General features: G+C 66.2%; 48 protein-coding genes, 1 tRNA gene and 1 pseudogene. 13 read left to right on the top strand and 37 right to left on the bottom strand.

All coding sequences use genetic code 11. The annotated features are described in order from the left end of the window. Positions 1–85: 85 nt before the first annotated feature. Positions 86–1,132: an NAD(P)-dependent alcohol dehydrogenase gene (locus IP83_RS03455; RefSeq protein ID WP_054120811.1), complete on the bottom strand. Its 1,047-nt coding sequence runs from the start codon at positions 1,130–1,132 to the stop codon at positions 86–88. A gap of 105 nt (positions 1,133–1,237) precedes the next feature. Continuing rightward, positions 1,238–1,313, bottom strand: a tRNA-Trp gene (locus tag IP83_RS03450). Positions 1,314–1,377: 64 nt separating this feature from the next. Here IP83_RS03450 and aat point away from each other — a divergent pair. After that, entirely contained in the window at positions 1,378–2,160 is a 783-nt protein-coding gene (gene aat / locus IP83_RS19470) for a leucyl/phenylalanyl-tRNA--protein transferase (RefSeq protein WP_197274265.1), read from the top strand. A gap of 35 nt (positions 2,161–2,195) precedes the next feature. Here the strand turns inward: aat and IP83_RS03440 are convergent. After that, positions 2,196–2,618, bottom strand: a pseudogene (locus IP83_RS03440) (DUF2155 domain-containing protein); the annotation flags it as partial. Further along, positions 2,618–3,031: an NADH:ubiquinone oxidoreductase subunit NDUFA12 gene (locus tag IP83_RS03435; RefSeq protein ID WP_054120808.1), complete on the bottom strand. Its 414-nt coding sequence runs from the start codon at positions 3,029–3,031 to the stop codon at positions 2,618–2,620. The pseudogene IP83_RS03440 and the gene IP83_RS03435, both read right to left, overlap by 1 nt. A gap of 124 nt (positions 3,032–3,155) precedes the next feature. On the opposite strand from IP83_RS03435, the gene IP83_RS03430 reads away from it, so the two are divergent. Then, positions 3,156–4,211: a medium chain dehydrogenase/reductase family protein gene (locus IP83_RS03430; RefSeq protein ID WP_082364447.1), complete on the top strand. Its 1,056-nt coding sequence runs from the start codon at positions 3,156–3,158 to the stop codon at positions 4,209–4,211. Position 4,212: 1 nt separating this feature from the next. Here IP83_RS03430 and IP83_RS03425 read toward each other — a convergent pair whose 3' ends face one another. Together IP83_RS03425 and IP83_RS03420 are read right to left on the bottom strand one after the other, a co-directional pair. Then, positions 4,213–4,755 (bottom strand): DUF192 domain-containing protein, encoded by a 543-nt coding sequence (locus IP83_RS03425; protein WP_231624885.1) that lies wholly within the window; start codon positions 4,753–4,755, stop codon positions 4,213–4,215. Then, complete coding sequence (locus tag IP83_RS03420) at positions 4,706–5,302, bottom strand: RecX family transcriptional regulator (RefSeq protein ID WP_072384538.1); 597 nt, start codon at positions 5,300–5,302, stop codon at positions 4,706–4,708. Before IP83_RS03420 ends, IP83_RS03425 begins: the two co-directional genes overlap by 50 nt. Positions 5,303–5,419: 117 nt before the next feature. Between IP83_RS03420 and IP83_RS03415 the strand changes: the two genes are divergently transcribed. After that, positions 5,420–7,177 carry a fatty acyl-AMP ligase gene (locus tag IP83_RS03415; RefSeq protein ID WP_054120805.1) on the top strand — a complete coding sequence of 586 codons (1,758 nt, stop codon included), beginning with the start codon at positions 5,420–5,422 and terminating at the stop codon, positions 7,175–7,177. 146 nt (positions 7,178–7,323) lie between these two features. Here IP83_RS03415 and IP83_RS03410 read toward each other — a convergent pair whose 3' ends face one another. The 3 genes from IP83_RS03410 to IP83_RS03400 are packed head-to-tail and all read right to left on the bottom strand — an operon-like array spanning position 7,324 to position 9,612. Beyond that, the gene (locus IP83_RS03410; protein WP_054120804.1) at positions 7,324–7,629 is read right to left on the bottom strand and encodes a polyhydroxyalkanoic acid system family protein; all 306 of its coding nucleotides are present in this window, start codon (positions 7,627–7,629) and stop codon (positions 7,324–7,326) included. Beyond that, positions 7,629–8,399, bottom strand: coding sequence for a hypothetical protein (locus tag IP83_RS03405; protein WP_054120803.1), 771 nt, complete (start codon positions 8,397–8,399; stop codon positions 7,629–7,631). The genes IP83_RS03410 and IP83_RS03405 overlap by 1 nt, the downstream gene beginning before the upstream one ends. Positions 8,400–8,406: 7 nt before the next feature. Next, a complete protein-coding gene (locus IP83_RS03400; RefSeq protein WP_054120802.1) occupies positions 8,407–9,612 on the bottom strand; it encodes a toxic anion resistance protein in 1,206 nt (401 codons plus the stop codon). Between the two features lie 146 nt (positions 9,613–9,758). On the opposite strand from IP83_RS03400, the gene IP83_RS03395 reads away from it, so the two are divergent. Beyond that, positions 9,759–10,490 (top strand): SDR family NAD(P)-dependent oxidoreductase, encoded by a 732-nt coding sequence (locus IP83_RS03395; RefSeq protein ID WP_197274264.1) that lies wholly within the window; start codon positions 9,759–9,761, stop codon positions 10,488–10,490. A 6-nt stretch (positions 10,491–10,496) separates the two neighbouring features. Here the strand turns inward: IP83_RS03395 and recQ are convergent, their stop codons facing one another. The 9 genes from recQ to IP83_RS03350 form a co-directional block, all read right to left on the bottom strand. Next, entirely contained in the window at positions 10,497–12,290 is a 1,794-nt protein-coding gene (gene recQ, locus IP83_RS03390) for a DNA helicase RecQ (RefSeq protein WP_054120801.1), read from the bottom strand. A 75-nt stretch (positions 12,291–12,365) separates the two neighbouring features. After that, positions 12,366–12,815 carry a DUF3592 domain-containing protein gene (locus IP83_RS03385; protein WP_197274263.1) on the bottom strand — a complete coding sequence of 150 codons (450 nt, stop codon included), beginning with the start codon at positions 12,813–12,815 and terminating at the stop codon, positions 12,366–12,368. 34 nt (positions 12,816–12,849) lie between these two features. Then, on the bottom strand, positions 12,850–14,043 hold the full coding sequence (locus tag IP83_RS03380) for a serine hydrolase (RefSeq protein ID WP_231624884.1): 1,194 nt from the start codon (positions 14,041–14,043) through the stop codon (positions 12,850–12,852). Further along, entirely contained in the window at positions 14,040–15,236 is a 1,197-nt protein-coding gene (locus IP83_RS03375; protein ID WP_054120815.1) for a cation:proton antiporter, read from the bottom strand. The genes IP83_RS03380 and IP83_RS03375 overlap by 4 nt, the downstream gene beginning before the upstream one ends. Before the next feature lie 100 nt (positions 15,237–15,336). Beyond that, on the bottom strand, positions 15,337–17,952 hold the full coding sequence (gene metH, locus IP83_RS03370) for a methionine synthase (RefSeq protein ID WP_054120799.1): 2,616 nt from the start codon (positions 17,950–17,952) through the stop codon (positions 15,337–15,339). 10 nt (positions 17,953–17,962) lie between these two features. Continuing rightward, on the bottom strand, positions 17,963–18,217 hold the full coding sequence (locus IP83_RS03365; RefSeq protein WP_156309560.1) for a hypothetical protein: 255 nt from the start codon (positions 18,215–18,217) through the stop codon (positions 17,963–17,965). Between the two features lie 32 nt (positions 18,218–18,249). Beyond that, positions 18,250–19,308 (bottom strand): homocysteine S-methyltransferase family protein, encoded by a 1,059-nt coding sequence (locus IP83_RS03360; RefSeq protein WP_054120797.1) that lies wholly within the window; start codon positions 19,306–19,308, stop codon positions 18,250–18,252. Then, positions 19,305–20,246 (bottom strand): methylenetetrahydrofolate reductase [NAD(P)H], encoded by a 942-nt coding sequence (gene metF / locus IP83_RS03355; RefSeq protein WP_054120796.1) that lies wholly within the window; start codon positions 20,244–20,246, stop codon positions 19,305–19,307. Before metF ends, IP83_RS03360 begins: the two co-directional genes overlap by 4 nt. Next, complete coding sequence (locus tag IP83_RS03350) at positions 20,243–21,238, bottom strand: metalloregulator ArsR/SmtB family transcription factor (protein ID WP_054120795.1); 996 nt, start codon at positions 21,236–21,238, stop codon at positions 20,243–20,245. The genes metF and IP83_RS03350 overlap by 4 nt, the downstream gene beginning before the upstream one ends. A 193-nt stretch (positions 21,239–21,431) precedes the next feature. Between IP83_RS03350 and IP83_RS03345 the strand changes: the two genes are divergently transcribed. Continuing rightward, the gene (locus tag IP83_RS03345; RefSeq protein WP_143146853.1) at positions 21,432–21,746 is read left to right on the top strand and encodes a hypothetical protein; all 315 of its coding nucleotides are present in this window, start codon (positions 21,432–21,434) and stop codon (positions 21,744–21,746) included. Next, positions 21,746–22,006: a hypothetical protein gene (locus tag IP83_RS03340; RefSeq protein ID WP_054120794.1), complete on the top strand. Its 261-nt coding sequence runs from the start codon at positions 21,746–21,748 to the stop codon at positions 22,004–22,006. Before IP83_RS03345 ends, IP83_RS03340 begins: the two co-directional genes overlap by 1 nt. On the opposite strand, the gene arfB is transcribed toward IP83_RS03340, so the two are convergent. The 4 genes from arfB to pabB are packed head-to-tail and all read right to left on the bottom strand — an operon-like array spanning position 22,003 to position 26,040. Continuing rightward, positions 22,003–22,419, bottom strand: coding sequence for an alternative ribosome rescue aminoacyl-tRNA hydrolase ArfB (gene arfB / locus IP83_RS03335; protein WP_054120793.1), 417 nt, complete (start codon positions 22,417–22,419; stop codon positions 22,003–22,005). The two genes, IP83_RS03340 and arfB, sit on opposite strands and share 4 nt — an antisense overlap. Then, the gene (locus tag IP83_RS03330) at positions 22,398–23,066 is read right to left on the bottom strand and encodes an RluA family pseudouridine synthase (RefSeq protein WP_054120792.1); all 669 of its coding nucleotides are present in this window, start codon (positions 23,064–23,066) and stop codon (positions 22,398–22,400) included. The genes arfB and IP83_RS03330 overlap by 22 nt, the downstream gene beginning before the upstream one ends. After that, complete coding sequence (locus IP83_RS03325; protein ID WP_054120791.1) at positions 23,063–24,238, bottom strand: pyridoxal phosphate-dependent aminotransferase; 1,176 nt, start codon at positions 24,236–24,238, stop codon at positions 23,063–23,065. Before IP83_RS03325 ends, IP83_RS03330 begins: the two co-directional genes overlap by 4 nt. Next, a complete protein-coding gene (gene pabB, locus IP83_RS03320; RefSeq protein WP_054120790.1) occupies positions 24,235–26,040 on the bottom strand; it encodes an aminodeoxychorismate synthase component I in 1,806 nt (601 codons plus the stop codon). Before pabB ends, IP83_RS03325 begins: the two co-directional genes overlap by 4 nt. Before the next feature lie 123 nt (positions 26,041–26,163). Here pabB and IP83_RS03315 point away from each other — a divergent pair, with 123 nt between their 5' ends. Beyond that, on the top strand, positions 26,164–27,738 hold the full coding sequence (locus tag IP83_RS03315) for a helicase HerA-like domain-containing protein (RefSeq protein ID WP_054120789.1): 1,575 nt from the start codon (positions 26,164–26,166) through the stop codon (positions 27,736–27,738). Positions 27,739–27,863: 125 nt separating this feature from the next. Further along, positions 27,864–30,527: a M1 family metallopeptidase gene (locus IP83_RS03310; protein WP_054120788.1), complete on the top strand. Its 2,664-nt coding sequence runs from the start codon at positions 27,864–27,866 to the stop codon at positions 30,525–30,527. Here the strand turns inward: IP83_RS03310 and IP83_RS03305 are convergent. From IP83_RS03305 to IP83_RS03280, 6 genes are all read right to left on the bottom strand, one after another. Continuing rightward, entirely contained in the window at positions 30,520–31,941 is a 1,422-nt protein-coding gene (locus IP83_RS03305) for a HAMP domain-containing sensor histidine kinase (protein ID WP_054120787.1), read from the bottom strand. The two genes, IP83_RS03310 and IP83_RS03305, sit on opposite strands and share 8 nt — an antisense overlap. Next, positions 31,934–32,665, bottom strand: coding sequence for a response regulator (locus IP83_RS03300; protein ID WP_054120813.1), 732 nt, complete (start codon positions 32,663–32,665; stop codon positions 31,934–31,936). The genes IP83_RS03305 and IP83_RS03300 overlap by 8 nt, the downstream gene beginning before the upstream one ends. A 10-nt stretch (positions 32,666–32,675) precedes the next feature. Beyond that, positions 32,676–33,344 (bottom strand): EF-hand domain-containing protein, encoded by a 669-nt coding sequence (locus IP83_RS03295; protein ID WP_054120786.1) that lies wholly within the window; start codon positions 33,342–33,344, stop codon positions 32,676–32,678. 118 nt (positions 33,345–33,462) lie between these two features. Next, on the bottom strand, positions 33,463–33,858 hold the full coding sequence (locus IP83_RS03290; protein WP_054120785.1) for a cupin domain-containing protein: 396 nt from the start codon (positions 33,856–33,858) through the stop codon (positions 33,463–33,465). A 5-nt stretch (positions 33,859–33,863) separates the two neighbouring features. Continuing rightward, the gene (locus IP83_RS03285; RefSeq protein ID WP_054120784.1) at positions 33,864–34,238 is read right to left on the bottom strand and encodes a VOC family protein; all 375 of its coding nucleotides are present in this window, start codon (positions 34,236–34,238) and stop codon (positions 33,864–33,866) included. Between the two features lie 56 nt (positions 34,239–34,294). Then, on the bottom strand, positions 34,295–36,094 hold the full coding sequence (locus IP83_RS03280; RefSeq protein WP_054120812.1) for an aminopeptidase P family protein: 1,800 nt from the start codon (positions 36,092–36,094) through the stop codon (positions 34,295–34,297). 71 nt (positions 36,095–36,165) lie between these two features. Here IP83_RS03280 and IP83_RS03275 point away from each other — a divergent pair, with 71 nt between their 5' ends. Next, a complete protein-coding gene (locus IP83_RS03275; RefSeq protein WP_054120783.1) occupies positions 36,166–38,229 on the top strand; it encodes a S9 family peptidase in 2,064 nt (687 codons plus the stop codon). 2 nt (positions 38,230–38,231) lie between these two features. Next, positions 38,232–38,618, top strand: a complete 387-nt coding sequence (locus IP83_RS03270; protein WP_054120782.1) for a thioesterase family protein — start codon at positions 38,232–38,234, stop codon at positions 38,616–38,618. On the opposite strand, the gene IP83_RS03265 is transcribed toward IP83_RS03270, so the two are convergent. Continuing rightward, entirely contained in the window at positions 38,615–40,324 is a 1,710-nt protein-coding gene (locus IP83_RS03265; RefSeq protein WP_054120781.1) for a diguanylate cyclase, read from the bottom strand. The two genes, IP83_RS03270 and IP83_RS03265, sit on opposite strands and share 4 nt — an antisense overlap. A gap of 53 nt (positions 40,325–40,377) precedes the next feature. Continuing rightward, positions 40,378–41,493 (bottom strand): alanine dehydrogenase, encoded by a 1,116-nt coding sequence (gene ald, locus IP83_RS03260; protein ID WP_054120780.1) that lies wholly within the window; start codon positions 41,491–41,493, stop codon positions 40,378–40,380. Positions 41,494–41,628: 135 nt separating this feature from the next. Between ald and IP83_RS03255 the strand changes: the two genes are divergently transcribed. Further along, positions 41,629–42,096 carry an Lrp/AsnC family transcriptional regulator gene (locus IP83_RS03255; protein ID WP_054120779.1) on the top strand — a complete coding sequence of 156 codons (468 nt, stop codon included), beginning with the start codon at positions 41,629–41,631 and terminating at the stop codon, positions 42,094–42,096. On the opposite strand, the gene IP83_RS03250 is transcribed toward IP83_RS03255, so the two are convergent. The 5 genes from IP83_RS03250 to IP83_RS03230 form a co-directional block, all read right to left on the bottom strand. Next, positions 42,053–42,487: a hypothetical protein gene (locus IP83_RS03250; protein WP_054120778.1), complete on the bottom strand. Its 435-nt coding sequence runs from the start codon at positions 42,485–42,487 to the stop codon at positions 42,053–42,055. The two genes, IP83_RS03255 and IP83_RS03250, sit on opposite strands and share 44 nt — an antisense overlap. Positions 42,488–42,639: 152 nt before the next feature. Continuing rightward, on the bottom strand, positions 42,640–43,557 hold the full coding sequence (locus tag IP83_RS03245; protein ID WP_054120777.1) for a hypothetical protein: 918 nt from the start codon (positions 43,555–43,557) through the stop codon (positions 42,640–42,642). Positions 43,558–43,636: 79 nt separating this feature from the next. Further along, complete coding sequence (locus IP83_RS03240; RefSeq protein WP_197274262.1) at positions 43,637–44,635, bottom strand: CsgG/HfaB family protein; 999 nt, start codon at positions 44,633–44,635, stop codon at positions 43,637–43,639. A gap of 118 nt (positions 44,636–44,753) precedes the next feature. Then, a complete protein-coding gene (locus IP83_RS03235) occupies positions 44,754–47,159 on the bottom strand; it encodes a DNA translocase FtsK (RefSeq protein ID WP_054120775.1) in 2,406 nt (801 codons plus the stop codon). Between the two features lie 110 nt (positions 47,160–47,269). After that, the gene (locus IP83_RS03230) at positions 47,270–47,791 is read right to left on the bottom strand and encodes a thiamine phosphate synthase (protein ID WP_054120774.1); all 522 of its coding nucleotides are present in this window, start codon (positions 47,789–47,791) and stop codon (positions 47,270–47,272) included. Between the two features lie 22 nt (positions 47,792–47,813). On the opposite strand from IP83_RS03230, the gene IP83_RS03225 reads away from it, so the two are divergent. Then, the gene (locus IP83_RS03225) at positions 47,814–48,494 is read left to right on the top strand and encodes a YggS family pyridoxal phosphate-dependent enzyme (RefSeq protein WP_054120773.1); all 681 of its coding nucleotides are present in this window, start codon (positions 47,814–47,816) and stop codon (positions 48,492–48,494) included. Between the two features lie 7 nt (positions 48,495–48,501). On the opposite strand, the gene pyk is transcribed toward IP83_RS03225, so the two are convergent. Beyond that, positions 48,502–49,962 carry a pyruvate kinase gene (gene pyk / locus IP83_RS03220; protein WP_054120772.1) on the bottom strand — a complete coding sequence of 487 codons (1,461 nt, stop codon included), beginning with the start codon at positions 49,960–49,962 and terminating at the stop codon, positions 48,502–48,504. Positions 49,963–50,025: 63 nt separating this feature from the next. On the opposite strand from pyk, the gene IP83_RS03215 reads away from it, so the two are divergent. Then, the gene (locus IP83_RS03215; RefSeq protein WP_054120771.1) at positions 50,026–50,361 is read left to right on the top strand and encodes a DUF1244 domain-containing protein; all 336 of its coding nucleotides are present in this window, start codon (positions 50,026–50,028) and stop codon (positions 50,359–50,361) included. A 390-nt stretch (positions 50,362–50,751) separates the two neighbouring features. Here the strand turns inward: IP83_RS03215 and IP83_RS03210 are convergent. Continuing rightward, a partial coding sequence (locus tag IP83_RS03210; protein ID WP_231624883.1) for a DUF6641 family protein occupies positions 50,752–51,256 on the bottom strand: 505 nt, incomplete at its 5' end.

Here is a 51,256-nt window from a genome sequence, read left to right as displayed (position 1 = left end):
CGCCCGGCCACCCACAGCGTACAATTCCGTTGGGTGGCCGGGCGGGGGAGCGGGCTGGTGCCGCCCTGCGCGTGAGCGCAGCAAACTAAAGCGTGCTGTTGTCGATCACGAAGCGGTAGCGCACGTCGCTCCTCAGCATGCGCTGGTAGGCGCCCTCGATCTCTTCCATGCGGATCAGTTCGATATCCGAGACGACGCCGTGTTCGGCGCAGAAATCGAGCATTTCCTGCGTTTCCGCGATGCCGCCGATGAGTGAGCCGGCGAGGCTGCGGCGGCGCATCAGGAAGTGGAACAGCGTGGGCATCGGGTGCGGCCTTTCCGGGCCGCCGACCATGACCATCGTGCCATCGCGCGTCAGCGTGAGGAGGTAGGGATCGAGATCATGGCTGTGCGAGACGGTGTTGATGATGAGATCGAGCGTCTCGCGCGCCGCCTTCATCTCGGCCTTGTCGGTGGAGACGACGACATGGTGCGCGCCTAGTGCGAGGATTGTGTCTCGCTTGGCGGGATTGGTGGTGAAGGCGGTGACTTCGGCGCCCAATGCGCGGGCGAGTTTGACCGCCATATGGCCAAGGCCGCCGATGCCGACCACGCCGACGCGCTTGCCCGGCCCCGCCTGCCAGTGGCGCAGCGGCGACCATGTGGTGATCCCGGCGCATAGCAATGGCGCCACGGCGGCGAGCTGTTCCTTCGGATGGCGGATGGCGAGGACATAGGCCTGATCGACCACGATCCGCTCGGAATAGCCGCCAAGGGTGTGGCCGGGCGCATCGGGGGTGGGTGAATTGTAGGTGCCGGTCATGCCGTTTGCGCAGAACTGCTCCAGTCCTTCGCCGCAGGCCGAACAGGTGCGGCAGCTGTCGACGATGCAGCCGACGCCGACCGTGTCACCGGGTGCGAATCGCGTGACCGCACTGCCGACGGCGCTGACCGTGCCGACGATCTCGTGGCCCGGGACGCACGGATAGAGCGTGCCGCCCCATTCCCCGCGCACGGTGTGCAGATCCGAATGGCACACGCCGCAGAAAGCGATTTCGATCACCACATCGTCCGGTCCGGCCTCGCGGCGCTCGATGGCATGGGGGCCGAGCGGCTGGTCGGCTGCCTCGGCGGCATAGGCTTTGACGGTCATGGGATGGCTTTCGGAAGGGGGACGTGTTGCGCGCACCATGGCAGCCGCCGCGGCGGGGAACAAACTCTCACTTGTGGGAAGCGGCAATGCCTTGTCGGAACGACGTGGCAGGAGTGGAGGGACTCGAACCCCCGGCCCTCGGTTTTGGAGACCGATGCTCTACCAACTGAGCTACACTCCTGTGCCGGAGGAGTGCCCTTAGTGGGTTGACGCGGGGAGCGCAACCAAAGAACAATCCTTCAAAGATGTCCCGTCACGACACCTCGATCATTCCGCCTGAGCTTCTGCTGCAGGCCTATCGCGCCGGCATTTTCCCGATGTCGGACAGCCGCGACGATCCCGAAGTCTATTGGGTCGAGCCGCGGATGCGGGCGATTCTGCCGCTTGGCGGGTTCCACCTTTCGCACAGCCTCGCGCGCACCTTGCGCCGCGGGCGGTTCCGGGTGACCTGCAACGAAGCCTTCGACGCGGTGATCGATGCGTGTGCCGCGCCGCGCGCGGAAGCGGAGGACAGCTGGATCAGCCTGCGCATCGCCGAGAGCTACCGCGAATTGCACTTACACGGTCATGCCCATTCGATCGAGACCTGGCAGGCGGGACCGGGCGGCACCGAAGTGCTTGTCGGCGGGCTCTACGGCGTCGGGTTCGACCGGGTTTTCTGCGGCGAGAGCATGTTCAGCCGGGCGAGCGATGCCTCGAAAGTAGCACTGGCGTGGCTGGTGGCGGCCTTGCGGCGGTCGGGTGCGCAGCTGCTCGACTGCCAGTTCACCACGCCGCACCTCGCCTCGCTGGGCGCGGTGGAGATCACTCAGGCGCGCTATCTCGAAATGCTCGAGGCGGCGCTTGGCCCTCAGGCGGGCGGCGAATCATCCGCCGGGACATCGTCGGGTGCGGCAGGCGCTTCGGTGGCCGGCGCGGCGGGCGGCTTGCCGGCGGGCTTTGCCGCGCTGCTCGTCGATGCGGCGGCGGCGGGGCTGTCTTCCTCGCCGGGGAACTTCATCGCGCAGTCCTTGACCCACACGTCGTAGACGGGGTGCTCGACCACGTTGAGCGCGGGCGAGTTCTTGAACAGCCAGCCCGAGAAGACCTTGTGCCAGGCGAGCTTGTCGCGCGTCGTCGCGCGTTCCTCGACGAAAAGCTGGACGAAGGCTCCGGTTTCCGGCGGGTCTTCCCACGGCGCGGTGCGCTCGCACGTGGCTAGCTTGATGATCGCATTGCCGATGCGGCGCGATTCGCCGGTCTTCAGCTGGACGATCTGGGTGATGTTGTTGCGCTTGTTGAGGAAGCCGAGCGTGGCAACGCGGTCCTTTACCGGGGTGCCGAACTCGTTTTCCACCACGCCCGAAGCATTCGCGGCCGGGCCCGCACCTTGGGTCGCCTCGTTCGGCGGCGGGGCTTCGGCGTTCTTGTTGCCGCCACAGGCCGACAGGGCAAGCAGGCCGGCCGTCAGCAGCAGCGGTAGCTTCAGCGACAAGGGGCGGCGCATCAGCCTTCGGGCGACCAGGCTTCGTAGTCGCCGGTGGCGCGTGCCCGCTTGCCGCCACGCTCGAGCGCGCCTTGCGGGCGATAGGCGGCAGATGTGCCGGTGGTGTTGGGAGTGAAGTCCACTTCCCAGATGCGCGCCGGGGGCAGGTTGCTTTCGGGCGTGCCGTCGAAATTGCCATGAAGCCAGCCGTGCCATTCGGCAGGCACGCGGCTCGCGTCATTCGGGCCGTTGTAGATCACCCAGCGGCGTTCGCGCCCGGCGAAGGGGTGGCCCTTCGGATAGGGCTTGCGCGCGCGATAATAGGTGTTGCCCTGCGCATCCTGACCGACCTTCACGCCATTACGCGCGCTGTCGAGCATGGTGCCGAAGGTGGCGCCGTCCCACCAGGTGAAGATCTTGCCGAGGATGCTCATGGAAAGCGCGCTTAGCGTCTCACAGGGGGGCCATGCAAGCACGCGATGCATCGTTCTGGCACGATGGGACCGCATAAGGGATTGCATTGTGGCCTTGTCTTCATAGTTTGCGCGGGAAAGCCCGTTGCAACAGGATGATAGCGTGGCGTGGGAGCACATCGAGATTGCCCGTTTCGGCGGGCCGGAAGTCCTCCAGCTGGTCACCGAGGACACGCTGCCGGTGCCCGGACCCGGTGAGGTCCGCGTGAAAGTGCTGGCGGCGGGAACCGGCTTTACCGACACCTTCATCCGCATGGGCCGCTATCCCGATTTCAAGGGGCCGCTGCCGTTCACGCCCGGGTATGATCTGGTCGGCGTGGTCGATGCATTGGGCGAGGGCGTGACGGGTCCGGCGGTCGGGACGATGGTCGCGGACATGAGCGTGGTGGGCGGCTACACGCAGTATGCACTGCGGCCTGCGAGTTCGCTGGTGCCGGTACCCGAGGGCATCGATCCCGCCGAAGCGGTATGCCTGCCACTGGCCTACATGACCGCATACCAGATGCTGTCGCGCGCCGCCGCAATCGAAGCTGGCGCGACGATCCTGGTGATCGGGGCGTCGGGATCGGTCGGCACGGCACTGCTCGATCTGGCGCGGGCGATGGGCCTCAGCGCGATCGGCACCTGTTCAGCAGCGAACATGGGCGTGGTCGAGAGCTATGGCGCGCAGGCCATCGACTATCGCGCGGGCGATTTCACCGCTGCCGTGCTGCAGGCCACCGGCGGGCGCGGGGTGGACGCGGCGTTCGATGCGATCGGCGGCGCGCATTTCAAGCGCTCGTTCGCCGCGCTGGCCAAGGGCGGCGTGCTGGTCGGCTATGGCTCGCAGACCATGGCGACGGGCGGTGAGAGCCTGATCGCGGCGGGGCTGGGTCTGCTGCGCCTCAAGCTGTGGTCGGCGCTCAGTCCGCTGTTCGGTGGGCGGCGCGCGGTGTGGTATTCGATTACCGACCGGCGCAAGGCGCATCCTGCACAGTTCGCCGACGACATGGCCAAGCTGCTGAATTGCCTCAAGGAAGGGCGCATCAAGCCAGTCGTCGCGGACCGCCTGCCGCTCGTCGCCGCCGCCGATGTGCACCGGCGGATCGACAAAGGCGGGCTGGGCGGGAAAGTCGTTCTGCTACCCTGGCAGAGCGCCTGACTTACCAGGTGACCGAATCACCCGGCTTCAGGCCGATCTGCGCCGCGCGCCCGCCATTGAGCTCCAGAACACCTGCCGCATTGCCGAACGCAGGGAGCGGCTCAAGGTCATAGGGCACGGCATTCGCGGCAATGTTGAGCACCTTGTGGTCCGCGCCGACGAAGATGATGTCGAGCGGGATCACCGTGTTCTTCATCCAGAAGGCGGCGGGACGGGGCGGGTCCATCGGAAAGATCATGCCCTCGTCCGCGCCCATCGCGGTACGGAACATCAGCCCGCGTTCCTGCTCTGCGGGGCTGGCGGCGACTTCCACCTTGAACACGTGCGGGCCGCTGGCGGTGGTCACGGTCAGCGGAATGACCTTGAGCCCCGAGACCGGATGAACGGCGGACTGCACGGTGGCGGCGGTGGTCGCCGTCCCCTGCGCATTCGTCGATCCGGCAGCAAGCGGCGAGCAGCCGACTGCGGCGATCAGCAGCGCAAGGCTGGCGGCCCTATTCCAGATCGTCTTCGGCATGTTCGTCAGCCCATTCTTCGAGGTCATCAAGGTCCCGCGCATCCATTACCCGGCGCACATGGTCAAGCCCATGCCCCGCGCGAAGGTAGGCCGCGAGGTGTTTGCGGCGCACGGCAGGATCAAGGCAGGGTTCAGCTGAATAGGGCCAGAACCGCTTGCGCCGGGCGAAGGCCATGACGGCATGGCGGCGCTCGGTCTCGCTCCCGCGTGCGGCGGCGCGCAAGGGTGCGGCGATCCCGTCATGGTCCAGCGCGGTCTCGATCCGCCGCGCGCCATAGCCGCGCCGCCTGAGCCCCTCGCCCTTGGCAGCGGCATAGGCAGCATCGTCGACATAGCGCCGCTCCGTCATGCGTGCGACAACGGCAGCGACATCCGGCGGGACCTCCTCCGCCCAGCCGCGCTCGCGCAACTTGCGCTTGAGGTACGTCGAAAGGCGCCCTGAACTTGTCGCAAACCGGGCTACATAGGTCAGCGCCAGCGCATCGAGTGCGGGGCTATCCAGCGGAGGCGGAAGGCTTTTCTGCCGCGTCCCGCCGGCTCGGCCCGACGCGCGTCCAGAACTCGTTAACGACATGCCACATTCGTGCCACAGTCCCGGCTAAATGGGAACATCCCGCAAGTTGCTGCGGGTACGGAACAGGCCGTTTTGGCCCCATTTCGCAAGCAACCAGACCAATAAACGGGGTAACGCATGACTGTCCTGGAAGCCGCCACCAAGGCCGCTCTGGTTCCTACGCCCAACGATGATGGGCGTCCGCGTCGGTTCGCCGATTTCAGCACCTTCTGCGATGCGCTCGACTTCGCTGCGGAAGGCGCCTGCGGGCTGAATTTCCACGACGCGCGCGGCACGCTGGCCCGCGTCTATCCCTATGCCGAACTGCGCGCCGATGCGCTGGTCGCCGCGCGCCGGCTGATCGCGATGGGTGTGCAGCCGGGCGACCGCATTGCCCTGATCGCCGAGACCGGCCCCGATTTCGCCGCGCTGTTCTGCGGCGCGATGTATGCCGGCGCCTGGCCGGTGCCGCTGCCGTTGCCGACCAGCTTCGGCGGCAAGGAGAACTATATCGACCAGCTGGTCGTGCAGATCACCAGCTCGGACCCGGCCATGCTCGTCTACCCCGACGAGATTGCTGCGATTTGCGCGGCGGCGGCTGAGCGCTGCGGCTGCAAGGGCTTGACCTGGCTGGAGTTCGCCGCCGCTGCCGAACCGTCGGACGCGCCGCTGCCGACGCCCGATCCGGACGCGATTTCCTATCTCCAGTATTCAAGCGGCTCGACCCGCTTCCCGCACGGCGTCGCCGTAACCCACCGCGCGCTGCTGGCGAACCTTGCCGGCCATTCCAACGGCATGTCGTTCCAGCCCGGCGACCGCGCGGTGAGCTGGCTGCCGTGGTACCACGACATGGGCCTTGTCGGCTGCTTCCTCTCGCTGATCGCCAACCAGGTCTCGGCCGACTACCTCAAGACCGAGGATTTCGCGCGGCGTCCGCTGGCGTGGCTCGACCTCATCAGCCGCAACAAGGGCACCACGCTCTCCTATTCGCCGACCTTCGGCTACGACATCTGTGCCCGCCGCATCTCGAGCCAGAGCAACGTGGCCGAGCGCTTCGACCTGTCGCGCTGGCGCGTGGCGGGCAACGGCGCGGACATGATCCGGCCCGATGTGATGCAGAGCTTCGTCAACGCCTTCGCCGACGCGGGCTTCAAGGCAAGCGCGTTCCTGCCGAGCTATGGTCTTGCCGAGGCGACCCTTGCTGTCACGCTGATGCCGCCGGGCGAAGGCATCCGCGTCGAACTCGTCGAGGAAGAGCGCCTTTCCGGCACGCCGCGCGATCTTTCGCGCCCGGCCCGCTACCGCGCGATCGTCAACTGCGGCGTGCCCGTGCGCGGCATGGAAGTTCAGGTGCGCGGCGAGCATGGCGAGGCGCTCGCCCACCACCATATCGGCAAGGTGTGGTGCCGCGGCACTTCAGTGATGCACTCCTACTTCCGGGATCCGGAAGCGACCGAGGCCTGCCTGGTGGGCGGCTGGCTCGATACCGGCGACATGGGCTACCTCAACGAGGAGGGCTACCTGTTCATCGTCGGCCGGGCGAAGGACATGATCATCATCAACGGCAAGAACCACTGGCCGCAGGATATCGAGTGGGCGGTGGAGCAACTGCCCGGCTTCCACCAGGGCGATATTGCCGCGTTCTCGGTGGAGACGGAAAGCGGCGAGGAAACCCCAGCGGTGCTCGTCCACTGCCGCGTTTCCGATCCCGAAGAGCGCGTAAAGCTGCGCGAGGCGATCCGCGACAAGGTTCGCGCGATCACCGGCATGAATTGCGTGATCGAACTCGTGCCGCCGCGCACGCTGCCGCGCACCAGCTCGGGCAAACTCAGCCGCGCGAAGGCGAAAAAGCAGTATCTGAGCGGCGAGATAGAGCCTTACAGCCTGGCGGCGTGAGGCGGCGGGCGAATCCAGCTTCGGACTTTGCCCAACACCCGCTCATGCTGAGCTTGTCGAAGCATCGTGTCCAGCGGTTGCGCCAGCACTCTTCGACAAGCTCGGGGTGAGCGGTCTCGTATCTGGGCCTGCTTGATTGCAGTCCCTTAGCCGACCAGTTTCTCGCCCTTCTCGCGCACGGCGCTTTCGATCATCCGCCGAGCGAAGCCTGCACCGGCGGGGATCTCGACTTCGAAATCGAGCGAGGCTTCGGTGACCGTCGCGCTGCAGGGGATCGTGTAGCCCATTGCGCTGACGACGAGAGCCAGCGTGTCTTCGTCGGCCCAGCTGGTTTCGACGGTGGCGAGGCTGCCAAGCATGCCCTTGGCCTTGTCTTCCGCCTGCCCCAGCCGCGCGGTTATGCGGCGGCGCAGTTCGTCCTTGCCGAGGGTGTGGGGGATCGAGACGCGCATCAGCTTTCCGTTTTGGGTGCTGTCAGTTGGGGTGCGGCCTGCTCCAGCCCGTCGCCGTACTTGTAATCGAGGAACCGTCCGCGCACCGCCAGCGCATCGAGATCGCCGGCGGCAAGTTGGCGGGTGACAGCATCGATTTCCTGGCTGATCTTGCCGAGGCCGTCGGCGAGCTGCTGATCGGCCGTCCGCCCGTCACGCTGTTCGCGGCGCAAGTTTGCGGGGATGCGGCGATAGCTTTCGACCATCCCTGGCAAGTGTTCGCCCACCAGCTTGCGCACTTCGGCCACGGCGGGTTCGGCGGGATCGACGCCTTCCAGCTGGACGCCGAGGCCATCGAGCTGGACGCCGATCTGGTCGATAAGGTTCACCGCAGGAGCCGGGAGTGCTGGCCGCTGGGCTTCGAGCCAGAGCTCGGTCCGGGCGACCATCGAGCGGACGTCGCCCCGGTTGAGCATGCCGAGTTCGGGCACTTTCATGCGCGGGAAAGTGCCGAGCAGGGTGAGCGCGGCAACGATGGCAAGGAAGGTGACGACAATACCGGTGAAGCCGATGCCATCGATCACGAGGCCGGTGACGAGCGCGGCGAACAGGATACCCATTACCGCAAAGGCCATGCGCGCGGCCTTGCGCAGCATGTGCAGGCGCTTCAGTTCGGCCGATCGCCGACCGATGGACTTGCCGCCCACGCGCCGCCCGCCCGCCTGCTGGCGCTGCAGGCTGGCGCGCGCTTCGGCGAGGATGCGGCTGCTGTCGCTCGCGGTCTCCGCCATGGGAAGGTCAGCCTTCGAGGCTCAGCAGCGGTGACGTGGCGCCGCCTTCCAGCTTGGCCTGCGATGCGCCTTCCGCGCGGGCGATATAACCCTTGGACTTCTCGACTTCGCCCGAGAGCGTGTCGACCGTCTGCTTCATCGCTTCCAATGCCTTGAGCTTGAACGTGTCGATGGTGTCCATCGTCTCATAGATGTTCTGGAAGGCGCGCTGGAGGGTTTCGAGCGGGATCGTGCTCGACGCGGCCATTTCGTGAATCTTGCCGGTCTGCTCGCGCAGCAGCTTGCCGGTGGAATCGATGATGTTCGCGGTCGTCGTGTTGAGCGCGGTGATCTGCGAAAGGACGAGGCGCTGGTTGGTCATCGCCTGCGCGACGGTGACCGCGGTGCGCAGCGCGGCGACGGTGGTCGTGCCGGCACGGTCGACGCCCTTAACCAGTTCGACGTTGTTCTTCTTGACCAGATCGAGCGCAAGGTAGCCCTGCACGGTCACGGCCATCTGCGTCAGCAGATCCTGCGTGCGTTGGCGCGTGTAGAACAGCGCGGACTCGCGGATCGCCTTGGCCTTGGCGGGATCGGTATGGTCAAGATCGTTTGCCGCGTCTTCCAGCTTCTGGTCGAGCACCTTGGAGATGTGGATCATCTGCTCGAGATTGCCCATGGCCTCCCACAACTTGCCGCGCTCGACGTCGATCGCGGCGTTGTCCATCAGGAGCTCGTCCTTGCCCGAGGCGAGGCGGTCGAGGATCGCCTTGATGTGGCCTTGCGAGGATGTGTAGCTGTCGAAGTAATTCTTCAGCTTGTTGCCGAAGGGGATGATGCCGAGGATCTTGCGGGGCGCGGAAAGATTGCCCTGCCGGCCCGGATCAAGCTCTTCCACCGTGCGGCGCAGCGCGGCGAGATCGGCGCCGACACCCGAATCCTTGTCCATCGCGCGCACCGGCCGGTCAAGGAAGCGGTTCGACATGCCCGCCGCCGCCGCGATTTCCTTGCGGCCCATGTTGGAAAGCTGATCGACGCGCTTGCCGAATTCGGGGCTTGCGGCGTCCTGCGCGACGAGATCCGCGACGAAGGCTTCGGCGCGGGCTTCAAGCTTGGACTTGGTGTCGTCCGTGACCGGCACCAGCCCGGCGGCCTGCGTGGGCGCGACCACGGGCACGGGATCCGGCGGGGTGAGAGTGATCGGCGAAACAGTATCGGTCGATTGGCTGGCCATGGCGTGACGTCTCATTCCCGGGTGGGCGATTGTAGACGCAATGTGGCGTGCCCGGTGCCGCTTCGCAAGCTGTATTGGCGGGATAATACAGCGCATGCCTTTTGGGCCTGCTCGACACGAGCGGCGGGGAAGGCCAAGCCGGGACGATGAATGCACCCTCCCCGCCCTTGCGCTGCGCTGTCTTTGGAGCCTCCGGCGGCATTGGCCGGGCGCTCGTCGAAACGCTGGCTGCGCGCGGCGATGTGGGCGAAGTGCATGCCGGATCGCGTGGGGGGCAGGCGCCGATTGGAGAAAAGCTGCGGCCCTTTGCCTTCGATCTCACGGACGAGGCCAGCATAGCGGCGGCCTGCGCCGGGATCGGCGGACCGCTCGATCTGGTGCTGATCGCGACGGGCCGGTTGACGCGGATGGACGGGACTGGCCCGGAGAAGTCGTACCGTGCGTTGAGCGGCGACGGGATGGCTGAACTCTTCGCCGTCAACACCATCGGCCCGGCACTCATCGCCAAGCATGCGTTGCCGCTGCTGCGGCGTGACGGGCGCGCGGTGTTTGCGGTGATTTCGGCGCGGGTGGGTTCGATTTCGGACAACCGGCTGGGGGGCTGGCATGCCTACCGGATGAGCAAGGCGGCGCTCAACATGCTGGTGAAGAACCTCGCGCTCGAACTGGCGCGGACGCACCCGCAGGCCGTGGCGGTGACCTTGCATCCGGGGACGGTGGACACCGCGCTTTCGGCCCCGTTCCAGCGCGGGGTGGCCGAGGGCAAGCTGTTTACGCCGGCGTTTTCGGCGGGAGCGCTGCTGGGGGTGCTGGACGGGCTTACGCCGGCGGACAGCGGGGGGCTGTTTGCATGGGATGGGGCGCGGGTGCCGTTCTGAACCGGCTCAATACCCTCGGATTTCCTGCAGGAACCGATCCCCATAGGCTTCCAGCTTGCGCGCACCGACGCCGCCGATCTGGCCCAACTCCTGAAGCGTGGCAGGCCGCCGCGTGGCCATGTCGCGCAGGACGGAATCGTGGAAGATGACGTAGGGCGGCACACCGGCTTCCTGCGCGATCTCGCGGCGGAGCGCGCGCAGGGCCTCGAAGAGCGGATCGCCGACGGGATTGACCTCGACCTCCCCGCCCCGGCGGCGACGCGATGTGCGTTCAGCCTTGGGCGCTACAACGAGATCGAGGCGGCCTTCGCCCTTCAAGAGCGCGCGGGCATCGCCGCCGAGCATGAAGCCGCCGTGCTCGTTGGTGACGAGCGTGCCGCGGGCCTGCAGCGCGCGGGCGACGGGGCGCAAGAGGGGCGCTTCCTCACCGGGGACAATGCCGAAGACCGAAAGCTGATCGTGGCCCCGGTCCGTGACGCGTTCATCCGCCGCGCCGGTGAGGACCTTTTCGAGGTAGCCGAGGCCGAACATCTGCCCGGTGCGGTAGACGGCGGAAAGGAGCTTGCGGGCGAGCTGCGTCGCATCTGTCACCCCCGGTGCGTGGAGGCAGTTGTCGCAATTGCCGCAAGTCTCGGGCGGATGCTCGCCGAAGTGGCGCAGGAGGACGGCGCGGCGGCAGGTCGGCGTTTCGACGAGGTTGGCGAGAGCATCGAGCCGGGCGCGTTCGCTCGGCTGGCGGTGCTCCTCGACCTCGCTGATGCGCATGCGGGCGCGGGCAAAATCGTCGGCGCCCCAGAGCATCAGCGCGACGGCATCATCCCCGTCGCGGCCGGCGCGGCCGGTTTCCTGATAGTAGCCCTCGATCGACTTGGGCAGGCCGGCGTGAGCGACGAAACGCACGTCGGGCTTGTCGATCCCCATGCCGAAGGCGACGGTGGCGACCATCACCATGTCTTCGCTGGCGACGAAGGCGGCCTGGTTGGCGGCGCGGACGTCTGCAGGGAGGCCCGCGTGGTAGGCCAGCACGCGGCGCCCCCCTTCAGCCAGTTGCGCGGCCAGCTTCTCGACGCCGTTCCGCGTCGGCGCATAGACAATGCCGGGGCCGCGCTGTTCGGCGAGCAAGGCTTTCAGCTGGCGCAGCGCATTGTCGCGCGGGGTGATGCGGTAGCGGATGTTGGGCCGGTCGAACCCGGCAATGACGAGGCCCTCGTCCGGGATGCCGAGCTGCGCGAGGATATCGGCGCGGGTGTGCCGGTCTGCCGTGGCCGTGAGCGCGAGGCGGGGCACATCCGGGAAACTGTCGAGCAGCGGGCGCAGCAGGCGATAGTCGGGGCGAAAATCGTGGCCCCATTCGGAGACGCAATGCGCTTCGTCGATGGCAAAAAGCGCGAGGGGGGCACGGGTGAGCAGTTCGCGGAAATGGGGCTGGCTGGCGCGCTCGGGAGCAACGTAGAGCAGATCGAGCTGGCCTTGGCGGAAGCGCTCGATGGTCTGCTCGCGGTCCATATCGACACTGGTGAGCGCGGCGGCGGCGAGGCCGTTGGCGTTGGCGGAGCGGAGTTGGTCGTGCATCAGCGCGATGAGCGGCGAGACCACGACGCAGGTGCCCGGCAGCATGGCGGCGGGGAGCTGATAGGTGAGCGACTTGCCCGCGCCCGTAGGCATGACCGCCAGCGTCGATTGCCCCGCCAGCACACGACTGACCACTTGCTCCTGCACCCCGCGGAAGCTCGCGAAACCGAACACGCGCGAGAGGGCGGCAAGAGCATCTGCAGAGGAGGAGGCAGAGAGGGCGTACACGCCGCCGCTATGGCAGAGGGCGGCCCCTCAGGAAAAGTGCAGATGGGGCCGATTCCGCATAAGCGGTGGACAGGTTCAGAGAGTGACCCCGAGGCGGTTCCACATCTGGATCAGCAGCCCGATCAGGACCAGCAGCAGCAGCGCGTGCAGCAGCCAGAACCCGGGCCCCTGCGCGGTCACCTTGGCCGGGGCGGCGGGATCGTACCAGACGATATAGCTGGAGGAGGGCGTACATCCCCGCCGGACGCGGCGCTGCACAAGGGCGCGCTGTTCGTGGCCGCTGGTGGTGGTGAAGCGGATCTCGTCCTCGATCAGGCGGGCATGCTGGCCATCGCGCCAGTCGAAGCCGCGCAATGTGCCGAACGTGGAGCCGAACGACCAGAAATCGTCGTTCCGCTGGGCATCGGTGTAGTCGCTGCGCCAGACCAGGGCGGCGGCAGGTCGCCAGCTGCCGAACAGCTGCAGAGCGCGAAACAGGCAGTAGACCAGCGCAAGATAGGCCGCGAGGGCAACGAGAAGCAGCATGGCATCCATTGCGGCAGCCTATAGCACCCAGCGCTTAACGGGCTCTTTGCAGCACATCCTCTTCGGCAGCGGAGAAAGCGCTTTTGCCCTTGCCGCCTTCGTCAGGGACGGCGGTGGTGAAGAAGGCGATGCCACGTCCCGTCTTCGGGTCGAGCCAGAGGCCGGAGCGCAGGGCATAGGCTTCGCCGGGGTGGCCGATCCGAGCAACGCCGTCGCCGAAGGGATCATCGTGGCAGCCTTGCATGCGGTTGCCGATCAGTTGGAGACCAAGTCCGTAGGCGCAGAAGAAACCGTCGGGCTCGCCATACTCCCCCACGCCGTTGCGGCCGTTGAAGCGCCACCGCGGGGTGACGAGCGCGGCGTAGCTCGCGGGCGAGAGAAACCCTCGTCCCCCACGCGCTAGCATCCGGCCGATGCGGGCGAGATCGTTCATCGATATCCGCAGGCCGCCCTGCGGCGAGAACAGCGCGCCGTTCCAACCCGGGGTGTAGGCATCAAGGTTGCAGGGTTGCCCGGCGTTCACGACGACGGGACAAGCCGGCAGCGCGCCCTTGAGATCATCGCGCGCGACGCTGCCATCCGGACGGTAGAGCACCACTGCGCTTGCCGCTGCGGCGCCGTTGCAGCCGGACCAGTTGTAGCAGGCCGAAAGCCCGAGCGGCTTCATCACGAGGTCCTGCATCAGGCGGTCAAAGCGCTCGCCGGTGGCGGCTTCCATCACCGAGGCGACAACGGGGAAGTTGAGGTTGGTATAGTGGAACCAATCATCACCAGGTCCGTGCTGCGGATCCCAGGCGCGCGGATCGGCAAGGCGCTGGCGGATCGTTTCGCCCAGGGGGATGATGTAGTCCGCTCCGTCGGTGAGGCCCGAGCGGTGCGAGAGGAGCAGGCGCAAGGTGATCGGGCGATCCGGGAACTGCGGGTGGCGCAGCGGCCAGTGGAGGTAATCCGACACGTCGCGATCAAGATCGAGCACGCCGGCATCGACCAGCCGCAGCACGCCAAGCGTGGTGACGAGCTTGGAAATCGAGGCGATGCGGACGGGATCATCGACCGAGACGGGACGGCCGGAGGTCTGGTCCGCGGTGCCTTCGACCAGCACCGGACGCAAGGCCTGTCGATCGAACGCGACCGCGACGGTGGCGGAATAAAGCCGCTGCGCCTGTGCCGGCACCGTCGCGACCGGAATCAGCAGCAGTGCCGCGAAAAGGCTGTGCCAGCCCCTCACCCCTGCCCGGCCCCGAGGCCAAGTTTGGCCAGACGCGGGCGAACGTTGGGCACGGTCAACATCGTGCTGGCAACCGCCATGAGCAGCATCGCCGTGAAGGTTTCCGCGGTGATGATCTGCTTGTCGAGCAGGACGTTGACGAAGATGATCATGATCAGTGCCTTGGTCTGGAGCATCCAGCCGATCACCGCCGCCTCGCCCTTCTGCCAGCCGAGCAAGCGGCCCGCAACATGGACGCCGACCAGCTTGCCAATGACGGCAGCCGCAAGGAACAGTGCCGCCGCCCCGAACACCGCCGCACCGCCGACGCCCCAATTCGTGCGCAGGCCGGTGGAGAGGAAGAACACCGGCATGACCGCGAGGAGCAGGAAGCTGCGGAACCCATCGAGCCGTTCGCGGCTGTACCATTTTGCATCGAGCACCGCGCCCGCGAGGAAGGCGCCGACCATGAAGTGGAGGCCGGACCAGTCCGCCGCGAAGCCGCAGGCGGATAGCCAGACGAGGCTGACATACCAGCGGTCGTTCTCCTCGATGCGCGAAACGAGCTGGCGCACGGCCCATGCGGCGAAGGAGAAGCCGGCAAGGAACAGGCCCTGCCGCCCGACCCGCTCCCAATCGAACAGGATCAGCGCGAGGACACCCCAGATCAGCACGTCGTCGAGACTGGCGTAGCGCAGCAGGCGCTGGCCGAACGCGCTGCGGAAAATCTCGAGCTTTTCCATCAGCAGGACGAGGATGGGGAGCGCGGTGACGGCGCAGGCCATGCCGATACCGAGGACCGCCTGGCCGTAGTTGCCCTTGGGTCCGATCCAGCCCGGTTCCTGCAACAGCACGGCGGCCGCCGCCGCGCCGAGGACGAGCGGAAAGAGGAGCGCGCAGCCGGCGGTGATCGCAGTCTCGCTCCAGTTTTCGAGCGCATCGCCGAGATCGAGTTCGAGGCCGGCAGCGAAGACGAACATCATCACCGCCCACCACGCGACACCGTTGAGTGCACCGATGACCTGCGGGTTGAAGACGAAGCTGTAGTAGCCGGGGAACATGGCGCCGAGCACGCCGGGGCCAAGGATGATCCCGCCGACGATCTGCACGACCACAAGCGGGGCGTAGTGGTCGGTCCGCAGCAGACGCCAGAAGGCGTAAGGCACGGCAAGGATGATCGTCAGCGCGATCAGGAAGATTTCGGAAGTGCTCATCACGGGCATGTGTGCGTGACTACAGCCTCCGGGATGCGAGAGCCATTGCCATTGCATCCCGGGCGTCCGGTGCTTGGGGATAACGGCAGTGGTTAAGCCTTCAGTCGAGGTTGGGCCGCAGCCAACGCTCCGTTGTCGCCAGATCGAAACCGCGGCGGACCGCGTAGTCTTCCACCTGATCGCGGCCGATGCGGGCGACGCCGAAATACTCGCTTTCGGGGTGCGCGAAGTAGAAACCCGATACGGCGGCGGTGGGCAGCATGGCCTGCGATTCGGTCAGCACGATTCCGGCGTTGTCCTGCGCTTTCAGCAGATCGAACAGGATCGGCTTGAGGCTGTGGTCAGGGCAGGCGGGATAGCCCGGAGCGGGGCGGATGCCGCGGTACTGTTCCTTGATCAGCGCTTCGTTGGTGAGCTGTTCGCCCGGCGCATAGGCCCAGAGCGTGGTGCGCACATGCTGGTGGAGGCGCTCGGCATAGGCTTCGGCGAAGCGGTCGGCGAGCGCCTTCAGCAGAATGTCGTTGTAATCGTCATGCGCCGCCTTGAAGCGTTCGAGATGCGGTTCGATGCCGTGGATGCCGACCGCGAAGCCGCCGAGCCAATCGCCCTGCGGATCGATGAAATCGGCAAGGCACATGTTCTTGCGGTCGCGGCTCTTGCGGATCTGCTGGCGAAGGAAGGGGAGGCGGACGTGGCGCTCCTCCTCCGGCAGATAAAGCACGACATCGTCTTCCTCGCGGTGGCACGGCCAGAAGCCCGTAACGCCCTTCGCGGTGAACCACTTTTCGGCGATGATCTGATCTAGCATCTTGCGCGCATCGGCAAACAAGCTGCGGGCAGATTCGCCGACGATCTCGTCATCGAGAATAGCGGGATAGGTGCCGGCGAGTTCCCAGGCGCGGAAGAACGGAGTCCAGTCGATGCATTCGGCGAGGTCCGCGAGGTCCCATTCGGGGAAGACGTGGAGGCCCGGCTGTTCGGGCGGCGGGGCCTTTTCGGAGAGATCGGGAATGTATGCATTGGCGCGGGCATCGGCGAGGCTCAAGAGGACCGAGGCTTCCTTGCCCGCGCGCAGATCGCGCACGTGCTGGTATTCGCCTGCCGTCGCCTCGACAAAACCATCGCGCTGGGTGTCGGACAGCAGCTGGCTGGCGACGCCGACCGCGCGGCTGGCGTCGAGCACGTGGACGACCGGACCTTCATAGGCCGGATCGATGCGCAGCGCGGTGTGGACTTTGCTGGTGGTCGCGCCGCCGATCAGCAGCGGGATGGTGAACCCGGCGCGCTGCATTTCCTCGGCCACGGTCACCATCTCGTCGAGCGAGGGGGTGATAAGGCCGGACAGGCCGATCATGTCCGCGTCCTCGGCCTTGGCGGTCTCGAGGATTTTCGACCAGGGGACCATGACGCCGAGGTCGATCACTTCATAGCCGTTGCACTGGAGCACGACACCGACGATGTTCTTGCCGATATCGTGGACGTCGCCCTTGACCGTGGCCATCACGATGCGGCCCTTGGCCTTGGCACCTTCCTCCTTCTCCGCCTCGATGAAGGGGATGAGGTGCGCGACAGCCTTCTTCATCACGCGCGCGGATTTGACCACCTGCGGGAGGAACATCTTGCCCGAGCCGAACAGGTCGCCGACCGTGTTCATGCCCTGCATCAGGGGGCCTTCGATCACTTCGATGGGGCGGCCGCCGCGTGCGGCGATTTCCGCGCGGGCTTCCTCGGTATCCTCGACCACGTAAAGGTCGATGCCCTTGACGAGCCCGTGTTCCAGACGGCGAACGACGTCCCACCCGCGCCATTCCTCGGCGGCCTTTTCGGCGACGGCGTCCTTGCCCTTGAAGCTTTCCGCCAGCGTGATCAGCCGTTCTGTGGCGTCCGGGTGGCGCATGAGGAGCACGTCCTCGCAGGCCTCGCGCAGCACGGGGTCGATCTGGTCGTAGATGTCGAGCTGGCCCGCGTTGACGATGGCCATGTCCATGCCCGCCGGAATCGCATGGTAGAGAAACACCGAATGCATCGCGCGGCGCACGGTCTCGTTGCCGCGGAACGAAAACGAGAGGTTGGAAAGGCCGCCCGAGATGTGGACATGGAGGCAGCGGGCGCGGATCTCGCGCGCGGCTTCGATGAAATCGAGCGCATAGCGGTCATGCTCTTCGATGCCGGTGGCGACAGCGAAGATGTTGGGATCGAAAATGATGTCCTCGGCCGGAAAGCCGATGCCGGTGAGCAGTTTGTAGGCGCGCTCGCAGATCTCGACCTTGCGCGCCTTGGTATCGGCCTGGCCCTTCTCGTCGAAGGCCATGACGACGACGGCAGCGCCATAATCCATGCACTTGCGCGCGGCGGCGAGGAAGGCTTCCTCGCCTTCCTTCATCGAGATCGAATTGACGATGGGCTTGCCCGATACGCACTTGAGCCCGGCCTCGATCACCTCCCATTTCGAGCTGTCGATCATCACCGGCACGCGGGCGATATCGGGCTCGGCGGCGATCAGCTTGAGGAACGTCGTCATGGCGTGGACCGCATCGAGCAGGCCCTCGTCCATGTTGACGTCGATGATCTGCGCGCCGTTCTCGACCTGCTGGCGCGCAACTTCGACTGCCTTGGTGTAGTCCCCCGCGAGGATCAGCTTCTTGAACGCGGCGGAGCCAGTGACGTTGGTGCGTTCGCCGACGTTGACGAAGCGGGCGGAGGTTTGAACGTTCATTGTGTCCTGATCAGTTGTAATAGTGAGTACCGGCAGCGCGTAGGAGCCGAGAAAGCTGCAGAAGTGCTTGCCCGGCTGGGGTCTCCATTAGCGCTGCATCTTGCGAGTCAAGTGACCGCAAAATGCTGAAGCCGTGTCCTTGTTCGCCTGCTGCCAAGTTCTGTTCGATTGCTGTCAATGCCTTCAGCCAACCTGCCTTCCGCTCCTCAGACCAAAGCTCACCCTCGGATCGTTCGAGTTCGATCTTCGCGGTAGTCAGCCCCATGGCCAATTCAGCGGGCAACGTGCGGTTTGGCATCACGCCAATACAAACGGTTCGAGGCCGGCGAGTGCGGTCGCGGTCTGGTGCCGGGGCAGCACGCGCGGCGGCAGGCCTTGCACCGAGCGGGCGATGGCGGCAATGTGTTCAGGCGTCGAGCCGCAGCAGCCGCCGAGCACATTGACCTGGCCATGTTCAGCCCATTCGTGGACGAAACCTGCCGTGGTGGCAGGCATCTCGTCATACTGGCCAAGCTCGTTGGGCAGGCCCGCGTTGGGATAGACCATGATCAGCGTATCGGCGAGCTGGGCCAGTGCGCGGACGTGGGGGCGCAGTTGCTGCGCGCCGAATGAGCAATTGAGGCCGATGGTGACAGGGCGGGCGTGGCGCACCGCGTACCAGAAGGCCTCGACCGTATGGCCGGACAGGTTGCGGCCCGAAAGGTCCGTCAGCGTCATCGAGAGCATGATCGGCACTTCGCGGCCAAGCTGCTGCTCGAGTTGGCGGACAGCCATGATCGCGGCCTTGGCGTTGAGCGTATCGAACACCGTCTCGACGAGGATGAAGTCCGCGCCGCCTTCCACGAGGGCTTCGGCCTGCTCACGGTAGACCTCGACGAGGAAGTCCCAGTCGATCTCGCGGAAGCCGGGGTCGTTGACGTCGGGCGAGAGCGAGAGCGTCTTGTTGGTCGGGCCGATGGCGCCGGCGACGAAGCGCGGGCGCTCGTCATCGGACTGGAATTCGTTGGCCACCCGGCGGGCGAGCTTCGCGCTTTCGAGGTTGATCTCGCGCACGAGGTGCTCGGCGCCGTAGTCCGCCTGGCTGATGCGGTTGGCCGAGAAGGTGTTGGTTTCGGCGATATCCGCGCCGGCCGCGAAATAGGCGCGGTGGATCGATTCGGGCACGTGGGGTGCCGTCAGCGCGAGGATATCGTTGTTACCCTTCTGATCGCGCGAGAGGCCTAGATTGCCTGCATAGTCGGCCTCGGTGAGCTTCCAGTTCTGGATCTCTGTGCCGAACGCGCCGTCGGTGATGAGGATGCGTTCCCTGGCCTGCGCGAGAAGCGCGGCGCGGGCAGCAGATGGGGTAATCGTCATGCGGCTTGCTCCAGCGGGGCACGTTCGGGGCGCAGGCCGAGCAGGTGGCAGATCGCGTAGGACAGCTCGGCCCGGTTGAGGGTGTAGAAGTGGAAGTCGCGCACGCCGCCCGCATAGAGACGGCGGCAGAACTCGGCGCAGACCGTTGCGGCAACGAGCTGGCGCGAGGACGGGTGATGGTCGAGCCCTTCGAACAGACCGTCCATCCATGCCGGGATGTGCGCGCCGCAAGCGGCAGCGAACTTGCGCGTCTGCGCGACATTGGAAACAGGCAGAATGCCCGGCAGCACCGGGGCAGTGATCCCGGCAGCGGCGAGCCTGTCACGGAAGCGGAAGAAGGTCTCCGGTTCGAAGAAGAACTGGCTGATGGCGCGGGTGGCGCCGGCATCGAGCTTGCGCTTGAGGTTGTCGATATCGGCTTCGACGCTGGGCGAATCCGGATGGCATTCGGGATAGGCCGCGACCGAAATTTCGAACGGAGCGATCTTCTTGAGGCCTGCGACGAGGTCTGCGGCATTGGCATAGCCATCGGGATGCGGGGTGAAGGGCACGCCGGGCGCGCCCATATCACCGCGCAGCGCGACGATGTGGCGCACGCCCGCTTCCCAGTAGCTTTCTGCGACTTCCTGGATCTCGGCCTTGCTGGCTTCGACGCACGTGAGGTGCGCGGCGGCGGGGAGGCGCGCTTCCTTGATGATCCGCGCGACGGTGCCGTGCGTGCGATCGCGCGTCGAGCCGCCCGCGCCGTAGGTTACCGAGACGAAGCTGGGGCGCAGCGGGGCAAGCGTGGTGACGACGTCCCACAGCTGCTCCATCAGCGGATCGGTGCGCGGGGGAAAGAACTCGAAACTGACGCGGATATCACCGGGAAGTCCGGCGAAGAGCGGGGTATCGAGCGCGGTGCGCGCCTCGCGCAGTTGGTCGAAGGTGGTGGTCATGCGGTTACCAGTCTTGGAAATTCGGTGAGCGCGGCACGGCGGACGCCGGTCCAGATCTTGACGATGAGCTCGTGCCCCGGAAGCGCGCGGTCACCCGCGGGATCGAACCCGGCACCGGTGAGCAGCGCGGCGATCTGGGCATCGGAGAAACCGAGGCGGGCGTGGGCATGCGCAGTGCGCAGTTCCTCGCGCTCGTGCGGGGCGAAATCGACGATGACGATGCGTCCACCCGGCGCCGTGACACGCGCCGCTTCGGCCAGCACGGCCTGCGGGGCGAGCGCATAGTGGAGGACCTGGTGGAACAGCACCGTGTCAAAGCCCCCATCGATTCTGGCATCGGGGAAGGGCAACTGCGCGAAATCGCCCTGAACCAGCGTGACGTGGCCGGCCGGCAGGTGCTGCAACCGGGTGCGGGCGAGGCGCAGCATTTCCGGGCTCTTGTCGAGACCAGTGAGGTGCGCGGCGCGGTCTGCGAAGAGTTCGGCGATGCGGCCAGTGCCGGTGCCGACATCGAGCAGGCGGCCGATCTGGCCGGAGAGCATTTCGCCCAGCGCCGCTTCGACCGGGCCATCGGCGATATGGAGACTGCGCAGCTCGTCCCATTCAGCGGCATGGCGGGCGAAATAGTCTGCCGCCGTGGCCTCGCGCGCGGAACGGATCACGCCGAGGTGCTGGCGGTCTTCGGCGCATTGCGCGCCGAAAGCTGAGTCGTCCGCCTCGGCAGTGATGAGCACGCGGGCGAGCGCGGTGCCAAGTGCGTCGGGCGCACCGGCTTCGCTGACGGCGGTGCGCAGGAAGACCCAGCCGCCTTCGCGGCGACGCTCGGCAAGACCCGCATCGCAAAGGATCTTGATGTGCCGGGAAACACGTGGCTGGCTCTGCCCGAGCACTTGCGCCAATTCGCCCACGGCGAGTTCCATGCTGGCCAGCAGCCGCATGATGCGCAGCCGGGTCGGATCAGCCAAGGCGCGGAGGGTTTCGAGCACGGACATTGGCATAGCGATATAAAGCCTTCTTTATATGATGCAAGACATATAAGGACATCCTTATATGATAGAACGATCAGATAACCCTTAACGTCGTCCGTTTGAGGTTTGCCATGGCCAATACGGCGCACTAGAACGCGCGGGCACCGCGGTGATATGCCGCCGGAACGGACCATACAGATCAGCCTGAGGGACTATCATGACCAAGACCACCCAGATCAAGCGCCTCGCGACCGTGCTGGCCTGCGCGGCGGCCTTCGCGCTGAGCGCCTGCGGCAAGACCGACGACGCTTCTTCGGGCGCAACCGCTGACAACGTCGAGATGCCCGCGGACGAACTGCCTTCGGCAGAGCCGTCGGCAGCTGCTCCGGCTCCCGCCGCCGATGCCTCGCAGGCCGCGCTGAGCGCCGAGGATGCTGCAAAGAGCGCGGCTGACAGCGCCGTCTCGGCAGCCGAGGAAGCCAAGGCCGCTGCCGCTGCTGCCGCTGAAGAATCGCAGCAGAAGCCGCAGTAATGAGGCGCTCGGGGAGCCTGCGCGCGGCTCTGACCGCACTGGCGCTGCTCCCCGCAGCCCTTTGCCTCGACGGCTGTCAGCAGGACACTGATCCGGGGCCCGGCGGCGTGACCGTCGGCGAAGCCCGCGCGCTCGATGAAGCGGCGGAAATGCTGCAGAAGCGCCCTGCCCCGCCGCTGGTGGATGCGACGGTTCCCGCCGATCTGGCAACGATCCCTGCTTCGGAAGCGGCAGCGGCGGAGCCTGCCAAAAAGCCCTAGTCCAGCCACACCTTGCCGCGCCCGGCCTTGATCGCGCTGCGGTTCTTTTTGCCCGCCAGTCGTTCGGTCTTGCCGACGCGGTTGAGGCGGGACTTGGCGCGGCGGGCGGGCAATGTCGCCGCTTCACGCAAGAGTTCGGCGAGGCGGCTCCTCGCGTCCTCGCGGTTCTGTTCCTGCGTGCGGTACGTGCGCGCGGTGAGGATGATCTCGCCCTTGGCGGTCATTTTGCTGCCGGCGAGGTCCTTGAGGCGGTGGAACACTTCGGGCGTGAGACGCAGCGCGAAGACATCAAGGCGGAGCTGGACAGCAGTCGCCACCTTGTTGACGTTCTGCCCGCCGGGGCCTGCGGAGGCGATGAAGCTCTCCTCGATCAGGCCGAGCGCGCGCTCGATCAGGGCGTCTGCTGCGGACATGTGAACCCGAGAGCGGCGAAATCGGCGGGAAGCGGCGCGGTGGCGGCAATCGGCGGCTTGCCTTCGCGCGGGACGGTGAGCGCGGCGGCGTGGAGCATGGTACGGCGCGCGCCTCCGCCCGTGCCGTAGATCGGATCGCCAAGCAGTGCGGCACCAAGGCCGGCGAGCGCATGGACGCGGATCTGATGGGTGCGGCCGGTTTCGGGGCGAAACTCGACAAGGGTGAGGTCGTCCTTGCGCTCGACCACGCGCCAGTGGGTGACGGCGGGTTTACCGGCACGGGCCGGGATCATGCGCCAGCCTTTTTCGGCGCTGCTGATCTTGGAGAGATTTAACGCGATGGTTCCCTCATCCTCGGCGACGGGGGCCGCGACAATGCCGAGGTAGACTTTTTCCACCTGCCGCGCCTCGAACGCAGCGGCGAAGCGCTTGTGGGCCTTGGCGTGGCGCGCGAGGAGCAGGCAGCCCGAGGTATCCTGATCGAGCCGGTGTACCGCGAGCGGCAGGCGCTGGAAGCCGAGGCGCAGGGCATCGAGATAGTTCTCGAGGCTGGTGCCTCCGGCGCGCGGTCGGTCGATCGGGAGGCCGGCGGGCTTGTCGATGACGAGCGCCTCGCCGTCCTCGAACAGGATGGGGAGCGTGATCATGCCAGCGCACCCGCGATGCGCCGGAAAGCTTCTGCAAGGCGGGTGTCATCTGCGGCGAAGCTGATGCGGAAGCCGTCCTTGCCGCCGAAGGCCGATGCGGCGACGACCGCGATGCCATGGTCGAGGAGATGAAGCGCGAGCGCCTCGTCATCGCCGAAACGGGCCATCAGCGGGGCCGCGTCGATGAGGCAGTAGAATGCGCCATCCGGCACGGGAGTCGAAAGGCCGGGGATCGCATTGAGGGCTGCGACGGCGGCATCGCGGCGCACGCGGAAACGGTCGCGCCAATCGAGCAGGAACTCCTGCGGGCCGGTGAAGGCAGCAACGGCGGCGGCCTGGCTGATCGAGCAGGGATTGCCCGAAGCGTGCGACTGCAGCTTGGCCATAGCGCCGATCAGCCACTGCGGTCCGGTGGAAACGCCGATGCGGAAGCCGGTCATCGCGTGGCTCTTGGAGACGCCGGAGACGGTGAGGACACGGTCGGAAAGGTCAGGGCACACAACCGCGAGCGTGGCGTGGGCGCCGAAGGTGTAGCGCAAGGGCGCGTAGATATCGTCGCTGAGGACAAGGACCTGGGGGTGACGGCGCAGGACTTCGCCAAGCGCGGCAAGGTCATCGGCGGAGTAGACCGCGCCGGTGGGATTGCCGGGGCTGTTGAGCAGGAGCCAGCGGGTGCGCGGGGTGATCCCGGCAGCCAGTTGAGCCGCGCTGATGCGGTAGCCGGTTTCGGGCGTGGTCGGCAGTGCGACGGGCACGGCCCCGGCGAAGCGGACGATTTCGGGGTAGCTGACCCACCACGGGGCCGGGATCAGGACTTCGTCGCCGGGGCCAGCGGTGGCGGTGATGGCGAGGAAGATCGCCTGCTTGCCGCCCGCGCTGACGATCACTTGCGACGGCGGAACCTCGATACCAAGGTCCCGCGCGAAATGGAGCGCGGCGGCTTCCCTGAGCGCGGCCGTGCCGGGGACGGCGGTGTAGCGCGTGTCGCCCGCATCGAGCGCGGCCTTGGCGGCTTCGATCACGTGTGGCGGGGTGGGAAAGTCCGGCTCGCCGACCGAAAGCGAAATGATGTCGCGGCCTTCGGCGCGCAGCGCGATGGCGCGGTCGGTCATCACCGTGGTGCGCGAGGCGGAAATGCGCCCCAGAGCCTCGCTGAAATGCGGCTCGCTCATGCGCCGAGCAGCCTGGCGGGGATCAGGCCGCGCAGGGCGTTGCCGATGAAGAAGCCGGATTCGAGATCGTTCAGGCGCACATCGCCTTCGACCGCGCGGCCGCTACCCAGCAGGCTGCGGCGCAGCACGCCGGGGAGGAGGCCGAGTGCGGCGGGCGGCGTGACCAGCACGTCGCCGCGAGGCACGAAAATGTTCGTGAAGCTGCCTTCGGTGAGGCGGCCATCATCGCGCAGGAGCAGGGCTTCATGCGCTCCGGCGGCCTTGGCTGCGCGCAGGGCATCCTCGTAGAAGTGCCGGTCGGTGGTCTTGTGACGCAGGCGCCAATCGCCTTCCGCCACCGGCTGAGGCAGGATGGCGCAGATCGCCGGGTCCGGCAGGGCCGGTGGCATCGGCGCCGCGTCGAGCGCGTGGGTACCGCTTTTCGAGACGAGGAGGCGCACTTTGGATGGTGCATCGAGATCGAAACAGAGGACGTGGATGGCGTTACGCAGCGCGTGGCGATCGAATTCGAAGCCGAGTTCGGCAGCGCTGGCCTTCATGCGTTCGAGGTGGAGTTCGAGGAGCGCGATGCCCTCTGCCGGATCGAACGCCATCGTCTCGATCAGATCGGCGCTGCTGGCCTCCAGACGCAAGACATCCCCTTTCACCAGGCATTCGCGCCATTCGGCAAGGGATGCAGAGTCCGCAACGACTGCGGAACCGACCCCCATGGTAGCGCGCCCCCGGCCCGCGCCCGGATAGTCCGGAAGCAGCCGTACGGTCCGGATTGCCACATTGAAGGCGGCGTCACCAGCCTGCTGATTTTCGGACACGTCGATCCGCCCGATGGCGCCGCAGTAGAGGCCGCGTGCATCGCGTTCGATCTCGTCGATCAGTTCCATCGCACGGATCTTGGGCGCGCCGGTGATCGAGCCGCAGGGGAAGATCGCGCGTACCAGATCGCGGGCATCGGCGCCGGGCTGCAGGCGGGCGTGGACCGTGGTCACCATCTGGTGGACGGTGGGGTAGGTCTCGACCGCGAAGGGCGCTTCGACGCGCACGCTGCCGGGCTCAGCGACGCGCGAGAGATCGTTGCGCATCAAGTCGACGATCATCAGGTTCTCGGCGAGATCCTTGACGCTGGCTGAAAGCGCCGCCTTGTTTGCCGCGTCTTCCTCCAGTGTCCGTCCGCGCGGGGCAGTGCCCTTCATCGGACGGACCTCGGCGCGGCCATCCTCCAGCGTGAAAAACAGCTCGGGCGAGACCGAGAGGTGCCAGTGTGCGCCGTCCCAGATCACCGCCCCGTAGCCGGAGCGGGCGTCGGACCGGAGCGCGCGGTAGATGGCGAGCGGATCACCGGTCCATGAGCCGCCAAGCTCGAAGGTGTAGTTCGCCTGATAGATGTCGCCGGCGGAAATGGCCGACTTGAGGCTCTCGAAGCCAGTGCCGTAGCCGCCGGGCGAGACTTGCGGATCGAGCGGACCGAGGCGGCCCTTGCCTTCCACCGCCGCATCAAGCCAATCTTGCGCCTCGGCATCGGTTAGTTCGCGCATTTCGGCAAAGCGGGCGAACCAGACCAATGGCCCGGTCGCGCCGGTACGGGCAGGCAGGCGTGCGGCAAGGCGCGGTTCGAGCGCGAGGCCGGCTTCGTAGGCGATCAGGCCCGCCCAGTGCCCCGGCGCTGCGCCAATGCGGGCGAGCGCGGCTTCCACCTCATCCGGCCGGCGCGCGACGACGATCTCCGCCGGGGCCGCATAGAGCCGCGCCGGGCCAGCGCCTTCTTCGCGGGCGTCGTCGAGCAGGATGAAGGGATTGGCGGTCATGATGGGAACCGCGCTTTAGCGGCGCTCCGCCCCGGATGCAAAAAGCGCTTTCCTACTCTTTCATTCCGGGGAACAAGAACGGCGGGACATGGCTGGAAGCACGGCACGGGTGGAATACTGCTTATGGACGACATCTACATTGGCCTGAGTGCAGGCGGCGAACGCCAGATGCTGCGGCTGGACCGCGCCAACCGCCACGGACTTGTGGCGGGGGCGACCGGGACCGGCAAGACAGTGACCCTTCAGGGCATGGCCGAGCAGTTTTCCGCGCGCGGCGTGCCGGTGTTCCTCGCCGACGTGAAGGGCGACCTTTCCGGCATCGGCATGCCCGGCAGCCCGACGTTCAAGCATGCCGACAAGATCGAGAGCCGCGCGAAGGAACTCGGCATCGATCCGTTCACCTATGCCGACAATCCGGTGGTGTTCTGGGACCTCTACGGCGAAGCCGGGCATCCTATCCGCACGACGATTTCGGAAATGGGCCCGCTGCTGCTGGCGCGGCTGATGGGGCTCAACGAGACGCAGGAAGGCGTGCTCAACATCGCGTTCCGCTATGCCGACGACAACGGGCTGCTGCTGCTGGACCTCGCCGACCTGCAGGCGACGCTGATGGCCTGCGCGCAGAATGCCGGCGAGCTGGCGGCCAAGTACGGCAATGTTTCCAAGGCCAGCGTCGGCACCATCCAGCGCCAGTTGCTGGCATTCGAGAGCCAGGGCGCGGACCGGTTTTTCGGGGAACCGGCGTTCGAGATCAACGACTTCATCAAGACCGACGATCAGGCGCGCGGCTATGTCAACGTGCTCAGCGCCGAGAAGCTGATGCAGAGCCCGAAGCTCTACGCGACATTCCTGCTGTGGCTTTTGAGCGAGCTGTTCGAGGCGCTGCCGGAAGTGGGCGATCCCGAAAAGCCCAAGCTGGTGTTCTTCTTCGACGAGGCGCACCTGTTGTTCGACGACGCCCCGCAAGCGCTGTTCGACAAGGTGGAGCAAGTCGTCCGCCTGATCCGTTCGAAGGGCGTAGGCGTTTATTTCGTCTCGCAGAACCCGATCGACATTCCGGAGAAGATCGCGGGCCAGCTGGGCAACCGGGTTCAGCATGCCCTGCGGGCGTTCACGCCGCGCGACCAGAAGGCGATTCGGGCAGCGGCAGAGACCTTCCGCATCAATCCCGATCTCGATGTCGAGACCGTGATCACTGAACTGAAGGTGGGCGAGGCGCTGGTTTCGACGCTCGATGCCGATGGTGCGCCGGGGATCGTGCAGCGGACTTTGGTGGCGCCGCCGCGTTCGCGGCTGGGGCCGCTGGACGCGAAGGAACGCGCGGTGATCCAGTCGATCAGCCCGTTCGAGGGCAAGTACGACACGGCGGTGAACCGCGAGTCTGCTTCCGAAGTGCTCGCGCAGAAGGCTGCCGATGCCGCTGCCGCCGCACAGCAGGTGGAAGCCGAGGGAGCCGCCGCGCAGCAGGCCTCGGCACGGCAGACGCCTTCGATGTGGGGCAAGGCGGGCAAGGCTGCGGTTGGCGCCATCGCCGCTTCGGCGGGATCGGTGATCGCGGCGCAGATCACGGGCAAGAAGTCGCGCGCCTCGCCGATAGAGTCCGGAGCGAGCGCGATTGTCGGCACGATCGCGACGCAGATCGGCGGTGCAGCGTTCGGGCGGTTTGCGCGCGGCCTCCTGGGCGGCTTGCTGCGGTAGGCTGACTGTCATTCGACGACGCAGGCGAGCGGTTCGTCGAATGCGGTTGCGGATGAAACAGGATCAGGGCAGGCAGGCGGTATTATGGCCCGGGCCTGATTACCGGTCTGATCTGAAAGGCTGACATGCGTACACTGATGCTTGCCGCGACACTGCTCGCCGGCACTTTCCTTGCTTCCCCCGTTCTCGCCCAGCAGGCGGCGACCGAAGCGCCAGTCCCAGCGGATGCGGGCCAGATGCCCGCCGGCAAGCTCGACGGCGCGGTTGTCCCGCAGACCTACCGGCTCGATCTGACCGTCGATCCGACCAAGGAGCGCTTCTCCGGTCATGTCGAGATCGACGTCGATGTGAAGAAGGCCGGCCGCTATGTGTGGATGCACGGGCGCGACCTGAAAGTCGGCAAGGTGACGGCGATGGTCGGCGGCGAGCCGGTGGTCGGCACGTTCCGGCAGGTCGATCCGACCGGCGTGGCACTGCTTGTGTTCGATGCGCCGCTGCCAGTGGGCAAGACGACCTTCGCGTTCGACTATGACGCGCCTTTCGGTGAAGGCCCGGCGGGCATGTTCCGCGTGAAGGTGGGCGACGACTGGTATTCGTGGACTCAGCACGAATCGATCGACGCGCGCGCGAGCTTCCCCTCGTTCGACGAGCCGGGCTTCAAGGTGCCGTGGAATGTCACGCTGCGCACGCCCGCCGGTCTCACGGCGGTAAGCAATGCGCCGGAAGTGAAGACCGAAACCGTGAACGGCACGACCGTCCACACCTTCGGCCAGACCCTTCCGCTGCCGAGCTATCTCGTGGCGCTGATGGTCGGCCCGTTCGTCACGGTGGAAGGCGCCGTACCGCCGACACCGCAGCGCCAGACGCCGCTGCCGATCCGCATCGTTTCGACCAAGCAGAATGCGGGCAAGCTCGATTTCGCGCTCGAAGGCACCAAGGGCGTGGTGCAGCACCTCGAAGCCTATTTCGGCCAGAGCTTCCCCTATCCCAAGCTCGACCAGATCACGACGCCGATCCTCCCCGGCGCGATGGAGAACGCCGGCGCGGACCTCTATGCCGACAGCATCCTCGTCATGGATGACAAGGCCTCGACCGCGCAGAAGCGCACGTTCGGCATGGTCGTCAGCCACGAGCTGGCGCACCAGTGGTTCGGCGATCTCGTCACCCCGGCGTGGTGGGACGACATCTGGCTCAACGAGAGCTTCGCCAACTGGATGGGCTTCCGCATCGGCAACGAATGGCGGCCTGACCTGAACATCGGCGCGGGCGCACTGGCCGAGGGCTTCAGCGCGATGGGCATCGATGCGCTGATTGCCGGACGGCCGATCCACCAGCCGATCGAGAAGAACGCGCAGATCGATGCGGCCTTCGACACGATCACCTACGGCAAGGGCGGCCATGTCGTGGCGATGATCGCCGCGTTCATGGGCGACACCAAGTTCCGCGACGGCGTGCGCGGCTACATGGCGGCGCACAAGTATGGCAACGCGACGACCGCCGAGTTCTTCAAGGCCATGGCCGATGCGGCGGGCGATCCGCGCATTCTGCCCGCAATGCAGAGCTTCACCGATCAGCAGGGTGTGCCGCTGGTGACGCTGGAACGTGCCGGACCGCAGAGCTGGAAGGTCACGCAGAGCCGCTTCGTGCGCTATGGCATGAAAGGTCCGGACACGACCTGGGGCATCCCGCTGTGCTTGCGCCAGGGCGACGTGCGCCAGTGCACGCTGATGACTGACAAGACCACGACGGTGACGCTGAAGAGCATGGGGCCGATCATGCCCAACGCGGGCGGTACCGGCTATTACCGCTTCGAACTGCCTGCCAAGGAATGGGACGCACTCATCGCGGCGGTGCCGAGCATGACCGGCAGCGAGGCGCTGGCGGTGGAAGACAGCATGAACGCCAGCTTCTACGCCGGGCGGCTGACCTCAGACCAACTGATCGCAGGGGCGCGGGCGCTGGCGGCCAATCCGGACAGCTATGCGAGCGGCAATGCCACCGGCCTGCTGCAGGCGATGGCCGACCGCGGCGTGATCGCGGCAAGCGCGAAGCCGAAGTTCCGCGCCTTCGTCGATGGGCTTTACGCCCCGCAGTTGAAGGCGCTGGGGCTCGATCCGAAGGCGGGCGCACATGCCGGCGATGATCCGGAGAAGCAGCAGCGCCGCGTGCAGCTCGTTGAACTGCTTGCGGGGACCGCGCGCGACGAGGCGCTGCGGGCAAGGCTGAGCACGGCGGTCGATGCCTATCTCGGCGGCGATGCGGATGCGCTCGATCCTGCGTTGTTCGGCGCGGCGTTCGATGCCTGGCTGGGCTCGCACAAGCTGGACGGCGCCAAGGCCCTGATGGACAAGGCGCTGGCTTCGGAAGACCCGCTGTTCCGCCCGGCAGCGCTCGGCGCGATCGGTTCGAGCGGCGATGCGGCAACGGCGAAGTGGGTGCTCGAGGAGTTTCAGGACAAGCGCCTGCGCCAGTCCGAGAAGCTCAATTTCGTGCGCTATGTGGTCTATACGCCCGAGACGCGCGACTATGGCTATGGCTGGATGAAAGCGCACCTCGACGAGTTGCTGAACGGCGGTGCGGGCATCTTCTTCGGCGCGCGCCTGCCCCAGATCCTCGGCAACTTCTGCTCGGTGGCGCAGGCCGACGAGTTTGACGGGCTGCGCGCGAAGTTCGCCGGCAAGTCGGGCGCACTGGAGCTGGAGCGGACGATCGAGCGCGTGCGCGCCTGCGGCAAGCTCAAGGAGCTGCGCGGGGCCGACCTGACGGCGGCTATCGCGAAGCTCAAGTAAGCGGCAGACGCAGCGTGGCGGTGAGGCCTTTGGTCTCGCCGCCTTCGCGCCGGTTCGCGAGGATCAGCGCACCGCCGTGCTGGTCGGCAATCGCGCGGGCGAGCGTCAAGCCAAGACCTGCGCCGCCGGTGGCCGAATTGCGCGAGGCTTCGAGGCGGGTGAACGGTTCCAGCATGCGGGCGATCTCGTGCTCGGGGATGCCGGGGCCATCATCCTCCACGGTCAACACCGCCTCGCCCCCTTCGCGCCGCAGCGTGACGCGGGCGCGGATGCCGTAGCGCAGCGCGTTCGAGACGAGATTGCGCAAGGCGCGCCGCAGCCAGGTGGCGCGCAGCGGCATGACCATGCGGTCCGCCTCGCCGAGCGTTACGTCTTCGCCCATGTCCTCATACTCGCCGACGACATCGGCAACGAGCGCCGAGAGTTCGGTCTGCTCGAGCGGATCGGAAGGACTGCCGACGCGGGCGAGGCTCAGGATATCGTCGAGCGAGCGGTTGATATCCTCGATGGTGGCGGCCATGCGGCTGCGCTCGGTATCGTCCTCGACCGCCTCGATCCGCACCCGCAGCGCGGCGAGCGGCGTCTTGAGATCGTGGCCGATGGCGCCGAGCATCACGTCCTTCTCGTCAAGCAATGCGCCGACGCGGCGTTCCATCGCGTTGTGCGCCACGATCAGCCGGCGGATGTCGTCGGGACCTTCGGGCGCGAGTTGGCCGGCGGCGGTGCGCGAGCGGGCGAAGCCTTCGACTTGCGCCGTCAGCGCCTTCAGCGGGCGCGCGATGCGGCGCAGGATCAGCGCGACCGTGCCGACGAGGACGAGGTAGATGAAAAGCGTCTGCACGATCAGCGTCGTCAGCATCGCGCGTTCGGTGCGCGGGGCGAGCAGGCGAGCGGTGAGCCAGCTACCGTCGGTCCGCCCGATTGCCGCGACGATCAGGCGCGGGCGGGGCTGGCCGGGAGGCCGCAGGCGGGGTCCGCGCCGGGCGAGCCATTCGGTGATCACCGGATCGCGCGCGGGATCGCGCTCGGCCACAAAGAGCTGCTTGGCATCGACGCCCTGCGCTTCGAGCACCTGGCGCAGTGCATCCTCGATCTCGGGACGGCGGCGATCTCCGGCCATCTGCGGCGCGCGCAGTTCCTCCTGCACGCGCAGCGGGCGCGGCATGCGGAAGCCGATTTCCGGTTCTTCACCCATCGGCGGCGGCGGCGGACCGAACTGGGCGCGGGGATGGCGCCCGAGCAGGCTGAACGCAGCGTAGTTGACGATCCCGGCGAAGTGCCGCTCGTGCTGCATGCGCCACATCAGCGCGGCGGAAAGCCCCTGCGCCACCATCAGCGCAAGCGCGATGGCGAGCAGCATCTGGCCTTGAAGGCTGCGCGGCCAGAGGCGAAAACGCGCCGGGCTCTCAGCCATCGGCGGGCACCTTGCGCACTTCGGCGGCAAGCATGTAGCCGCCACCCCACACCGTCTGGATCAGTTCGGGATTGCGGCTGTCGCGTTCGACCTTGCGGCGCAGGCGGCTGATCTGGTTGTCGACCGCACGGTCGAACAGATGTGCCTCGCGGCCCTGCACCATATCGAGCAGGCGGTCGCGATCGAGCACCTGGCGCGGGTGATCGAGGAAGGCGACGAGCAGGCGGAACTCGGCCGAGGAGATGGAGACGACCGCGCCTTCGCTGTCGGTGAGGCGACGGCGCAGGGGATCGAGGCGCCAGCCCTCAAACAAGTAGTGGAACTCGTCTGCCGCGCTCCTCGGCTCTGCCGCGCGCGCAGCGCGGCGCAGGACCGAGCGGATGCGGGCGACGAGCTCGCGCGGATCGAAGGGTTTAACGACGTAGTCGTCCGCGCCGATCTCGAGCCCGACGATGCGGTCGGTCGCCTCGCCGCGCGCGGTGAGGAAGATGACAGGGAGCTGGCGCGCCTCGATCAGGTGGCGGCAGAGTGAGAGGCCGTCCTCCCCCGGCATCATGATATCGAGCAGGACGATATCGTAGGCTTCGGCGGCGAGCCGCGCGCGGGCCTCGGCAGCACTGGCAGCCTGCGCAGCAGCGAACCCCTGCCGGACCAGATAGTCCGACAGGGGTTCGCGCAGCGCGGCCTCGTCATCGACGACCAGAACTCGGGTCGCGTCAGGCATGGCGGCCATATCAGGCACCCGGCGGCGGTGGTGGAGGCGGCATATCGCCCATGTCGCCGTGCATGCCGCGGCCGCCACGCCACCCGCGCCAGCCGCCGTGCTCCTTGCGCATCTGCATCCATGCGGCGCGGCGCTCGGCAGCAGTCAGCTTGCCATCGTGATTGGTATCGGCGGCATCGAAGCGAGCCTTGGCGGCGGCATCGAATTCGGCGCGGGTGATTGTGCCGTCATGATTGGCATCGGCCTTCTCGGCCATTTCGCGCAACAAGTGCGCGCCGGGACCCATCATCATGCCCATTCCGGCACCCGGAGGCGGCGGGGGCATCATGCCCGAGGTGCCATCACGGCCCTTGCCGTCCTTCCAGCCGGGACCATCCATCATCTTCTTGTGATGCTCCATGAATTCGGCCTTGCTGATCGAACCGTCGTGGTTGGTATCGATCATGTCGAACATCTCGGCCATCTTGGCCTCGCGGTCGGCCTGATTGAGCACACCATCCTTGTTCACGTCCAGCCTTGTCCACATCGCATCGACTTTGGCCTTGGCATCGGCCCAGGTGACGGTGGCATCGCCCATCGGATCGCGGCCGGGTTCGGCGAAGGCGGGGTAGACGGCATAGAGCGCCGTGGCGGCGGTGAGTGCGACAGCTGCAGAAGCGGCGAGCGTGGATTTCTTCATGGCTTGCGGTCCTTGTTGCGTGCGGAACGGGGGCTTTCCGCTGTCTGCCGTCTAGACCGGAGTTGTCGCAGGGTTATGCCGCCTGCGCAGAGTTCTGTCGCACTTTGTCGCGGGCGTTTCAGCGCGGGCGATGTTCGGTGCCGAGGCCGGACGTGATGAACAAGGCCGTCGCTTCCGGTGAGATCAGATCCATCGTGTGCCACGCACCAGGCGGATTGATCGCGTATTCGCCGGCAACAAGGCGAACCTCGGCGGTCGATCCATCCGCGAACTCCTGATGGAGCACACCCTCGCCGCTCAGCATCAGCACGACCTCATCGCCCACCGGGTGCATTTCCCAGCTGTCCCAGCTCGTCGTGAAGGCATGTTGGCTGACAAGGCGGCCTTCCGCGCCGTCAGCGCCGTGGCGGTCGATATAGCCGCCATACCATTCCATGCCGGTGAAATGCGGCTGGGGCACCGCCTTCGCGCCGAGGCCGATGTGGATCGGGTTCGTATCGAGCCGGTGCGCCATGACGGTCAGGCTCCCATCACGAAGGCGTTCAATTTGTTGCCATCGGGATCACGGAAATAGGCCGCGTAGAATCCGCCTTCGCCGCGCGGTCCCGGAGGGCCTTCGCAGGTGCCGCCATTGGCGAGTGCCGCAGCATAAAGCCGGTCGACATGCGCCGGATCCTTGGCTTCGAGCGCGACCATCACGCCGTTACCGACTGTGGCAGGCTCGCCATTGTAGGGCTTCATCAGCCCGATGCCGGCGCCGGCGCCCGGCTCGCCCCACGCAATCGCGGCTTCCCATTCGTACATGCGGCCCGTGCCCATTTCGGCAGCGATCGCATCATAGAACTTCGCGCCGCGCGCGAGATCATTGGTTCCCAGAGTCACGTAACCGATCATCCAATCCTCCTCTTCATCGAGTCGCGATAATCAGAACATATCAGGAACGGATATACTTACAACGGGGCGCAGGCAGCCTCCAGCCAGGCGAGGTCGGCGCCGGACATCTGCGGGGCGAGCAGGTCGCGCACCTTGGCGTGGTAGGTGTTCCACCAGTCGCGCTCGTGCGGCAGGAGCAGCGCGGGTTCGACCAGCGTGCGGTCGATGGGAGCGAAGGTGAGCGTCTCGAAGCCCATGAACGTGCCCTCGGCACCCGGAATCTGGCGTTCTTCGACGAGCACGAGGTTCTCGATGCGGATGCCGTACTCGCCGGCCTTGTAGTAGCCCGGCTCGTTCGAGAGAATCATGCCCGGGAGGAGCGGCTGGCCGGTGCCGGCCTGCCCGCCCGCCGCCTTGGCGATGCGCTGCGGGCCTTCGTGGACCGCAAGGAAGCTGCCGACGCCGTGGCCGGTACCATGTGCGTAGTCGAGCCCGGCGGACCACAGGAACTGGCGCGCGAAGCTGTCGAGCTGACTGCCGACGGTGCCTTCCGGGAACACAGCGAGATCAAGCGCGATGTGGCCCTTGAGCACGCGGGTGAAGCGGTCTTTCACTTCCGCCGGGGGTGCGTCGGGGCCGATCCAGACAGTGCGGGTGATGTCGGTCGTGCCGTCGAGATACTGGCCGCCGGAGTCCACGAGATAGACGCTGTTGGGTTCGATCGCGCGGTTGGTGTGTTCGTCCACCTTGTAATGCGGGCTGGCACCATTGGGGCCAGCGGCGGAGATCGTGTCGAACGAGAGATCGCGCAGCAGGCCGGTCTTCTCGCGCTCGGCGCGCAGGGCGGCGGCGGCGGAGAGTTCGGTTTCGGTGCCCTGCGGCGCGGCATTCGAGAGCCAGTGGAGGAAGCGCGTGATCGCCGCGCCATCGCGGGCCTGCGCGGCACGGTGGCCGGCTTGCTCGATTGGGTTCTTGCAGGCCTTGGGCAGCACGGTGGGATCGGTCAGCGAGACGGCTTCGGCGCCGGCGGCCCTCAGTTCGGCATAGATCGCGGCGACCGCGCGTTCGGGATCGACCGCGACTTTCTTGCCCGCCAGCGCGGCGAGCGCGGGGGTGAAGGCAGCGCGGTCAGCCACGCGCACCGCATTGCCGAGGTGCTGGGCGAGTTCGGTCGTGACCTTCTCGGGAGCGATGAAGAGGTCTGCCGTGCCATCGGCATGGGCGAGCACGAACGAGAGCGCGACGGGCGTGCAGTCAACATCCGATCCGCGCATGTTGAGCAACCAGGCTACGGAATCGAGGGCCGAGATGACCGCAGCGTCGAGCCCACGCGCGGTGAGCCATGCGGCGACTTCAGCGCGCTTCTCGTGGGCGGAGGCACCTGCAAATTCGTCTGGGTGCACGAGCGCCGGAGCGGCAGACGGCGCGGGACGGTCCTGCCAGATCGCATCGATGGGGTTCTGCTGGACGGCAACAAGGCTGGCGTGGCGGCGCTTCAGGGCGGCGGCGACGCCATCGGCCCAGCCCTTGCCGTGGAGCCATGCGTCATAGCCGATGCGGCTGCCTTCGGGCGCGTGTTCGCCGAGCCATGCGGCGACGGACGTCTGCGGGACCGACTGGTAATCATAGAGACGGCTATCAACCTGTTCGCGGACCTGGAGCGTGTAGCGCCCGTCGACGAAGATCGCGGCCTTGTCCTTGAGCACGACCGCCGTGCCGGCCGAGCCGCCGAAACCAGTCAGCCAGCCGAGGCGCTGGGCATAGGCGCCCACGTACTCGCTCATATGCTCGTCGGAAATCGGGATGACAAAGCCGTCAAGCTCCTGCCGCACGAGCTCCTTGCGCAGGGCATCGAGACGGGCTTCGTGGGTGTTCATCAGCATGGGTCTTGTCCTGAAGCGGTGCTGCCTGCCTTGCAGGCTCATGGATAGCACCATAGATGCGGGGAATGACGGAGACCACCCCCACTGCACCGCCGGTTGCGGCCAAGAAGCCCCACACGTTCACGCACCACGGCGTGACGATCGAGGATCCGTACAACTGGCTGCGCGATCCCGGCTATCCGGAGGTGAAGGACGCCGACGTGCTGGCGCATCTGGAGGCGGAGAACGCGTGGTTCGAAGCGCGGATGAAGCCGCGACAGCCCACAGTCGAGACGCTGCTCGCCGAAATGCGCGGGCGGATCAAGGAAGCCGACAAGTCGGTGCCGCAGAAGGACGGCGATTGGCTGTACTGGATCGAATACGAGGAAGGCGCCGAGTACAAGAAGTGGTGGCGGCGGCCCGTCGCTGGCGGGCCGGATGAGCTGATCCTCGACGAAGTCACGCTGGCCGAGGGCAAGGAATACTTCCGGCTGGGGGCGCTCTCGGTTTCCAGTGACGGCCGGCTGCTGGCCTGGGCCGTGGACGACAACGGATCGGAGCGGTTCACCGCGCGGATCAAGGTGATCGAGACAGGCGAGGAACTGCCCGATGTGATCCCGGGGACACTCTCCGCACTCGTCTGGGCGGCGGGGGACAAGGCGCTCGTCTACAGCCTCGCCAATGCACAGTGGCGCACGGACAATGCGAGGCTGCACTGGCTGGGAACGCCGGTGGAGAGCGATGTCGAGCTCTATCACGAAGACGACGAGGGCTTTCGCGTTTCCGCCGGGCTTTCGGCCAATGACGAGTGGCTGGTGATTGCGACCGGCGACCACGAGACGAGCGAAGTTCGGCTGGTGCCTGCCGCCGATCCCTTGGCCCCGCCGCTGCTGGTCAAGGCGCGGCAGACCGGGGTGGAATATGATGTGGATGTGCGCGGCGAGACGCTATTCATTCACACCAACGACACCCACGAGAATTTCCGCCTCGCCACCGCGCCGCTGGCCAATCCCGGCGCGTGGACCACGCTGATCGAGGGGACCGAGGACTTCTACCTGACCGTGTTCGACCTGTTCCGCGATTTCTATGTGGTTGAGGGCCGGGTGCGCGGACTCGACCGCATCGAGGTGCGCTATTACGACGATCCGGCGCGGGTGGAGCCGATCGCGTTTGCGGAAGCGAGCTACGAGGCGTCGCTCGGCGACAATCCGGAATGGGCGATGGACAAGCTGCGCATCAGTTACGAGTCCATGACCAGCCCGGCTTCAGTCTATGACTATCACGTGGCCGAAGGGCGGCTCGAGCTGCTGAAGACGCAGGAGATCCCGAGCGGCTATGATGCCTCGCTTTACGAGACGGCCCGGCTGGAGATCACGGCGCGTGATGGCACGGCGGTGCCGGTCTCGGTGGTTTGGCGCAAGGGCCGGGAGGCAGGTGGGCCGCTCTATCTCTATGGCTATGGCGCCTACGGGATCGCCATCGGGCCGGGCTTTTCGACCACGCGGCTGAGCCTGGTGGATCGCGGGTTCGCCTATGCCATCGCGCATATCCGGGGCGGCGATGATCTGGGGCGGCGCTGGTACAAGGCGGGCAAGCTGCAGCAGCGGACGAATACGTTCAACGACTTTGTGGACGTGGCGAAGGGGCTGATTGCGGAAGGCTTCACGGCTGCGGGCAAGATCGCGATTGCAGGCGGATCGGCAGGCGGTGAACTGATGGGCGCAGTGATCAATTCCGATCCGGAGCTGTGGGGCGCGGTGGCGGCGCATGTGCCGTTTGTCGATGTGCTGAGCACGATGCTCGACGAGGAGCTGCCGCTGACGCCCGGCGAGTGGCCGGAATGGGGCAATCCGATCGAGGACAAGGCGGCGTTCGACCTCATCCGCTCCTATTCGCCCTACGATCAGGTCTCGGCACAGGCCTATCCGCCGATGCTCGTGACGGCAGGCCTCAACGATCCCCGCGTTACCTATTGGGAGCCCGCGAAGTGGGTCGCCAAGCTGCGCGAGCTGAAGACCGACAGCAACGAACTGCTGCTCAAGACCAACATGGGCGCGGGGCACGGGGGCAAGTCGGGCCGGTTCGAGGGGCTGCGCGAGACGGCGGAAGAGTTTGCCTTCATCCTCGCGCAACTGGGCGTTGCGGCTTGAGTATGCACGCCAAGACCTTCACCGCCGGGCCTGAGCACATCGACGTGCTGGGCCATGTGAACAACGCGGTGTGGGTGCAGTGGATGGAGGCAGTGGCCACCTCGCACTGGGAAGCGCTGGCCCCGGCCGAGTGGCAGGACGCCTACGTCTGGGTCGTGACGCGGCACGAGATCGACTATCGCGGCAATGTCGCGCTGGGTGAGAGCGTGACGGCGGAGACGTTCGTGCCCGATGCCCCACGCGGCGCGCGGTTCGACCGGCGGGTGGATTTTCGCAACTCAGCGGGCAAGGTCATTGTCAGCGCGCGGACGCAGTGGGTGCTGATCGACAAGGCCAGCATGCGCATCCAGCGCGTTCCCGCAGACATGGCGGCGCTGTTTACCGGCTAGGCGGTTCGCACCTGTGCATCCGGGGTAAAGCCGGTCAGCCGTTCACGCATCGTGCGGTTGCGGCCGAGGCGCTTGGCTTCGTAGAGCAGGCGGTCGCAGTGGCTGTAGAGCACCGCGAATTCGACATCGAGGTTGCCGGAAAGGTCGTGCTCGACCAGCCCCATGCTGGCCGTGACCACGTGGCCAAGGCCGGGGACGGCGGCTGCGATGCGCGTACTGAGAGCGCGGCGGCAGCGTTCGGCGCGTTCGGCGGCGCCGGGACCGCGCAGGAGGAGCAGGAATTCCTCGCCGCCCATGCGGATCGCGCAGGCATCGCCGTCTTCGCCGAGGACGGTGGCGACGACCTTCAGGACCGAATCCCCGACAGCATGCCCATGCCGGTCGTTGATGCGCTTGAAGAGATCGAGATCGATGACCGCCATGGTGCGGTAGCCGAGGTGGAACAGGTCGTTGAACCGGCGCTCGATCGAATGGCGGTTCCACAGCCCGGTGAGCGCATCGCGGCCGGCGACGCCTTCGAGTTCGAGCGCCCGCGCATGGGCAATGTCGCGCTCGCGACGCAGTTCGAGGAAGCGAATCACGATGCCAAGCGAGTTGATGAGAACTTCGGCGGCAATCGTCAGCTGGAAGACGACGACGGATTCAGTCGGCCGGGCATGGGGCAACACGTAGCAGCCGATGCGATAGACGCCGACGATCAGCGTCGGGCTCCAGCCGAGGATGAGGAAGCTGACGAGCTTGCTGCCGCGTCGCCAGGCGTCGACGAGGCCGATCACGATCAGGACGATGGCAAGCGACACGCTGAAATAGGTGCCGAGCGCGCTCCACGGGCGCAGGGCCTCAATCTTGGCGGCCGTGAACACACCGCCGCAGAACACCAGCGGCGCACAGCCGATCAGCAGCCGGCGCACGGGCACGGACAAGGCATCGTTTTCGAGGAAGGTGACGAGGAACAGCAGGCCCGCGGCGGCAATCGCACAGTAACAGATGCTGTTGATTGCAACCTCGGTTCCTGCCAGCGGATCAACCCCGATGTGGACAAAGCCAGTGCCAACGACTGTCGTCACCAGCATGAGGCCCACCATCACGACGTGCCAGAGTACGAACTGTCGGCGCAAAACGAGATAGAAGCCGAAATTGAGCAGCAGCGGGACGACCAGCATGCCGCAGATCGCCGCCATCGCGACAACCACGCTCATGTCCCAGCCGGAGCCTTCGGGCGCGCTGTCGAGCCGGGCCTCGCTGGCGATGATCTTGTTCCACGGCTGCACGATCTTCACCGCGACGAGACGCGGGCGCGCGGGGGTCTGCGGGAGCGGCATGGCCATCAGCGGACCCGCGATGAGGTGATGCACCGAAGTCGGCTTGTAGCGCGCGAAGCGGACAGTGCCGCGCTCGTCGACCACCCAGATCGTGATGGTGCTGAAGGGTGAGGCGTGGGTGACGAAACTCTGCGCACGCGGCTGTGCCGGATCGGTCAGGCGAAAGCGCACATAGAGGTTTGGCGGCCCGATATCGTAGCCGGAATCCTCGCAGACCCAGCGGTCCGGAGCGTGGCGCAAGTTCGCATAGGTTTCCGTAGCGTCCGCCGAGGCGTGGCAGGTCTGACTTGCGGCAATAGGAGCAGCGGCAGCGGGCATGCCAAACGGGCCGGATAGCAGCGCCACCAGCCCGAACAGCACAATCCTGCGCCAGATCCAGTCCATGGGCTGGATCCTAGCAAAATGAGCTTAGAGCAACGTTAACTCGGCACCTGTGGTCAGGCGAGCAGTTCGCTCACCGGTCGGTAAGCATAGCCCAGTTCGCGCGCGACCGCTTCATAGGTCACTTCACCGGCATGGACGTTGAGCCCGGCCGCGAGATGCGGGTTGGCGGCAAGCGCGGCCCTCCAGCCAAGATCGGCGATCTTGAGGGCATGGGGCAGGGTAACGTTGTTGAGCGCATAAGTGCTGGTGCGCGCCACGCCGCCGGGCATGTTGGCGACGCAGTAGTGGACGATGCCGTCGACCACGAAAGTCGGTTCGGCATGGGTCGTCGCGCGGCTGGTCTCGAAGCAGCCGCCCTGGTCGATCGCGACGTCGACAAGGACCGCGCCGGGTTTCATCGTGGCGAGCATTTCGCGCGTGACAAGCTTGGGGGCGGCGGCGCCGGGGATCAGCACCGCGCCGATGACGAGGTCCGCCTCGGCGACGCAATCGGCAAGGTTGGCGCGGTTCGAGAAGCGCGTCTTGGCGCGACTTTCGAAGTGGGTGCCGAGGCGTTCGAGCACTTCGGGATCGCGATCGAGAATGGTGACGTCGGCGCCGAGGCCGGCGGCCATTTGTGCCGCATTGAAACCGACCACGCCGCCGCCAATGACCGCAACCTTGGCAGGCAACACGCCTGGGACCCCGCCGAGCAGCACACCGCGCCCGCCGTGCGCCTTCTCCAGCGCGGTGGCGCCGGCCTGGATCGCCATCCGGCCAGCAACCTGGCTCATCGGCTTGAGCAGCGGAAGCTGCCCCCCCGGGCCGGTCACGGTCTCATAGGCGATCGCGGTAACGCCCGATTTGACGAGATCGGCAGTCTGCTCCGGATCGGGCGCGAGGTGGAGATAGGTAAAAAGGACCTGGCCTTCGCGCAGCTGCGCGCGTTCCACGGCTTGCGGTTCCTTGACCTTCACGACCATCTCGCAGCCGGCAAAGATCGCGGCGGCATCGGGTTTGATCGTGGCACCGGCGGCTTCGTAGTCGCGGTCCGCAGCACCGATTCCAAGGCCGGCGCCCGTCTCGACCCACACGTCATGCCCATGCGCGACCATCTCGCGCGCGCTCTCCGGTGTCAGGCCGACGCGGTACTCATGGTTCTTGATTTCCCGGACGGTACCGACGCGCATGGCATGATCCCTTTCGACTATGGCTGCCAAGAGACTACACCCGATGGAGCGCGCTGTTTCACCTGATTGCTGGTTTCACAGGATCAGTTTTCGCGATATTTCCTGTCATGAGGACATTTTGCAGGATTTTTTTGCATGGATAGGATTGATGCCGCACTGATTGATGCACTGCAACACGACTCGGCGCGGCCTATTGCGGCGCTTGCCGAAGCCGTCGCGCTTTCGCCCTCGGCCTGCCACCGCCGGGTGCGATCGCTGGAAGAAGCGGGGATAATCAGCGGCTATGCGGCGCGGATAGACCCGCGCCGGGTCGGTCTGGCGGTCGAAGTCTTCGTCGAGATCACACTGACGAGCCAGAGCCGCGAAGCCATGGACCGGTTCGAGCGTGCGGTCGGAGATTTCGACGACATCCTCGAATGCCACCTGATGTCAGGCGGGGCAGATTACCTGCTGCGCGTGGCGGCAGCGGATCTCGACCAGTACGACCATATCCACCGCGATTGCCTCGCGCGGCTGCCCGGTGTTTCCTCGATGCGATCAAGTTTTTCGCTACGCCGGATCAAGCGGTTCGCGGGGTACCCGGTGCCGCGCGGGAAGGCATAGGCGGAGGCTTGCGGGGAGGGGCCGCCTTCTTGTCCGCGCTGTCGAGCAGGGTGAGATCGCTGCCCGGTTCATCCATGCCGTAGCGTTCGCGCAATTCAAGCTTGAAGGCCTCGACGGCTTCCTCATCCGGCAAATGATCGACCGTGAAGCGCCGCACGACAAATTCGTCCGCGCTGTCGAGCACGGTGAGAAAGCGCCCGGTCACGGTTTCGGCAAGGTGGGTGATATCGAGCCCGTCGGCGATCGACCAGCGATGCCGCCCCCAGGTGACAATGCGGCGGCCGCAGTGGCGGCAGATGCTGTAGATGCCGCCGTCATCCTCGCGTGCGCGCCAGGTGGTGGGCTGATGAGCCCTCGTGAACCAGCACTGGGACAGGGCTACATAGGGCACGCCTTGACTGACCTTTCCTGCTGGATGTTCGCCAACTCTGGCGGTGCCGCCAATCGACGAAGGGCGAACACCGGCTCTGGTCAAGATACGGCAGGATTGGCCAAAGATTTAGGGCAAGGCGACTCCCGTCAAGGCCACAAGCCCCGCCGCGATCAGGGCAGTTCGACGCGGTCCATCACCGGCTCGCTGGCATCGGCGATCGAGACGCGGCTGCCGGGATCAATCCCCGGCACTTCGCGGCCGCTGAGCGATTGGGCGGTGGCACTGCCGTCGCTGGCGGAGGAAATGCGGAACTTGGCGGTGGCACCTGTTGTGGAGCTCGTCACGTTGAGGATCATGCCCTGTTCGATCAGCGGCGCACCATAATTGATGGCAAGCGTTGGGCCAGCCACCGAAGTCACACGCAGCGGCCGGAAATGGAACGCCACCTTGCGGGCCGTATCGATCGCCAGATTGCGCTGGAGCTGCGCATACTGGCCATCCTCACCCATCCCGCTGGCATAGGCCGTGCCGCGCGTGTCGGCGGAAAAATCTGTCTCGAGCGTCGACTTCACGATGTCGCCATAGACGATCCGGCCGCCACGGTCGCTGACCGTGAAGCTCATCGTGACGACAAGGCCGCCGGACGAAGCCCCGTACTCGCGGCCCGGATTGGTGGTTTCACGATAGGCGCTGCCGACCGGCGTTACGTTCTCGACCCGCCCGCGCAGAACGAGGCCGCCGGGGCCGACCACGACAGCACCGGACGAGGCCAGAGCCGCCTGCATGGCCGTCTTCACGCCGGCGAACTGGTTGACGCAGTCCTTGACGAAATACGTCCGGATGCTCGATTCCCATCCTGCCGCCAATGACGACGAGGCGCCTGCACCGAACGCTCCGGCATAGCCGGCGCTGCTCCCGGCAACGAACCCGGAGCTATGCGCGTCGATCCCCATGTAGACCTTGCACAACTGGGCGGCGGTGATGGCGCCGACAGCTATGCGGGCCGGAGGTGTCTGGGCCTCAGCCGGAGACACCGGCACGGCGGCGGCGAGCGCGATCATGGCGAAGAAGGCAGAGCGTTGGCGCATAATTTGCTCCAGATATCGGAGGAAACCCGGGATCGGTGAGGCGGTATCAGGCAGGGTCCAAAGGCCCGGTGGTCCCCGGTCAGCGCCGCTTGCTGTTCTTGAATTGCGCCACGTCGGCCGCCGTCGCGGGCCGCACGATGTAGCGCACCTGAGGTGGCCCGTTGAGGAAGCCGGCGACCGGACGAGCCTTTGAGAAGCTGTTCTGGACGTCGGTGACCTGCAGGATGCCGATGGCGGATTCGCTGCTGCCGATCTCGCGCCCCGTATCGGGATCGACCACCTTCTCTCCGGGCGCGAAGACGGTCATCTGGTTGCCAAGCACGACCGAGCCTATGCCATAGTTCAGCATCACCGTGCCATCGGCGCTCACATTGGCGACCTTGATCGGATAGACGGCCGTAACCAACCCGCTCGCAATCTTCTCGGCCGCGCTGCGCAGGAGGACCGCCGCATTGGCCTGAGGCACGCCCTCGCCGCAGATGGTCCCGACCTTCTGGGTTTCGTCGATACGGTTGACGTAGCGGATCTGCCCGGTTGCCCCATCCGTGATGCGAATGTCGATCGAGAGCGTGACCTTGCCGCCATAGCAATTGGTGGACTGCCCATCCGCGTTCTTGCCACCGAGCGCACCCATCAGGAGCGTCGAGCCGAAGTCGGCCGACTTGGTCGCCGAAAGCGAGGTAATCGTTCCGTAGATCTGGTAGTCGGCCGCCTGGAAACCGCCGACCTTTCCGCCATTGCGCGAAGTGACCAGGCCCGATTTGCCGCGGACCTGTTCTTGGGTGAGAACGTCGAGTTGCCCGCGCTCCATGACGCGAAACTTCTGCGACGCTGCAATCGCGGTCAGGATCATCTGGGTAAGGGTGGCCGATTGGCCAGAACCTGCCTGATCGTCAATTTTTGCAACGGCTACAATCGGTTGCGTCATCGTTGCGCCGGATGTCTGGGCGAAACCCGGGGCCGCACACAGCATTACCAGCGCCGCACAGGCGCGAGACAGACTTCGTTTCATTCCAAACCCCCCGATCCGGAGGGAAGATATCGAAATGACGGCGAGCGAGATAGCTGCTTTCTTCACGAAATCTTGAAAGTTTCGCCATGCTGCAAAAGATTTACATTCGCATCCCAACCGATAAGGCGAACCGGGGGAACCTCGTCTGGGCAATCATCCGTGGCAGCGGGTGCCTGCCGTCGGGTCACAGCGGATTGCCATCCTTGTCACGGTAGATCTCGCGGCGGCCGACGTGGTTCGCGGGGCCGACGAAGCCATCCGCTTCCATGCGCTCGATCCACTTGGAGGCGGTGTTGTAGCCCACGCCCATCTGGCGCTGGACCCAGCTGGCCGAAGCCTTCTGGCTTTCGAACACGAGCTGGCAGACCTGCCGGTACTTGCGCTCTTCAGGGTTGTCCGAGGCGGTCGCGTCGAGATCGTCGAAACCGAAGCCGCCGTCTTCCGGCTCCTCGGTTACCGAATCGACGTAGTCGGGGCTGCCCTGCCCGCGCCAGTGATCAGCAACGCGCTCGACTTCCTCGTCGCTGACGAAGGGGCCGTGGACGCGGGCAATCGCGCCGGTGCTCGGCTTGTAGAGCATGTCACCCTTGCCGAGCAGCTGTTCGGCGCCCTGTTCGCCAAGGATCGTGCGGCTGTCGATGCGGCTGGTGACGGCAAAGCTGATGCGGGTCGGCAGGTTGGCCTTGATCACGCCGGTGATGACGTCGACCGAGGGACGCTGCGTGGCCATGATGAGGTGGATGCCTGCCGCGCGGCTCTTCTGCGAGAGGCGCTGGATCAGGACTTCGATTTCCTTGCCGACGGTGACCATGAGATCCGCCAGTTCGTCGACGATGACGACGATCTGCGGCAGCACCTGATAATCAAGCTGCTGCTCCTCGAACAGCTCCTCCCCCGTGTCGGGGTCGAAACCAACCTGGATGCGACGGCCGAGCGGCTTGCCCTTGCTGGCGGCGGCGCGGACTTTCTCGTTGAAACCGGAGATATTGCGCACACCGACCGAGGACATCATGCGGTAGCGCCGCTCCATTTCCTCGACCGCCCACTTGAGCGCGCGCACGGCCTTGGCAGGCTCGGTCACCACTGGCGAGAGGAGATGCGGGATATCGTCGTAGGACTTGAGTTCGAGCACCTTGGGATCGACAAGGATCAGGCGGCACTGCTGCGGGGTGAGCCGGTAGAGCAGCGAGAGCAGGATACAGTTGAGCCCGACCGACTTGCCCGAGCCGGTGGTGCCCGCAACCAGCAAGTGCGGCATGGTGGCAAGGTCTGCCACGATGGGTTCGCCGGCGATGTCCTTGCCGAGGATGATCGGCAGCATGCCCTTCGAGTTGACGAACCTGTCGCAGGAGACGAGCTCGCGGAACGAGACCATGTCGCGTACCGCGTTGGGCAATTCGATGCCCATGACGGTGCGGCCGGGGATCGAGGAGACGCGGGCCGAGATCGCGCTCATGTTGCGGGCGATATCATCCGAAAGCCCGATCACGCGGCTGGCCTTGATGCCTGGGGCGGGCTCAAGCTCGTACATCGTGACGACCGGTCCGGTGCGCACCGCGGTAATCTCGCCCTTCACGTTGAAATCGTCGAGCACGTTCTCGAGCAGGCGCGCGTTGCGTTCGAGCGCGAGCTTGTCGATCTTCGGCCCCGAGGCGACCGGCAGCGGCTCGAGGATATCGAGGCCGGGGAGCGCGAACTGCGACTGGTCGAACAGATCGCCCTGCCGCGCCTTGCCGGAGACCTGCGCGGGTGCGGGCGGCCGCGAGGGGTCGGTGATCTCGGTAGGGCGGCGTGGCTTGGAAGTCGCATCGGCAGCCGTAACCGCCACCTCTTCTGCTGGCTCGCTGCGGGGCTTGGACGGGCGCTTTGGCAGCAGCGCGGCGACACCGGCGGCGGCTTCGGCCACCGGGAGATCGCCGCGGCGCAGGAAGGCCGGGATGCGCGGCAGGCGGTGCCAATCGAACACGAAGACCTTTGCGGTGACGATGAGACCGCCCATCGCAGAGACAAAGGCCGCGATGCCCACAATCCACGGTTCGGCAGGCGGGGCCAGATGCGCAAGACCGCGTACAAGCGCCGCGCCGAGCAGTCCGCCAAGGCCGCCCGCTCCAGCGGGAAGCGTCCCGCCCGGGCCGGTGAACACCAGCGCAAGCGCGGTGCCGACAAGCACCATGGCGAGCGCGAGCAGCAGGGCGAGGCGCCACCACGCGGGCAGCGGCGCGAAGCCTTCGTCCTCCTCGTCGATGTCGATCAGATCGCCGGCGGCGTCCCACAGCCGCCGCGCGAAGACATAGAGCAGTGGCAGGAGCAGCACGCCGGGGAGACCGAAGAACAGCAGCACGCGTTCGGCGGCCCAGGCTCCGGGCAGGCCCATCCAGTTTTCGACCGGGCTGCCCGATGCGGTGCTGCCCGAAGGATCGGTCTGGGTATAGGTCGCGAGCGCGAGGCCGAGCGCGATCATCGCGGCAAAGAGCAGTGCGGCGCCGATCAGTTCGGCGCTGCGGCGGAAGCTGCGCTTCAGGATCGCGCGCCAATCCGCGCCCTTTGCGGCACGCCCTCCGGTGGGCGAAACGAGTGCGCGAGATGCCATGGTACCTGTCCCTTCCTTCCGCCATCATGCGCCCCGATGGGGGATGGCGTCAAGAACGCATGGAGCACAAAACCCAAGGAATCCCGGCGAGTCGCGGGTTTCTGCGGGTTCTACGCAAGGCCGTCGATCGCCGCCCATCCCCAGACCGGCAGACGTGCGGCGCGGCGCTTCGTCATGCCGCCGAGCGCAATCACGGGCAGCGGCGAGCGGCGCGCGAGGCGGAGGAAGCGGACAGAGCCTAGGACCGGCGCACCGGGGTGCGAACGGGTCGGGAAGACAGGCGAGAGCAGGATGGCATCCGCCCGGCAGCGGACGGCGGCGCCGATCTCCGCCAGCGAGTGCGCGGTGGCGAGGCGCAGGCCCGTGGTGCGGCCGAGGCTTTGCGGCGCGCCATAGCGGCCATCCGCACGCCAACCGCGTGCCTCGCCTGCGATGATGATCAGCAGACCCCGTCGTTTGCAGAGGCGGCGAAGAGTCTCGAAGCGAACGCGGCGCTGGACTGGCGGCAGATGGTAGTGTCGGAACACCAGCGCACTGCCGTTCGGCAGGCGGGAAATCGCGGATTCGAGGCAGTGATCGTTGCGCGCGTCGGTGAGGAGGAGGGTCCGAGGGACAGGATGACACCGGCGCATGCCCGGCCTATAGCACCGCTCCATGACCGATCCAGAGGCCGCGTTGGCCACCCTGAGCCCGCTCGCCGCCGTGCGCGAGCGCATCGCCGGCACCGCCGCCATTGCCCGCCGCAAGGCCGAGGACATCACGCTGGTCGCCGTCTCGAAGACGCATCCGGCGGAGGCTATCCTGCCGCTGATCCATGATGGCCAGCGCGTGTTCGGCGAGAACCGCGTTCAGGAAGCGGACGCGAAATGGCCAGCGCTGCAGGACGCATATCCCGATATTCGACTGCACCTCGTCGGCCAGCTGCAATCGAACAAGGCCGAGGACGCGGTGCGGCGCTTCGACTGTATCCATTCGCTCGACCGGCCCTCGCTGCTGACAGCACTCGCCCGCGCAATGGACAAGGCGGGCCGCCGGGTGCCGCTATTCGTGCAAGTGAACATCGGCGATGAAGATCAGAAGGGTGGCTGCGCGGTGGCGGACCTGCCAGCACTGCTCACCGAGGCGCGCGCGGCGGAACTGCCGGTCATCGGCCTGATGTGCGTGCCGCCCGCCGGGATCGAGGCCGCGCCGTTCTTCGCGCTGATGGCCAAGCTGGCGGACGATCACGGCCTGCCCTCACGCTCGATGGGTATGAGCGATGATTTCGAGACCGCGGTGATGCTGGGCGCGACGCATGTGCGCGTCGGCTCGGCGCTGTTCGGCGCGCGCGGCTGAGGGAAAGTCAGCCGCCGTGTTTGGCGAGTTCGTCGCCGCTCAGCGTCACCATGTGGAGCAGGTTGGTCGAACCCGGTGTGCCGAAGGGGACACCCGCCAGCGTGATCAGGCGCGAGCCCGCGGTGCCGAACGCGTGGCGCAGCGCCATGCGCTTGCCCTTGGCGATCATTTCCTCGAAGCTGCCGATATCCTTGGTGGCAACGGCATGCGCGCCCCAGAGGAGGCCGAGCTTGCGCGCGGTCATCGTCGAGGGCGTGAGCACCAGCATCGGCACGCCCGGCCGTTCGCGCGCAACGCGGCGGGCAGTCGAGCCCGAGCCCGTGAACACGATGATGCCCGCAATCGGGAGCGCCTTGGCGATGCTCGCGCAAGCCTCGGCCAGCGCATCGGCAGTAGTCGGATCGGGGCGGGTCTCGATGAAATGGACACGCGCGGCGTAGCCGAGATCGTTCTCGACCTCGCTGGCGATGCGGTCCATGATCGTGACGGCCTCTTCCGGCCAGGCGCCCGCAGCGGTCTCGGCGGAAAGCATGACCGCATCGGCACCGTCATAGACGGCGTTGGCGACGTCGGAGACTTCGGCGCGGGTCGGCGTCGGGCTCTCGATCATCGATTCGAGCATTTGCGTCGCGACCACGACCGGCTTGCCCTCGCGCCGCGCCTTCTCGACGATGCGCTTCTGCAGCGGCGGAACCTGCTCGGGGTTCAACTCGACACCGAGATCGCCGCGCGCGACCATCAGGCCGTCCGCGAGTTCGAGAATTTCGTCGAGCCGCGAGATGGCAGCGGGCTTCTCGATCTTGGCCATCAGCGCGCCATAACCGCCCATCAGGCGGCGGGCTTCGGCAACGTCCTCGGGGCGCTGGACGAACGAAAGCGCGATCCAGTCCGCACCGTGGGTGACCGCGAAGGCGAGGTCGCGGCGGTCCTTGTCGGTCATGGCCGGGACCGGGATCACCGCATCGGGCACGTTGACGCCCTTGCGGTCCGAGATAACGCCGCCAACTTCAGCCGAGCAGAGGATTTCGTTGTCGTCCGCGCGGATCACCCGCAGGCGCAACTTGCCATCATCGATCAGCAGGCGCTGGCCCGGCTTCAGGATCCCGAACAGCTCGGGATGCGGCAGCTGGACGCGCGTCTCGTCACCCGGCTCCGGATTGCGATCGAGCGTGAAGTGGCCTGAATGGCGGATCACCGCGCGGCCATCCTTGAATTTGCCGACGCGCAGCTTGGGCCCCTGCAGGTCGCAAAGGATCGTGATCGGCCGGTTGACCTTGCGCTCCAGCGCGCGAATCGCGGCAATCGTCTCGGCATGGACGGCGTGTTCGCCGTGGCTCATGTTGACCCGGAAGGCATCGGCACCGGCGCGGAACAGCTTCTCGAGCATTTCCGGAGACCGGCTGGCAGGTCCGACGGTGGCAAGGATCTTCACCTTGCGGCCACGGGGATCCAGTTTTGCCACGTCCATCACCTCGAATTGAATGCGCTGGCCCTATGGCCTAACTACCTTGAAAACCCAAGGACGAACCCAATGGATACGAATGCAGAAACCTCATCGCCCGATGCTCTCGATGCACTGCCGGACGCCGTGGCCGCAGCCGCGTTCCGCCGCCTTGTCAGGCACTTGCGCCACCGTCATGACGCGCAGAACATTGATCTTATGGGCCTTGCGGGCTTCTGCCGCAACTGCCTCGCGGATTGGATCAACGATGCCGGCGCGGGACTGGACAAGGCTGGTGCACGCGAAGTGATCCACGGCCTGCCTGCCGACGAATGGAAGACGCGCTACCAGACGGAAGCGACCGCCGAGCAGCTTGCGCGCATGGCCGAGAGCATGAAGCGCAACGCGCCGGTTAAGCCGGAGTGACTTCCGTCGTCCTGATTGACGCATTTTTCGTCTTGGCGGCTGCGGTGGGGACAGCGCGCCTGATAAGATCGGCTCGGACCAGCGTAGTCACATGGCGAGGTGCGCAGTTCTCTCGTTCGGCGAACCCGGCAGCATTTTGGCCAGTTACCATCTTCAATGCCGCGCTGGTCGTTGGTGCCATCTACGGCATTTCTGCTGGCGCGGGTTTGTAAACTACACAATCGCCAAAGAAAAAGGGCGCCGGGATGGCCCGACGCCCTTTTCTGTTTCCGGATGCCCGAAACTCTTAGCGCTTCGCTAACAGTAAAGTGGAAATGGGGCTTTATTTCCAGCATGTTACGAAGCTATCGAAAAATCTGCTACTATTCTGCTACGCAGGTGGAATCTGGCTCACGAAGCGAGTTTATCTCGGTTTTTCCGAGTGTTGATAGCCATAGCAACATAAGCATCCAGTTCTCCGTTTGCCGTCGCAGAGCGTAGCGTTTCAAGCACGGGCTTCACATCGGCAAGCTGCTTTACGAAGACGGCATTGCCGTCCTTGCTCAGCGCAATCGCTTTCGACCCATACTTGCATTGCACATAGAATCCACCGTCTTGTGCAAAGAACCACGAGCGCACGACCTTCTGCCGTTGCACACGGACCTTCTCACCCGCGTCATTCTTGCTCCAGCGAGACAGCGTGACAGCGTATTCTTCGCCACGCATCGCTGCATCAGCGACCTGCAACTGTTCGTCAATGGCGGTCAGCAGCTTGTTGCGGCGAGCTTCAATGGGGCTGAGCTTGGTCTGTCGAGTGACGGGCTTGATGGTGAGCTTTGCAAGTGACGACATGATCGCATTCTGAAGCGTCCCGGGTTTTCCGGAGGCAGTTTCAATTGGGTTATGCCACCATATC

It is taken from the genome of Novosphingobium sp. AAP93 (assembly GCF_001296055.1).
Lineage (GTDB): Bacteria > Pseudomonadota > Alphaproteobacteria > Sphingomonadales > Sphingomonadaceae > Novosphingobium.
This window is presented reverse-complemented; position numbering and strand designations above follow the sequence as displayed.

Coding starts and splice junctions, on each gene's coding strand:
- IP83_RS03455 (WP_054120811.1), bottom strand. CDS start 1,132: ATGACCGTCAAAGCCTATGCCGCCGAGGCAGCCGACCAGCCGCTCGGC.
- aat (WP_197274265.1), top strand. CDS start 1,378: ATGTCCCGTCACGACACCTCGATCATTCCGCCTGAGCTTCTGCTGCAG.
- IP83_RS03435 (WP_054120808.1), bottom strand. CDS start 3,031: ATGAGCATCCTCGGCAAGATCTTCACCTGGTGGGACGGCGCCACCTTC.
- IP83_RS03425 (WP_231624885.1), bottom strand. CDS start 4,755: ATGACCTCGAAGAATGGGCTGACGAACATGCCGAAGACGATCTGGAAT.
- IP83_RS03420 (WP_072384538.1), bottom strand. CDS start 5,302: ATGTCGTTAACGAGTTCTGGACGCGCGTCGGGCCGAGCCGGCGGGACG.
- IP83_RS03415 (WP_054120805.1), top strand. CDS start 5,420: ATGACTGTCCTGGAAGCCGCCACCAAGGCCGCTCTGGTTCCTACGCCC.
- IP83_RS03410 (WP_054120804.1), bottom strand. CDS start 7,629: ATGCGCGTCTCGATCCCCCACACCCTCGGCAAGGACGAACTGCGCCGC.
- IP83_RS03405 (WP_054120803.1), bottom strand. CDS start 8,399: ATGGCGGAGACCGCGAGCGACAGCAGCCGCATCCTCGCCGAAGCGCGC.
- IP83_RS03400 (WP_054120802.1), bottom strand. CDS start 9,612: ATGGCCAGCCAATCGACCGATACTGTTTCGCCGATCACTCTCACCCCG.
- IP83_RS03395 (WP_197274264.1), top strand. CDS start 9,759: ATGAATGCACCCTCCCCGCCCTTGCGCTGCGCTGTCTTTGGAGCCTCC.
- IP83_RS03385 (WP_197274263.1), bottom strand. CDS start 12,815: ATGCTGCTTCTCGTTGCCCTCGCGGCCTATCTTGCGCTGGTCTACTGC.
- IP83_RS03375 (WP_054120815.1), bottom strand. CDS start 15,236: ATGAGCACTTCCGAAATCTTCCTGATCGCGCTGACGATCATCCTTGCC.
- metH (WP_054120799.1), bottom strand. CDS start 17,952: ATGAACGTTCAAACCTCCGCCCGCTTCGTCAACGTCGGCGAACGCACC.
- IP83_RS03365 (WP_156309560.1), bottom strand. CDS start 18,217: ATGGGGCTGACTACCGCGAAGATCGAACTCGAACGATCCGAGGGTGAG.
- IP83_RS03360 (WP_054120797.1), bottom strand. CDS start 19,308: ATGACGATTACCCCATCTGCTGCCCGCGCCGCGCTTCTCGCGCAGGCC.
- metF (WP_054120796.1), bottom strand. CDS start 20,246: ATGACCACCACCTTCGACCAACTGCGCGAGGCGCGCACCGCGCTCGAT.
- IP83_RS03350 (WP_054120795.1), bottom strand. CDS start 21,238: ATGTCCGTGCTCGAAACCCTCCGCGCCTTGGCTGATCCGACCCGGCTG.
- IP83_RS03345 (WP_143146853.1), top strand. CDS start 21,432: ATGACCAAGACCACCCAGATCAAGCGCCTCGCGACCGTGCTGGCCTGC.
- IP83_RS03340 (WP_054120794.1), top strand. CDS start 21,746: ATGAGGCGCTCGGGGAGCCTGCGCGCGGCTCTGACCGCACTGGCGCTG.
- arfB (WP_054120793.1), bottom strand. CDS start 22,419: ATGTCCGCAGCAGACGCCCTGATCGAGCGCGCGCTCGGCCTGATCGAG.
- IP83_RS03330 (WP_054120792.1), bottom strand. CDS start 23,066: ATGATCACGCTCCCCATCCTGTTCGAGGACGGCGAGGCGCTCGTCATC.
- IP83_RS03325 (WP_054120791.1), bottom strand. CDS start 24,238: ATGAGCGAGCCGCATTTCAGCGAGGCTCTGGGGCGCATTTCCGCCTCG.
- pabB (WP_054120790.1), bottom strand. CDS start 26,040: ATGACCGCCAATCCCTTCATCCTGCTCGACGACGCCCGCGAAGAAGGC.
- IP83_RS03315 (WP_054120789.1), top strand. CDS start 26,164: ATGGACGACATCTACATTGGCCTGAGTGCAGGCGGCGAACGCCAGATG.
- IP83_RS03310 (WP_054120788.1), top strand. CDS start 27,864: ATGCGTACACTGATGCTTGCCGCGACACTGCTCGCCGGCACTTTCCTT.
- IP83_RS03305 (WP_054120787.1), bottom strand. CDS start 31,941: ATGGCTGAGAGCCCGGCGCGTTTTCGCCTCTGGCCGCGCAGCCTTCAA.
- IP83_RS03300 (WP_054120813.1), bottom strand. CDS start 32,665: ATGCCTGACGCGACCCGAGTTCTGGTCGTCGATGACGAGGCCGCGCTG.
- IP83_RS03295 (WP_054120786.1), bottom strand. CDS start 33,344: ATGAAGAAATCCACGCTCGCCGCTTCTGCAGCTGTCGCACTCACCGCC.
- IP83_RS03290 (WP_054120785.1), bottom strand. CDS start 33,858: ATGGCGCACCGGCTCGATACGAACCCGATCCACATCGGCCTCGGCGCG.
- IP83_RS03285 (WP_054120784.1), bottom strand. CDS start 34,238: ATGATCGGTTACGTGACTCTGGGAACCAATGATCTCGCGCGCGGCGCG.
- IP83_RS03280 (WP_054120812.1), bottom strand. CDS start 36,094: ATGAACACCCACGAAGCCCGTCTCGATGCCCTGCGCAAGGAGCTCGTG.
- IP83_RS03275 (WP_054120783.1), top strand. CDS start 36,166: ATGACGGAGACCACCCCCACTGCACCGCCGGTTGCGGCCAAGAAGCCC.
- IP83_RS03270 (WP_054120782.1), top strand. CDS start 38,232: ATGCACGCCAAGACCTTCACCGCCGGGCCTGAGCACATCGACGTGCTG.
- IP83_RS03265 (WP_054120781.1), bottom strand. CDS start 40,324: ATGGACTGGATCTGGCGCAGGATTGTGCTGTTCGGGCTGGTGGCGCTG.
- ald (WP_054120780.1), bottom strand. CDS start 41,493: ATGCGCGTCGGTACCGTCCGGGAAATCAAGAACCATGAGTACCGCGTC.
- IP83_RS03255 (WP_054120779.1), top strand. CDS start 41,629: ATGGATAGGATTGATGCCGCACTGATTGATGCACTGCAACACGACTCG.
- IP83_RS03245 (WP_054120777.1), bottom strand. CDS start 43,557: ATGCGCCAACGCTCTGCCTTCTTCGCCATGATCGCGCTCGCCGCCGCC.
- IP83_RS03235 (WP_054120775.1), bottom strand. CDS start 47,159: ATGGCATCTCGCGCACTCGTTTCGCCCACCGGAGGGCGTGCCGCAAAG.
- IP83_RS03230 (WP_054120774.1), bottom strand. CDS start 47,791: ATGCGCCGGTGTCATCCTGTCCCTCGGACCCTCCTCCTCACCGACGCG.
- IP83_RS03225 (WP_054120773.1), top strand. CDS start 47,814: ATGACCGATCCAGAGGCCGCGTTGGCCACCCTGAGCCCGCTCGCCGCC.
- pyk (WP_054120772.1), bottom strand. CDS start 49,962: ATGGACGTGGCAAAACTGGATCCCCGTGGCCGCAAGGTGAAGATCCTT.
- IP83_RS03215 (WP_054120771.1), top strand. CDS start 50,026: ATGGATACGAATGCAGAAACCTCATCGCCCGATGCTCTCGATGCACTG.